59 protein-coding genes (2 of these 59 cut by a window edge) are annotated in these 55,360 nt (G+C 66.9%); 29 read left to right on the top strand and 30 right to left on the bottom strand.

The window, feature by feature from the left end; genetic code table 11:
- From NOCA_RS00685 to NOCA_RS27340, 9 genes are all read left to right on the top strand, one after another.
- On the top strand, positions 1–596 hold the 3' portion of the coding sequence (locus tag NOCA_RS00685) for an SDR family NAD(P)-dependent oxidoreductase (protein ID WP_011751550.1). The gene continues 181 nt to the left of window position 1, outside the view; only the last 596 of its 777 coding nucleotides appear in the window; its start codon lies beyond the left edge, outside the window; the stop codon is at positions 594–596.
- A gap of 10 nt (positions 597–606) precedes the next feature.
- On the top strand, positions 607–1,524 hold the full coding sequence (locus NOCA_RS00690) for a CoA transferase subunit A (RefSeq protein ID WP_011751551.1): 918 nt from the start codon (positions 607–609) through the stop codon (positions 1,522–1,524).
- Complete coding sequence (locus NOCA_RS00695) at positions 1,521–2,381, top strand: CoA-transferase subunit beta (protein ID WP_011751552.1); 861 nt, start codon at positions 1,521–1,523, stop codon at positions 2,379–2,381. The genes NOCA_RS00690 and NOCA_RS00695 overlap by 4 nt, the downstream gene beginning before the upstream one ends.
- Positions 2,369–4,450, top strand: coding sequence for an acetate--CoA ligase family protein (locus tag NOCA_RS00700; protein WP_011751553.1), 2,082 nt, complete (start codon positions 2,369–2,371; stop codon positions 4,448–4,450). The genes NOCA_RS00695 and NOCA_RS00700 overlap by 13 nt, the downstream gene beginning before the upstream one ends.
- Before the next feature lie 576 nt (positions 4,451–5,026).
- Positions 5,027–5,653, top strand: a complete 627-nt coding sequence (locus tag NOCA_RS28090; protein WP_238383327.1) for a hypothetical protein — start codon at positions 5,027–5,029, stop codon at positions 5,651–5,653.
- Between the two features lie 113 nt (positions 5,654–5,766).
- Entirely contained in the window at positions 5,767–6,450 is a 684-nt protein-coding gene (locus tag NOCA_RS25310) for a DUF1097 family protein (protein ID WP_011751554.1), read from the top strand.
- A gap of 699 nt (positions 6,451–7,149) precedes the next feature.
- Entirely contained in the window at positions 7,150–7,512 is a 363-nt protein-coding gene (locus tag NOCA_RS26895) for a hypothetical protein (protein ID WP_140404124.1), read from the top strand.
- Between the two features lie 108 nt (positions 7,513–7,620).
- Positions 7,621–7,878, top strand: a complete 258-nt coding sequence (locus NOCA_RS00715) for a hypothetical protein (protein WP_011751555.1) — start codon at positions 7,621–7,623, stop codon at positions 7,876–7,878.
- Positions 7,875–8,015 carry a hypothetical protein gene (locus NOCA_RS27340; RefSeq protein ID WP_158305608.1) on the top strand — a complete coding sequence of 47 codons (141 nt, stop codon included), beginning with the start codon at positions 7,875–7,877 and terminating at the stop codon, positions 8,013–8,015. The genes NOCA_RS00715 and NOCA_RS27340 overlap by 4 nt, the downstream gene beginning before the upstream one ends.
- A 659-nt stretch (positions 8,016–8,674) precedes the next feature.
- Here the strand turns inward: NOCA_RS27340 and NOCA_RS00720 are convergent.
- The 4 genes from NOCA_RS00720 to NOCA_RS00735 all read right to left on the bottom strand — a co-directional run bounded on the left by NOCA_RS00720 (position 8,675) and on the right by NOCA_RS00735 (position 11,892).
- Entirely contained in the window at positions 8,675–9,547 is an 873-nt protein-coding gene (locus NOCA_RS00720) for a patatin-like phospholipase family protein (RefSeq protein WP_011751556.1), read from the bottom strand.
- A 61-nt stretch (positions 9,548–9,608) separates the two neighbouring features.
- Positions 9,609–10,814, bottom strand: a complete 1,206-nt coding sequence (locus NOCA_RS00725; RefSeq protein WP_011751557.1) for an NAD(P)/FAD-dependent oxidoreductase — start codon at positions 10,812–10,814, stop codon at positions 9,609–9,611.
- Positions 10,811–11,467 carry a GTP cyclohydrolase I FolE gene (gene folE / locus NOCA_RS00730; RefSeq protein ID WP_011751558.1) on the bottom strand — a complete coding sequence of 219 codons (657 nt, stop codon included), beginning with the start codon at positions 11,465–11,467 and terminating at the stop codon, positions 10,811–10,813. Before folE ends, NOCA_RS00725 begins: the two co-directional genes overlap by 4 nt.
- The gene (locus NOCA_RS00735) at positions 11,464–11,892 is read right to left on the bottom strand and encodes a hypothetical protein (protein ID WP_041545927.1); all 429 of its coding nucleotides are present in this window, start codon (positions 11,890–11,892) and stop codon (positions 11,464–11,466) included. The genes folE and NOCA_RS00735 overlap by 4 nt, the downstream gene beginning before the upstream one ends.
- Before the next feature lie 88 nt (positions 11,893–11,980).
- On the opposite strand from NOCA_RS00735, the gene NOCA_RS00740 reads away from it, so the two are divergent.
- Both NOCA_RS00740 and NOCA_RS00745 read left to right on the top strand, forming a co-directional pair.
- Positions 11,981–12,697, top strand: a complete 717-nt coding sequence (locus tag NOCA_RS00740; protein WP_011751560.1) for a helix-turn-helix transcriptional regulator — start codon at positions 11,981–11,983, stop codon at positions 12,695–12,697.
- Positions 12,694–12,897 carry a hypothetical protein gene (locus NOCA_RS00745; protein ID WP_041545928.1) on the top strand — a complete coding sequence of 68 codons (204 nt, stop codon included), beginning with the start codon at positions 12,694–12,696 and terminating at the stop codon, positions 12,895–12,897. The genes NOCA_RS00740 and NOCA_RS00745 overlap by 4 nt, the downstream gene beginning before the upstream one ends.
- A 33-nt stretch (positions 12,898–12,930) precedes the next feature.
- Here NOCA_RS00745 and NOCA_RS00750 read toward each other — a convergent pair whose 3' ends face one another.
- From NOCA_RS00750 to NOCA_RS26290, 3 genes are read right to left on the bottom strand one after another with little or no spacing between them, the layout of a single operon-like run.
- Positions 12,931–13,164: a hypothetical protein gene (locus NOCA_RS00750; protein ID WP_041545929.1), complete on the bottom strand. Its 234-nt coding sequence runs from the start codon at positions 13,162–13,164 to the stop codon at positions 12,931–12,933.
- Complete coding sequence (locus tag NOCA_RS00755; RefSeq protein ID WP_011751561.1) at positions 13,161–13,814, bottom strand: RNA polymerase sigma factor; 654 nt, start codon at positions 13,812–13,814, stop codon at positions 13,161–13,163. Before NOCA_RS00755 ends, NOCA_RS00750 begins: the two co-directional genes overlap by 4 nt.
- Positions 13,811–14,140, bottom strand: coding sequence for a hypothetical protein (locus NOCA_RS26290; RefSeq protein WP_238383328.1), 330 nt, complete (start codon positions 14,138–14,140; stop codon positions 13,811–13,813). The genes NOCA_RS00755 and NOCA_RS26290 overlap by 4 nt, the downstream gene beginning before the upstream one ends.
- Before the next feature lie 405 nt (positions 14,141–14,545).
- On the opposite strand from NOCA_RS26290, the gene NOCA_RS00760 reads away from it, so the two are divergent.
- Positions 14,546–15,247 carry a hypothetical protein gene (locus NOCA_RS00760; RefSeq protein WP_011751563.1) on the top strand — a complete coding sequence of 234 codons (702 nt, stop codon included), beginning with the start codon at positions 14,546–14,548 and terminating at the stop codon, positions 15,245–15,247.
- Positions 15,248–15,386: 139 nt separating this feature from the next.
- Here NOCA_RS00760 and NOCA_RS00765 read toward each other — a convergent pair whose 3' ends face one another.
- The 5 genes from NOCA_RS00765 to fdxA all read right to left on the bottom strand — a co-directional run bounded on the left by NOCA_RS00765 (position 15,387) and on the right by fdxA (position 20,682).
- On the bottom strand, positions 15,387–15,719 hold the full coding sequence (locus tag NOCA_RS00765) for a cupin domain-containing protein (protein WP_011751564.1): 333 nt from the start codon (positions 15,717–15,719) through the stop codon (positions 15,387–15,389).
- A 20-nt stretch (positions 15,720–15,739) separates the two neighbouring features.
- Positions 15,740–16,165, bottom strand: a complete 426-nt coding sequence (locus NOCA_RS00770; protein WP_011751565.1) for a hypothetical protein — start codon at positions 16,163–16,165, stop codon at positions 15,740–15,742.
- A gap of 12 nt (positions 16,166–16,177) precedes the next feature.
- Positions 16,178–18,898 (bottom strand): pyruvate dehydrogenase (acetyl-transferring), homodimeric type, encoded by a 2,721-nt coding sequence (gene aceE / locus NOCA_RS00775; RefSeq protein WP_011751566.1) that lies wholly within the window; start codon positions 18,896–18,898, stop codon positions 16,178–16,180.
- 790 nt (positions 18,899–19,688) lie between these two features.
- On the bottom strand, positions 19,689–20,336 hold the full coding sequence (locus tag NOCA_RS00785) for a helix-turn-helix transcriptional regulator (protein ID WP_011751567.1): 648 nt from the start codon (positions 20,334–20,336) through the stop codon (positions 19,689–19,691).
- Positions 20,329–20,682: a ferredoxin gene (gene fdxA / locus NOCA_RS00790; protein ID WP_011751568.1), complete on the bottom strand. Its 354-nt coding sequence runs from the start codon at positions 20,680–20,682 to the stop codon at positions 20,329–20,331. Before fdxA ends, NOCA_RS00785 begins: the two co-directional genes overlap by 8 nt.
- A gap of 51 nt (positions 20,683–20,733) precedes the next feature.
- On the opposite strand from fdxA, the gene NOCA_RS00795 reads away from it, so the two are divergent.
- Positions 20,734–21,348, top strand: a complete 615-nt coding sequence (locus NOCA_RS00795) for a DUF2249 domain-containing protein (protein ID WP_011751569.1) — start codon at positions 20,734–20,736, stop codon at positions 21,346–21,348.
- Here NOCA_RS00795 and rocD read toward each other — a convergent pair.
- The 6 genes from rocD to NOCA_RS00825 all read right to left on the bottom strand — a co-directional run bounded on the left by rocD (position 21,345) and on the right by NOCA_RS00825 (position 28,032).
- Positions 21,345–22,565 (bottom strand): ornithine--oxo-acid transaminase, encoded by a 1,221-nt coding sequence (rocD, locus tag NOCA_RS00800; RefSeq protein WP_011751570.1) that lies wholly within the window; start codon positions 22,563–22,565, stop codon positions 21,345–21,347. The genes NOCA_RS00795 and rocD overlap by 4 nt on opposite strands.
- Positions 22,566–22,606: 41 nt before the next feature.
- A complete protein-coding gene (locus tag NOCA_RS00805; protein WP_011751571.1) occupies positions 22,607–23,002 on the bottom strand; it encodes a carboxymuconolactone decarboxylase family protein in 396 nt (131 codons plus the stop codon).
- Positions 23,003–23,065: 63 nt separating this feature from the next.
- A complete protein-coding gene (gene ctaD, locus NOCA_RS00810; protein WP_011751572.1) occupies positions 23,066–24,769 on the bottom strand; it encodes an aa3-type cytochrome oxidase subunit I in 1,704 nt (567 codons plus the stop codon).
- Positions 24,770–25,126: 357 nt separating this feature from the next.
- Positions 25,127–26,389, bottom strand: coding sequence for a PucR family transcriptional regulator (locus NOCA_RS00815; protein ID WP_140404125.1), 1,263 nt, complete (start codon positions 26,387–26,389; stop codon positions 25,127–25,129).
- A 138-nt stretch (positions 26,390–26,527) separates the two neighbouring features.
- A complete protein-coding gene (locus NOCA_RS00820) occupies positions 26,528–27,445 on the bottom strand; it encodes a slipin family protein (RefSeq protein ID WP_011751574.1) in 918 nt (305 codons plus the stop codon).
- Between the two features lie 224 nt (positions 27,446–27,669).
- On the bottom strand, positions 27,670–28,032 hold the full coding sequence (locus tag NOCA_RS00825) for a DUF488 domain-containing protein (protein ID WP_011751575.1): 363 nt from the start codon (positions 28,030–28,032) through the stop codon (positions 27,670–27,672).
- 391 nt (positions 28,033–28,423) lie between these two features.
- On the opposite strand from NOCA_RS00825, the gene NOCA_RS26900 reads away from it, so the two are divergent.
- The 4 genes from NOCA_RS26900 (at position 28,424) to NOCA_RS00845 (ending at position 32,227) form a co-directional block, all read left to right on the top strand.
- Positions 28,424–29,077: a hypothetical protein gene (locus NOCA_RS26900; RefSeq protein ID WP_140404126.1), complete on the top strand. Its 654-nt coding sequence runs from the start codon at positions 28,424–28,426 to the stop codon at positions 29,075–29,077.
- Positions 29,074–30,180: a transaldolase gene (gene tal / locus NOCA_RS00835; RefSeq protein WP_049774163.1), complete on the top strand. Its 1,107-nt coding sequence runs from the start codon at positions 29,074–29,076 to the stop codon at positions 30,178–30,180. Before NOCA_RS26900 ends, tal begins: the two co-directional genes overlap by 4 nt.
- 642 nt (positions 30,181–30,822) lie before the next feature.
- On the top strand, positions 30,823–31,626 hold the full coding sequence (locus NOCA_RS00840) for a universal stress protein (protein ID WP_049774164.1): 804 nt from the start codon (positions 30,823–30,825) through the stop codon (positions 31,624–31,626).
- A 148-nt stretch (positions 31,627–31,774) separates the two neighbouring features.
- Positions 31,775–32,227 carry a hypothetical protein gene (locus tag NOCA_RS00845; protein ID WP_238383329.1) on the top strand — a complete coding sequence of 151 codons (453 nt, stop codon included), beginning with the start codon at positions 31,775–31,777 and terminating at the stop codon, positions 32,225–32,227.
- Between the two features lie 362 nt (positions 32,228–32,589).
- On the opposite strand, the gene gap is transcribed toward NOCA_RS00845, so the two are convergent.
- Positions 32,590–33,636 (bottom strand): type I glyceraldehyde-3-phosphate dehydrogenase, encoded by a 1,047-nt coding sequence (gap, locus tag NOCA_RS00850; protein WP_011751579.1) that lies wholly within the window; start codon positions 33,634–33,636, stop codon positions 32,590–32,592.
- Positions 33,637–34,162: 526 nt separating this feature from the next.
- Between gap and NOCA_RS27345 the strand changes: the two genes are divergently transcribed.
- The 4 genes from NOCA_RS27345 (at position 34,163) to NOCA_RS25315 (ending at position 37,223) form a co-directional block, all read left to right on the top strand.
- Positions 34,163–34,306: a hypothetical protein gene (locus tag NOCA_RS27345; protein WP_158305609.1), complete on the top strand. Its 144-nt coding sequence runs from the start codon at positions 34,163–34,165 to the stop codon at positions 34,304–34,306.
- A gap of 1 nt (position 34,307) precedes the next feature.
- Positions 34,308–34,784 (top strand): hypothetical protein, encoded by a 477-nt coding sequence (locus tag NOCA_RS00860; protein ID WP_011751580.1) that lies wholly within the window; start codon positions 34,308–34,310, stop codon positions 34,782–34,784.
- A complete protein-coding gene (locus tag NOCA_RS00865) occupies positions 34,774–36,570 on the top strand; it encodes a glycoside hydrolase family 15 protein (protein WP_011751581.1) in 1,797 nt (598 codons plus the stop codon). Before NOCA_RS00860 ends, NOCA_RS00865 begins: the two co-directional genes overlap by 11 nt.
- A gap of 356 nt (positions 36,571–36,926) precedes the next feature.
- Positions 36,927–37,223 carry a TraR/DksA family transcriptional regulator gene (locus tag NOCA_RS25315; RefSeq protein ID WP_049774165.1) on the top strand — a complete coding sequence of 99 codons (297 nt, stop codon included), beginning with the start codon at positions 36,927–36,929 and terminating at the stop codon, positions 37,221–37,223.
- A gap of 392 nt (positions 37,224–37,615) precedes the next feature.
- On the opposite strand, the gene NOCA_RS00875 is transcribed toward NOCA_RS25315, so the two are convergent.
- From NOCA_RS00875 to NOCA_RS00885, 3 genes are all read right to left on the bottom strand, one after another.
- Entirely contained in the window at positions 37,616–38,623 is a 1,008-nt protein-coding gene (locus NOCA_RS00875; protein ID WP_011751583.1) for a PGN_0703 family putative restriction endonuclease, read from the bottom strand.
- Positions 38,620–39,306, bottom strand: coding sequence for a TY-Chap2 family putative peptide chaperone (locus NOCA_RS00880; protein WP_140404128.1), 687 nt, complete (start codon positions 39,304–39,306; stop codon positions 38,620–38,622). The genes NOCA_RS00875 and NOCA_RS00880 overlap by 4 nt, the downstream gene beginning before the upstream one ends.
- A gap of 69 nt (positions 39,307–39,375) precedes the next feature.
- Positions 39,376–39,687, bottom strand: a complete 312-nt coding sequence (locus tag NOCA_RS00885; RefSeq protein ID WP_011751585.1) for a MarR family transcriptional regulator — start codon at positions 39,685–39,687, stop codon at positions 39,376–39,378.
- 60 nt (positions 39,688–39,747) lie between these two features.
- Between NOCA_RS00885 and NOCA_RS00890 the strand changes: the two genes are divergently transcribed.
- Positions 39,748–40,494, top strand: a complete 747-nt coding sequence (locus NOCA_RS00890; RefSeq protein ID WP_011751586.1) for a DUF5131 family protein — start codon at positions 39,748–39,750, stop codon at positions 40,492–40,494.
- Here NOCA_RS00890 and tcmP read toward each other — a convergent pair.
- A complete protein-coding gene (tcmP, locus tag NOCA_RS00895; RefSeq protein ID WP_011751587.1) occupies positions 40,484–41,716 on the bottom strand; it encodes a three-Cys-motif partner protein TcmP in 1,233 nt (410 codons plus the stop codon). The two genes, NOCA_RS00890 and tcmP, sit on opposite strands and share 11 nt — an antisense overlap.
- Positions 41,717–41,876: 160 nt before the next feature.
- Here tcmP and NOCA_RS00900 point away from each other — a divergent pair, with 160 nt between their 5' ends.
- The gene (locus NOCA_RS00900; protein WP_011751588.1) at positions 41,877–42,386 is read left to right on the top strand and encodes a hypothetical protein; all 510 of its coding nucleotides are present in this window, start codon (positions 41,877–41,879) and stop codon (positions 42,384–42,386) included.
- Positions 42,387–42,389: 3 nt separating this feature from the next.
- On the opposite strand, the gene drmC is transcribed toward NOCA_RS00900, so the two are convergent.
- Both drmC and drmB read right to left on the bottom strand, forming a co-directional pair.
- On the bottom strand, positions 42,390–43,094 hold the full coding sequence (drmC, locus tag NOCA_RS00905; RefSeq protein ID WP_011751589.1) for a DISARM system phospholipase D-like protein DrmC: 705 nt from the start codon (positions 43,092–43,094) through the stop codon (positions 42,390–42,392).
- Positions 43,084–44,064 (bottom strand): DUF1998 domain-containing protein, encoded by a 981-nt coding sequence (gene drmB / locus NOCA_RS00910; protein WP_206780572.1) that lies wholly within the window; start codon positions 44,062–44,064, stop codon positions 43,084–43,086. Before drmB ends, drmC begins: the two co-directional genes overlap by 11 nt.
- Positions 44,065–44,066: 2 nt before the next feature.
- Here drmB and NOCA_RS00915 point away from each other — a divergent pair, with 2 nt between their 5' ends.
- The 4 genes from NOCA_RS00915 to NOCA_RS00930 all read left to right on the top strand — a co-directional run bounded on the left by NOCA_RS00915 (position 44,067) and on the right by NOCA_RS00930 (position 48,929).
- Positions 44,067–44,528 (top strand): hypothetical protein, encoded by a 462-nt coding sequence (locus NOCA_RS00915; protein ID WP_148217928.1) that lies wholly within the window; start codon positions 44,067–44,069, stop codon positions 44,526–44,528.
- 86 nt (positions 44,529–44,614) lie between these two features.
- Complete coding sequence (locus tag NOCA_RS00920) at positions 44,615–46,378, top strand: hypothetical protein (RefSeq protein ID WP_041545934.1); 1,764 nt, start codon at positions 44,615–44,617, stop codon at positions 46,376–46,378.
- Positions 46,363–48,486, top strand: a complete 2,124-nt coding sequence (locus NOCA_RS00925; protein WP_011751593.1) for a hypothetical protein — start codon at positions 46,363–46,365, stop codon at positions 48,484–48,486. Before NOCA_RS00920 ends, NOCA_RS00925 begins: the two co-directional genes overlap by 16 nt.
- The gene (locus tag NOCA_RS00930; RefSeq protein WP_011751594.1) at positions 48,483–48,929 is read left to right on the top strand and encodes a hypothetical protein; all 447 of its coding nucleotides are present in this window, start codon (positions 48,483–48,485) and stop codon (positions 48,927–48,929) included. The genes NOCA_RS00925 and NOCA_RS00930 overlap by 4 nt, the downstream gene beginning before the upstream one ends.
- Positions 48,930–49,083: 154 nt before the next feature.
- Here NOCA_RS00930 and NOCA_RS00935 read toward each other — a convergent pair whose 3' ends face one another.
- The 4 genes from NOCA_RS00935 to NOCA_RS00950 all read right to left on the bottom strand — a co-directional run bounded on the left by NOCA_RS00935 (position 49,084) and on the right by NOCA_RS00950 (position 51,449).
- A complete protein-coding gene (locus NOCA_RS00935) occupies positions 49,084–49,647 on the bottom strand; it encodes a dihydrofolate reductase family protein (RefSeq protein WP_011751595.1) in 564 nt (187 codons plus the stop codon).
- Positions 49,648–50,162: 515 nt separating this feature from the next.
- The gene (locus NOCA_RS00940; RefSeq protein WP_011751596.1) at positions 50,163–50,528 is read right to left on the bottom strand and encodes a DsrE family protein; all 366 of its coding nucleotides are present in this window, start codon (positions 50,526–50,528) and stop codon (positions 50,163–50,165) included.
- 1 nt (position 50,529) lies between these two features.
- Positions 50,530–51,192, bottom strand: coding sequence for a sulfurtransferase TusA family protein (locus NOCA_RS00945; RefSeq protein ID WP_011751597.1), 663 nt, complete (start codon positions 51,190–51,192; stop codon positions 50,530–50,532).
- Between the two features lie 5 nt (positions 51,193–51,197).
- Complete coding sequence (locus NOCA_RS00950; RefSeq protein WP_011751598.1) at positions 51,198–51,449, bottom strand: DUF4242 domain-containing protein; 252 nt, start codon at positions 51,447–51,449, stop codon at positions 51,198–51,200.
- A gap of 119 nt (positions 51,450–51,568) precedes the next feature.
- Between NOCA_RS00950 and NOCA_RS00955 the strand changes: the two genes are divergently transcribed.
- Positions 51,569–53,293: an AfsR/SARP family transcriptional regulator gene (locus NOCA_RS00955; protein WP_049774167.1), complete on the top strand. Its 1,725-nt coding sequence runs from the start codon at positions 51,569–51,571 to the stop codon at positions 53,291–53,293.
- A 368-nt stretch (positions 53,294–53,661) separates the two neighbouring features.
- Positions 53,662–54,486: a class I SAM-dependent methyltransferase gene (locus NOCA_RS00960; protein ID WP_011751600.1), complete on the top strand. Its 825-nt coding sequence runs from the start codon at positions 53,662–53,664 to the stop codon at positions 54,484–54,486.
- Between the two features lie 425 nt (positions 54,487–54,911).
- On the opposite strand, the gene NOCA_RS00965 is transcribed toward NOCA_RS00960, so the two are convergent.
- Positions 54,912–55,360 carry the 3' portion of a hypothetical protein gene (locus tag NOCA_RS00965; protein WP_158305610.1) on the bottom strand. Its footprint extends 175 nt past the window's final position, so 449 of the gene's 624 nt are visible here — the last part of the coding sequence; its start codon lies off the right edge, out of view; its stop codon occupies positions 54,912–54,914.

Raw genomic sequence — 55,360 nt, forward strand, 5'->3', positions numbered from 1 at the left:
CCCTGGCCGCGAACGTCGCGGATTCCGCCGAGGTCGAGGCAGCCATTGCCAAGGTCGTCGCCGAGTACGGCGGCCTGAACGTGCTCTACAACAACGCTGGCTGCGACTCTCGCGGGTCGGTCGCCGACGCCACCGATGAGGACTGGGAACGGGCCTTCTCGGTCAACGCCAAGGGCACTTTTGTCTGCTCCCGTGCGGCCGTCCCCCATCTGACCGCATCCGGCGGAGGAGCCATCGTCAACCAAGGATCGGTTGCTGCGCTTGTCGGAGTGCCCAACTTCGCCGCCTACTGCGCCGCGAAGGGTGCCGTGGTCGCGCTGACCAGGTCAATGGCGATCGACCTAGCGCCGCGCAAGATCCGGGTGAACGTGATCTGCCCCGGCACCGTGTTCACCCCCTTGATGGAGCCGATGCTGCGAGCCCGCGGCGACGGAGACCTTGAGGCCGGTCTGGCCAAGACCCTGGTGAAGTACCCCATCGGACGGCTCGGCACCCCCGAGGAGATCGCCCGCGTGGCCGCCTTCCTAGCCTCGGACGACTCCTCGTTCCTCACCGGCTCGGTGATCGCCGCCGACGGCGGCATGACGGCTCAGTGAAGGAGATCTGATGCCGTTCTTCATGGACCCCGACAAGCTCGTGACGCTCGAGCAGGCGGCAGCGAAAGTGAGCGACGGCGATGTCGTTGCCCTAGGGGGAGGACTGTCCGCCAGGCTGCCGATGGCCCTGGTGCGCGAGCTCATCCGGCAGGGGCGTCGCGACCTGCATCTAGTGGGCTCCGCACACGGGATCGACGTCGACTTGCTTGTGGCGGCGAAGGCGGTGTCGATCTGCGAGGAGAGCTACGTCGGCTTCGAACAAGACCTCGGCCTGGCCCCGTCGTACCGCCGCGCCGCCGAGGGCGGGGAGATCCGCATCGCCGAAAGCTGCTGCATCACGATCCTCACCCAGCTCCGAGCAGCCGAAGCCGGCGTGCCGTTCCTCCCGGTCCGCGGAGTCAAAGGCTCCGACATTCGCAGCCTGCATCCGGAGTACGCGGAGATCACGTGCCCGTTCACCGGAGAAGTGCTCGTTGCCGTCCCCGCATTGAGCCCCGACGTGGCGTTGATACACGCAAGCCTGGGCGACCGGCGCGGCAACCTCCACTTCGACAAGCCTTACGTCCTGGACGAAAGATTCGCGTCAGCCTCCAAACTAGTCGTCGCGACTGTCGAGCGGATGGCCTCGACCGCGGAGGTAACGGCGGCCGGCATCACCGTGCCCGCCCACCTCGTCGCAGCCGTCGCGGAGGCGCCCTTCGGCGCCCATCCGAGCTCGTGTTACCCGCACTACGCGTACGACCGCAAGCACCTGCGTGAGTACGTCGAAGCCGCCGCCACCGCGAAGGGGGCGACGGAGTACCTCGAGCGATTCGTCATTGGAACGCCGACCGAGGAGGGCTACCGCAAGCTTCTGGGCGAGGAGAGCCTCGAACGGTTACGCGGCTGGAACACATCGACGCAGGCTTGGAAGGAGCTCTTCGAATGACCCTCACCGCAGGCGCGAGAGACGCCACGCTGACCTTCACTATCGACGAATGGTTCGTCGTGACGCTCGCACGCACTATCAAGGACAGGGAAGCGGTCTTCCATGGCTTCGGCAGCCCCTGCGCGCAGGTGGCCATGCACGTTGCCCGGCACACCCACGCGCGCGACATGTTGCTCGTCGAGGGGGCGACCTATGCGGTCAACCCCGAGCCCGCGTTCATCCCACCCACCGGCAACGACCTTGCGCTGCAGCACCGGGCTGTCTACCAACTCCGGTTCGAAGAGTTCTTCGATGCCGCGACCCGAGGGGACATCGACCGGATGTTCCTTTCCGGTGGTCAGATCGACGCGTGGGGCAACACCAACGTCACCGCAGTCGGCCCTATCGATCGACCCAAGGTCAAGCTCGGTGGAGGTGGCGGTGGCTGTAACCTCGCCGCGACCATCAAGAACCTGACCCTGTGGACGACCAGGCACCGCTCCGGGCGGACCCTGGTCGAGGAGTGTGACTTCGTTACCGACATGGGGCACCGAATGAAGGCTGGCACGCGCAAGGAGCTGGGCTTCACCGGAGGAGGCCCGGAGTGGCTGGTCACTGAGCTAGGAGTCTTCGACTACCCGGACGGGCGTGCACGCCTACGCCAGACCTTCCCCGACGTGACGCTCGAGCAGGTCCGGGACGCAACCGGGTTTGCGTTCGATGTCGCGGGCGACCTGAGGCAGGTTTCGCTGCCCAGCCTGGCCGAGTTGACTGTGATCCGGTCCGTGGACCCCCTCGGCGTACGCCGTCAGGAGTTCTCTCCCGCCGAGCTCCAACGCGTCTTCGAGCACGGAGCGGGGACTGGATGCGCCTGCTGAACCACCCCCTCAGCGCGGTGTTCCGACCGCGCCGGGTCGCCCTCGTCGGCGCCTCCGACCGGCCGGGAAGCGCGGGTGCGCTGTTCTGGGAGAACCTCTCCGGATTCACCGGAGAGGTTCTCCCAGTCAACGGATCTGGACGCGCAGTGGCAGGCGTCCGGGCCTATCGAAGCCTCACCGAGATCCCGGGGTCGATCGACCTCGCCGTGCTGGTCGTGCCCGCGTCTGCCGTCGCCGCGGTCGTGCGAGATGCCGGTGCAAAGGGCATCCCGGCTTGTGTAGTCATCACCTCGGGTTTCGCCGAGGCCGGGCCGGAGGGTGAGCGGCTGCAGGCCGAGGTCATGGCCATCGCCCGTGCCGGCGGTGTCCGCATCGTCGGACCCAACTGCTTCGGCGTCCAGAACGCTGAGGTCGGCTTCAATGCCTCCCTGTCACCGCGTCTGACGGCGAGCGCCGGCTCGCTGAGCCTGGTCACCCAATCGGGCGCCTACGGTATGGCGCTGCATTCCTTGGCCCAGGACGAGAACCTGCGCTTCAACAAGGTGTACGCCACCGGGAACAAGGCGGACCTCACCGACACAGAGCTCCTTGACTACCTGGACTCCGAGGGCGGCTCCGGGCCGATCTGCTTCTTCCTGGAGTCCCTGCCGGACGGTCGGGCCTTCTTCGAAGCGGCACGTCGGGTCACGCGCAACAGGCCCGTGATCGTCTGCCGGACTGGGAGGTCCACTGCCGGTAGCCGCGCCGCCTGCTCACACACAGCGAGCCTCGCAGGCCAGCAACGCGTCTGGTCCGCGGCGTTCGCGCAGGCCGGCGTGATCGTGACCAAGTCCGGTCTGGAGATGCTCGACGCGGCCCGTGCACTCGACGGTGGCCATCATCCGGCGGGGCTCCGGGTCGGGATCGTGACGAACTCCGGCGGCACAGGAGTCGAACTGACCGACCTCCTCGCGGACGAAGGACTGGACGTTCCGCTGCTCAGCGCACCGTTGCAAACCAAGCTCGCAGAGACGCTTCCCGACCTCGCCAGCCCCAGCAACCCCGTCGACCTGACCACAGCCTGGCAACGCTTCACCGAGCTCTACCCATTCGCCATCGAACAACTCGTCCGAAGCGGCGAGATCGACGCGGTGATCGCCGTACTGCTGCAGCGCTCGGCCGATGAAGGCGTCGCAACCGCCGTAGCTGAGAAGGTGCAGCAACTGCGCGCCGAGGGCGTCACCGTGCCCGTCTACGTCTGCTGGGTCGCCGCCCACGACGACCGCGCGAACGCGGCGCCACTGCGCTGCGCGGGCGTTCCCGTCTTCGAGTGGCCCGAACGAACCGCGCGTGCGGTCGGGCACGCCGCGCGCTATGGAGCCTGGCTGCGGCCGGAAGGCTCGTGGCTGACGCTCGACCGCAGGGTAAGTGTCGAGCCAGGGCTCGGGGAACAAGCCACAGGGTGGCTCCCGGTCGGCGAGTCCGCGTTCTTGTTGGCCGAGCACGGACTTCCGCTGGTCCCGTGGTCCCTGTGCGGGAGCGTCGCCGATGCGGTGCAGGTAGCGGAGTCGTTCGGTTACCCGGTGGTCCTCAAGGCCATCCATGCAGACTTGCTGCACAAGTCTGATGCCGACGGAGTTCGCCTTGGACTCACTGGACCCGACGAAGTCGCTGCTGCAGGCGAATTCCTCCTGAAGTTCCGCGAGGGCACAGAACTGCTCGTGCAGCAGCAACACAGCGGCGTCGAGGTCATCGTGGGCGGAGTGCGCGACGCTGAGTTCGGCCCGGTCGTGCTCGTCGGCATGGGGGGTGTCGACGTGGAAGTCCAGGACGATGTTGTCCTCGCCCTTGCCCCTCTTCTGCTCCCCGAAGCCGAGGCGATGGTGCGGCGACTCAGGGGTGCGGCGGCACTGCTCGGGGCGCGAAGGCCGGCAATCGACCTGACCTCCCTGGCTGATGTCGTGTGCCGTCTAGGCCGGCTCATGGTCGAGCATCCGGACATCGAGGAGGTTGATCTCAACCCCGTTCTCGCGCGCCCCGACGGGTGCACGGTCGTCGACTGGCGAGTTCGGGTGCGTTCTTCGTCCTGACAGGACTAGCACCCGACCCGAGGGGTCAGTCCGCAGACGAGTGTTTCGCCCTGCCACCACGGGGCCTCAGAACCCCTCCCGCACGTCCCCGATGCGAATCGGCTCCCAGGACGTGCTCCTCCCGACCACCATGGTCGGCAACTACCCCAACCCCCGCTGGTACGACGGCAGCGCCTTCGCCACCTTCCCCAAGGGCGAGTTCGTCTACGACGCCATCAGCCGGGAGGCCTTCGAGGACGCCGTCGGCGCGATCGTGCACGACCAAGAGGCCGCCGGTATGGACATCATCAGCGACGGCAGGGTGTACGGCGGCGACTCGCCGTACGGTCAGATCCTCTACCACTACACCGAGCGGATGACCGGCTACAAGCAGTCCGGCCCCCCCATCGGTCTGCCGATCTACTCCACACTGTTCGCGCCCAGCTGCGTCGGCGAGGTGCGCCGCGAAGCCCCGTTCCACCTCGCGAACCTGCGCGCAACGCGGAAGGCGACCAAGAAGCCCGTCAAGATCTCCTACGTCGGCATCCAGGTACTCGCCGCCGCCACCAGTACTACAAGGAGACGCGCGAGCTCGCCATGGCCATCGCCAAGGCCTTCAACGAGGACTTCAAGGAGCTCGCGGACAACGGCTGCGACATCATCCAGATCGACGAGTTCGTCTGGCCCTACGGCATGGGCGACTGGGAGATCGAGGTCCTCAACGCCGCCGTCGAGGGCGTCAGCAGCCAGATCTGGGTGCACACCTGCTGGGGCAACTACTCGGGCACTCCGGGGTACTTCCCCAACGAGGAGGAGAAGGAGTTCGGCGCCTGGGTGCTCGACCACCGTTCCAATGACGCGCCCGCTCCCCAGAAGGCCGTGCCGATCTTCCCGCAGGTACTCGGCGCCAACATCGACGCCCTCAACTACGAGGTCGGTCGCACCGGCCCGGACGACCTGAAGCCCCTCCTCGACAACAACTGGGAGAAGGACTTCGTGGCCGGCATCATCGATGTCAAGAGCACCGTCACCGAGACGGCCGACGAGGTCGCGGACCGGATTCGCGCGGTTCTCGAGTTCGTCCCCGCCGAGCGCCTGGGGCTCAGCACGGACTGCGGGCTCATCAACCTGCCCCGCATGATCTCCGCGGGCAAGCTGCGCGCCCTGGCAGATGGCGCCGCCATCGTGCGCGCGGAGCTGCTGCAGAAGAAGCAGGCCGCCTGAAAGTCCCTTGGGGGTCGGCAAGGCCACACCGGCGAGCACCGGCCCCCAAGGCACCACCCTCTTCGGCTGAGTTCCAGCCCTTTCGCATCCGCAACCCCAACAAAGGAATTGTCATGCTCAAACGCGTCAAAGGCGTGCTACCTCTCAGCGCTGCCATCGCCCTCCTGGCCTTCGCATGGGTTGAGGTCTCACTGAACTTCACCTTCCATTGGGTGACCAGCGGAGACCTCGGCATCGGGCTCTCCTTGCCAAGCAACTTCCAACTGGTCACTCCCGCCGCCTTCATCTCATGGGCAGTCTTCTTTGCCGCTGGCGCGGACGCGTCTGCTCTCAAGAAGACCGCCGCCAGCTCGATTGTCGGTGCCACGGCGGCACTCGCACTGATGCTTGTGTCGCCACACGTTGCGGGTCTGCCTGACTTCTGGGGCATCGCCCTCGTGCTCGCCGTCCTCGTCTTCGTTGCTGTCGTGCTTACCGTGGCGGGCGACTGGTACTACGTTCCCGGAGTGTTCGTCGCCTTCGCCGCAGTCGTCTTCTGGTGGTTCGCGACTGGCCTGGACGGCTGGGCTGAGAACGGCGGCGGTATCGGCAACTCTGTTGCCGCGCTCGGTAAGCCCGAGACAGCAGGCACCGGAGCGTTCGGAGGCGTGATCTCCACCCCTGCCGAGTGGGTCTACATCTCGTCTCTGGCGTCCCTCATCTGCGGCAGCTTCCTGGGCGTCGCGTCTGTGAAGCTCTCGTCCGCGCTGGGGCTCATGGCCGGAAGGAAGCCGAGTCTGGAAATGGCCGACGCCTGACCAGACGAGAGGGCTGTCCCTCGGTCCGGCTTGTTCCGGATCCGAGGGACAGCCCTGACGTTGTGCGCTCTTCGGTCACAGCAGGATCCGGGGACTGGGGCGCGTCCCCTCGTGAGGCTTGCGAGTCGTTGCCCGCCACCGCAAGACAGCAGGCCTCGCAGTTGTGGTTCGTCGACCGTGTGAACGGCATGTCCCAGAAGAGCTTCCACTCGATTGCCGGCTGGCCACAGGCAGTCCAGCCGGAACCGACTTGGCGGGCATGACGAACCCCGAAGGGGGCCCAGCGGAAGTCGCCCGGCTCTGTCCGCTCAAACCGGCCGTTGCGTGATGTGACGAGCCACTTGGGGAACCGCATCTTGCGAACTGCCTTCGTGACATCAGACATTGATCCCTCACTCTCAGCGTTGGCGGGGACTCCGCCGTGGCCGCTGACGTTAGATCGAGGCTCCCTTCTGTTTCACGGTCCTAGCGGGGCCAAGAACGAGCCGGTCTTCGACCTGACGTGCCGCCAAGCGAGGGCGCCTCCGTGGTCCCCTCCTGGTCCCGCGAACTTGTCCTCCCAGGCCCAATAACTGCCGCATGTTGACTCCACCGGGTCGTGTCGAGAGCTCGCATCGAAGCGCACCATCGACTCATCAGAACTTCCAAGAAGTAGGTGAACGAAGTGAGTGAGCACGAGCCAACAACAGCAGGGTCGCGGTGCCTCCGAACTTCCCCACGCGAGCGACGGCGTTGTGGATCGAGGCCTACCCACCGCCTCCCGACGCGAGTCGTCCGGAGCTCGTCAGGGTGTTCCATCTCCGGACACCGAGGACACGCCTCAGCAAGGGGGTGGCTCGGATGTTCACATCGGATGGGTCGCTGAACGAGGTTGCGCCCGATCTCCTGGCGGCCGTGCGTCGGGAACTGCTCAGGCTCGCGGACCAAGAAGACCACTTCGCATCCACGGAAGCAGCAAAGGTTCCCTACTGGAGCCCCTGCCCGGCGTCAGTGGCCGGGCGCCGAGAGGCCGCTCGGGCACTGCGGGAGGACGCCGACCGCCTGCTCGGACGAGTCGCGTGATCGTCTGTTGAAGACGTAGGCCCAGGGCACCTTTAGCCCTCGAGCGGACAAGCCACGTCTTGCGATATATGCGTCCCCATTAGGGGCAGCCGATTAGAGGTGAAAGAGATGTTCGAAGTCCTTCCTCAGAACCAGAAGTACTTGCACGACGCGTTCGGCTCGCCGATCACCGAGGGCTCCTGCGTCATGGACTACGACCACCAGGTCGGCTACGTCCGCCTCAACCTCGGTCACCACTGCTCGGGACCCGGCTCCGCCCACTGGGACGGTTGGTTCAACGTCACCCCTACCCGCAACGGAAACCCACTGCGCGGCAAGGTCATGAACGGCGAACTCGTCCATGTCCTCTCCGGAGCCCGATCATGACCTGGCACATCGAGGTCGTCGACGCCAGCCACCTACAGGTCCTGCTCGGCACCATCCGCAACGGCGGAGGAACCATCACCAGCAGCCGCCCCTGCCCCGACGGCTACTCCATCACATACGTCACGCTCGACGAGTGAGGCGAGGGCGAAGCCTTCGCCGGGTCAAACGACCCTTCGCGCCACTTGGAGTTGAAGGCCGGCCCACAACCAGAGCCCCTTCGCGGCGAACGCCGAGCACAACGAGGGAGCCACGGCCGCTCCGACCGTCTTTTGATCTGGCCGTCGACTTCCGTACGAGCACGAGCGTGGTCGGCGTCTTCCACACAGCCACCGTTGTAAACCACACCGTCCGCGCCGAGGATCGTGCCAGGCGGGCCGAACGAACATTCTTCGGCAGGATTGTCGTTTCCGTCGGACGCGGCCGATTGACACCTGGCCTGCTCGTCCGGCACTGAAGACCCCCTTCAGGCGGTGGCTCAGCATCGCCATCACCATCAGGCACGCGCTAGGTTGTTACAAGCCTGGTACAATTGGCCGGGGATCATCGACGTTTGCGCAGGTCAGAGTGGGTCAGTCAGCAGTACTACGACCTGTAGTCACTTGTGCGCATAGAACCTCGAACTGGAGGGCTCAACTATGAGGGCCTCGCTGGTACCGGGGCCTTTGTCGTGTCTACGGCACGTTGAGCCTGCAGCGCAGGACATCGTGTCGTCTGAGAGTGCCGCTGACAGCCGATCGAACTGTGCCAGGTGTTCGGCTCGGTTCGGCTAGCGCCTGGTGCAGGCGCCCAGGATAAGTCATGTGGCGATGCTGACCGAGCCGTGGTGGTGGAGTGTGAGGAACCGTTCAGGGTCAGGGAGCTCGGTGCCGCCGGAGTCGATCCATTGAAGGCTTGATCTGCGGGCGCGTGTGATGAGTTCCTTGGCGTGGCTGAAGTCGGCTGCTGAAACTGCCAGTGGGCACAGTGGCGGGAGGAGCTTGATTGTGGTCGCGGCCTGCGTTGCGGCGATTTCGTGGATGAGCCGCTGCTCGATCAACAGGGTGAGCGAGTGGAGCGCCACTCCGGCCGCGGTTCGCGGCGCTCGAGACAGTGCGCAGGCGGCGCCGGTGGGAAGGACGTAGACAACTGAGGCGCCCAGGTCGACGGCTTGGGTAATGCCGGTGTGAGGCGCGAGCGCCCCGTCGATGAGGTGCGCCCCGGCATGTTCCACTGGCGGTAGCACGCCGGGGATGGCGGAGCTTGCGAGGACACCGGTTGCGAGGTCGCCGGTTGAGATCAGCACGTCGCGGCCGCTGAGCAGGTCGGCGGCGACGAGGTAGGTCGGCACATTCGCCTGGGAGAGGTCGGTGATGCTCGAATGGGTCTCGATGAATTGGCGAAGCTTGCGATTCGTGGTCACGGCAGGGCTGAAGCCGAGGAGTCCGCGCAGTACCTGACGGGCATCGACGGGGAAGATGTCGCTTCGTCGCAGACTGGTCCACACCGCGGCGAGCTCGGTCAGCGAGTCACTCGACATTCCGTGTCCGGCCACCCATGCGGCGTTGAGCGCGCCGCAGGATGTACCCATCAGCAGGTCAGGCTTGACACCTCGCTCGGCAAGAGCCTGCAGCATGCCGACCTGGACGGCACCGAGGCTTCCGCCACCGGTAAGAACGAACGCCGTGGTCATCGCGTGGTCCCCTTCACTTTTCATCGCACCGACTCGTCTTTCAGCCGACTCGGTGCCCGGTTCACGCCGGGAGGGGCCTCGAGGTCGGCAAGGGGGATGCCGGGTTTCGGAGGTCGTCGTCGGCTTCGCGGCCGATCCATGAACGGATCGGGCCGATGGCGTCCCAGTCATTGGTGTGCATGCCGGCCACGACGTGCTCGTCCTTGATCCAGAAGGCGGTGGTGACGCGGCTGGCGAAGTCGCCGCGGATCACGAGCTCGTCGTACCCGCTCGGGCCGACGTGTCCGACGTACTCCATGCCGAGGTCGTACTGGTCGGTGAAGAAGTAGGGCTGCCGGGTGTAGGGCTCGTCGTCGCCGAGCATGCTGCGGGCGGCGTGGCGTCCTTGGTGGATGGCGGTGTCCCAGTGCTCGACTCGGATCCGTCCGAGGAGCGGGTGGTCGTGGTTGGCGAGGTCGCCGGCGGCGTAGACATGCGGGTCGCTGGCGCGCAACCTGGCGTCGACCAGGACGCCGTGGTCGGTGGCCAGCCCGGCCGCTGCCGCGAGGTGGTCGCTGGGTTCGGCGCCGATGCCGACCAGGATCAGGTCAGGGGACAGCTCGTCACCGTCGGAGAGCCCGACGGTGGTCTGTCCCCGGTTGTGGTTGATCGCCGCGACCGAGGTCTTCAGCCGGAGGTCGACGCCGTGCTCGCGGTGCAGGTCGGCGAAGAGGAGACCGAGCTCGTCGCCCAGCACGTGAGCCAGGGGGAGGGCGGCGGGCTCGACGACAGTGACGGTGCCACCTGCCTCGCGTGCGGCCGCGGCGACTTCAAGTCCGATCCAGCCTGCGCCGATGATGAGAAGCCGTTCCGTGAGCCTGGCGTTGAGGGCGCGCGAGTCGTCGAGGGTGCGGAGGTAGACGACGTCTGCTCCGGAACTGTCAGCCAGCGGTAGGCGGCGCGGTTGGGCACCGGTGGCGAGGAGCAGGCGGTCGTAGGACAGCTGTCGATCACCCAAGGCCACGTGGCCGGTGTCCAGGCCGATGCCGGTGACCGTGGTGCCGGTGAGAAGGTCGACCTGCTGGTCGGCGTACCAGTGCGTGTCGTGGACGAAGACCGAGTCGGGGTCGGCGGTGCCGAGCAGGAGTCCCTTGGAGAGTGGCGGCCGTTCGTAGGGCGGGTGAGGTTCGGCTCCGATCAGGGTGATGTCGCCGGTGTATCCCTGAGTGCGGAGCTCTTCAACTGCGTTGGCGCCGGCGAGTCCGGCGCCGATCACGACGATGTTCATGGCGTGCTCCTGGTGAGGGCGAGGAACTCAGCGCGGCTGCGGGGGTCGTCGCGGAGCCGGCCGAACAGTGCCGATGTCGTGGTGCGGGCGCCTGCTGCTCGGGCGCCGCGCAGGCTCATGCAGGTGTGCTCGGCCTCGATGACGACACCGACGCCGTGCGGCTGCAGCGCCTCTTGGAGGTGGTCGGCGATGCGTTTGGTGAGCCGTTCCTGCGTCTGGGGTCGGCGTGCGTGGAGGTCGACCATCCGGGCGAACTTCGACAGTCCCAAGATGCGGTCACCGGGAAGATAGCCGATGTGGGCGATGCCGACGAAGGGCAGCATGTGGTGCTCGCACACCGACTGCAGAGGGATGTCCCTGACGAGGACGAGCTCGTCGTAGCCCTCGTCGTTGGGGAACGTGGTCAGCGCGAAGTCCGCTCCGCTGGTCATCTCGATCAGCGCCTGGGCCATGCGCCGCGGTGTCTCGGTGAGGTTCTCGTCGGTCAGGTCCAGCCCCAGGGCGGTGAGCAGGTCGGCGGCGGCCTGCTCCGCCGCGCCGGCGTCGATCTCGGGCCCCGGGTGCGTGACACGTGGCCGCCACCGCCGCGCCGCGACCTGGTCGACAGCGGGGCCGGTTGCCCGGTCGGTGGAGATGGCGGCGGTGCTGGTCACGCCGCGGCCTTGCCGCGGTCGAAGGCAAGGACAGCGAGGGCCAGGGCGCCGACGAGAAGACCGAAGTCGCGCAGGGCAATGTCGTAGTACTCGCCCATGGTCACCAGGTTCACGATGATCCCGGCCAGCCACCCCGCGACCAAGAGGGCGCCGTAGCGCGGCGCGATGGCGACGGCGAGGCCGGCCACGATCTCGATGACGCCCACGCTCAACATCGCCTGATGGGCACTGCCGGGGACGATGTCGTTGATCCACGGCGCAAGGTACTGCTCCCAGTCGGTGAGAATCTCGGCGAACTTGTCCAGTCCGAACGCGATCGGGGCGATCGTGAAGACCGTGCGCAGCAGCATGAAGGCCCGCTCGGCACCCACGCCGGTGGGACCGGCGCTCACGGGGGTTCCGGCGGGATTGGTGGTGGTGGCCATGAGAGAGTCCTTTCTAAAACAGAAGATACTTTGAATTAGATCCCTGGAAGCCTCTTGTGTCAAGAGAATTCTGTTTTAGACTTCCGATATGGACTTGAGCACGCAGGCCGCCGGCATCGGGACCCTCGCCGATGAAACCCGCAGGGCGCTGTATGAGTACGTGTCCGGGCAGCCCGAGCCGGTAGGCCGCGAGCAGGCTGCGGCTGCGCTCGGGCTGGCCTCGCACAACGTGAACTTCCACCTTGACCGGCTGGTGACCGAGGGCCTGCTGGAGGTGGAGTACCGGCGCCTGAGCGGAAAGACGGGGCCCGGCGCGGGTCGGCCGAGCAAGCTCTACCGCCGCGCCTCCCGGGAGTTCGCCGTCTCCCTGCCACCGCGACGCTACGACCTGGTCGGCGACATCTTGGCGGCCGCGGTGACCCGCGCCGCCGAGGGCGCACCCTTGGACCAAGCGCTGCACGAGTGTGCCCGCCGCCAGGGGCTGTCGCTGGGACAGGACGCAGAAGGTCTCGATCGCTCCGAGTCGCTCCATGCCTTGGCCGAGGTGTTGCGCAGCCAGGACTTCGAGCCACAAGTCCGAGACGACGAGCTGGTGCTCTCCAACTGCCCATTCGACACCTTGGCTCAGAAGCACACCGCGCTGGTGTGTGGACTCAACCAGGCGTTCGTGCAGGGAGTGGCTGACAGCCTCGACTCCGACATCACTGCGCACCTGGAGCCCGAGCCCGGCAAATGTTGTGTCAAGGCGCGGCCAGCATCGGCGTCCGTGCGCCGAGTCGTCGAGGACCCCGACCTCCCGTCATGACCGACACGCGCGACAACCCGGCAGAGGTGGTCCGCCGGTGGGAGGCCTCCGGCGGCCACTGGCGTGTACTGCGTCGATCCGACACGTCGATCGTGCTGGGCCTGTTCAGCTGCGACGGTGGGGAGGAGATGCAGCGCCTCACCGCGACCACCGCGGACCTGGACGCTTTCCTTGCCTGCCGGACCCGCAGTGACGACTAACTGTGTGCTCCACAGCAGCGCCTCAGGAGGGTGTCAGCCAGAGTCCTCGGCCAGCAGTTCCAGGAGCGTTTCAGCTTCCTCCGCGCAGGCGCCACAACCGGTCAGGTGCGCGCGCATGGCCGCGTCTTGATAGTGCGGATCACCCAAACGCCGCTCGACGTATTGGTCGAGGCGGGCGAAGCAGTCGTCGCAGGACAGGTAGGGGCTGGTGTCAGCCAGGAGCCCGGCGATCGACTGGGCCGACAGCCCCGAGGCAGCGTTGTTCATGGGGTGCTCCGATTCGAGTTCGTTTCGAGGTGGCCCTGGGCGGTGAGCGCGCTGCGCAACCGCCGGCGGGCGTCGTGCAGCGTCTTGTACAACGCGTTGCGCGTGGTGCCGAGCCGGTCGGCCAGAACGTCGATGGGCACCTCTTCCACCAGTAGTGCCAGGGCCACCCGGCGCTGGTGCGGCGTCAGGGCCGACCCGATGGCTTCGCGCACGGCGCGGGCTAGCTGAGCGGCCTCACTCAGGTCCGCCGGGGTCGGCGAGGTGTCAACCAGCGGGAGGGTGTCGGGCAAGGGGACCTCGCGGTTGCGCCAGGCCTGGCGGCGTACCGCGACCCCGGCGTGGTAGATCCCGAACTTGTACGCCCAGGTCGTGAAACGGCTCCGTCCCTCGAAGCCAGCAAGCTGACGTAGGACCGCCACCAGGGCGTCGTCAGCAGCCTGTTGCGCAAGGTCTTCCAGATCGCCGGGACCGGCACCGGGCAGCAGGTCACGCAGCCGCCATACCTGGTGACGGCTCGCCCGCAGCAGCACGTCGTGCAGACGCCGCAGGGCCAGCTGACCGGCCCGGCCGCCCCCGGTGAGATCGGCTGCCCAAGCCTCCTCCGTCGGCGCCGGCGCCACGTCGGCGGCTGCCGGGTTCACGGTCGTCATGACCGGTCCTCACCGGGCAGCGGGCCCGCGATGCGCACCGCCAGGGCCGGTGGACAGCCCAGGTCGACCAACTCCAGCAGCGCATGCAGATCGAAACGCGGATCGGCTGCCACTGCGGCCGCAAGCGCCGTGGGGAACCCGGCCTCGAGCAGCCGGCAGCGGCGCCATGCCCGCACATCAAGCGGCGGCCCGGTACCGCACCCAGGTGCAGCCTCGTGGGCCTTGTGAAGAGTCATACCTAGTTGGTGTCGCGACGAATCGTCGGTCTTACCCCGGTCTACGCCGTCGGTAAGAACCTCGGCATCAGATGACACCAACATGTCCATGACCCTCTCGACCCCGCCATCATCGGCACCAGCGGCATCTCGGGTCAACGTTGCCGACTCCGACCTGTGTGCCGTTGTGTGCGCGGCCTCGGCCGGCGTGCACGCCGCACTCATCCCTCCGCATGCTCACGAGTCGACCCGACTGGCCGTCGCATTCTCACTGGCGACAGTCGCGTTGGTCGCGGCCGCGGTCGCGTTGTCACGTGAACCCTCCCCCGCTGTCTCGGCAGCCGTCGGTGTGCTGCTTCTCGCAGTGGCGGCGGCCTACTTCCTGTCCCGGACCACCGGTATCCCCGGTCTCACCCAACACCAAGAGCCGTTCGACCCCGTCGGCGTGGTCATCTCCTTGCTGGAGTTGGCCGCGGCCTTCGTGGCAGTGCGGCAACCCAACCCAAGGAGACACTGATGAGTCCATCGATCCTGCTGCACCGCCGCGGCGGATTCCTCGCGCTACTGGCCGGCGTCGCGCTGGCCACCGCGCTGGCGACCGGCCTGTTCGACACCGGCCACTCCTCGTCCGCCGCAAGCGGCAGCGCCGGGCACAGCCACGCCGCGCCAGGTGCGAACAAGGCCCAGGCAGACTTCCAGGACCAGATGCGCAAACTCTGGGAGGACCACGTCACTTGGACCCGGCTCGCGATCGTTACCTTCGCCGACGGCTCCGCCGGCTTCGACGCCACCGCCACTCGGCTGATGCAGAACCAGGACGACATCGGTGACGCCATCAAGCCCTTCTACGGCGAGGCCGCCGGCGAGCAGCTCACGGCCTTACTGAAGGACCACATCGGGATCGCGGTCGAGCTGCTCCAGGCGGCCAAGGACGGTGACAACGCGGCATTCGAGAAGGCCAATGCCGCCTGGTATGGCAACGCCAACGACATCGCTGACTTCCTCGCCGCAGCCAACCCGCGCTACTGGCCGCAGGACACCATGCGAGCGGCGATGAAGGGCCACCTCGACCAGACCCTTGCCGAGGCAAGTCACGAGCTCACCGGCGAGTACGCCAAGAGCGTGGCCGACTACGACGAGATCCACCACCACATCCTGGGCATGGCCGACGTCCTCAGTGCCGGCATCATCGGTGCCTTCCCCAACCGGTTCCACTGATCTGCCCCGGTACGGGTCGGGTCATCCCCTCGCGGGGTGGCCCGACTCGGTTTGTCGGTGGAGCGTCCTAGCGCTTGGGCAGCGAGTTCAAGTGGGACCGACTCGACAGAAATCGCGTTGCCCTCGGATCTCGTGATGCCTAGGCACCGGTGCCAACGGTGAGCAGGACGGCCGAGTCCTCGAGGGCTTCGAGATTGTGTCGGCTGGCAGGGATGACCAGGTAGTCACCCGGCCGGCCTTCCCACGACTCGTCGGCGGTGCTGAGGCGCACATGTCCGCTCAGGACCTGCAGCGTCGCCTCCTCGGGTGCCTCGTGGTCGGCCAACCCATGACCGGCGGCCAACGCCAGCACGGTCTGCCGCAAGGTGTGGTCGCGACCCCCATGGATGGTCCGGGCGCCACGGCCGTTGGTGGCACTGCGCGCCGAGGCGATCAGCTCGTCCGCCAGCGCGGTCAGTGAGTAGGTTTCCATCAGGTGCCTTTCGCGGGAGGTCACTGCGAGATGAGAAGGGTGCCCGTGGCGAGCAGGGCGCTGAGCTTGACCAGCTCGAGCCCGACGTACACGTAGTGGGCATGGGAGCGGGGCACCTCAGCTCCCGCGAGAACCAGGTCTGACCGGCGCGTCAAGCGCGGCCTCACCACAGCGACCTGGACGATCAGAGCGATCACGGCCACCGCCCCGGTGATGCCGATGTCCCGGGGCGGGTGCTCGATCAGTGCAGCGCCAAGAAGCGCGAGCGCCAGCACGATCTCGGCGGTGTTGAGAGCACGGAAGACCAGGCGGCCGATGCCGAGCCCGATCCTGACGGTCACCTCGGGGGCGCGGAACTTCAGGGGCGTTTCGATGAACGAGATGGCTAGCACCATGCCGCACCACACGAACGTCACCGCTACTGCGACACCAGATGCTGCGGTCATCGGCACACCCTCTCAGCCCGCATGGAGGGAGGTCGCCTGATACCGCTTGATCGCCCTGGCTGGTGCGGTCTGATCGACCTGCTCTTGGCGGGCGAGGTGGGCGAGCACGCGCGCGACGATCCAGGGTGGGTCGACCCGGAAGTGCCGACGGAGCGCAGCGCGTGTGTCGGAGAGGCCAAACCCGTCTGTGCCCAACGAGGACCAGTCTGCGTCCACGAACGGGGCGATCTGGTCGGGCACCGCGCGCATCCAGTCCGACACCGCTACGACCGGCCCGCGCTGTCCGAGCAGTCGCCTGGTCACATAGGGGACCCGGCGCGGCCCATCGGGGTGGACGTGGTTCCAGTCGTCGATGGTGAGCGCCCGCCGGCGTAGCTCGTTCCACGAGGTCACCGACCACACGTCGGCGTGCACGTCCCAATCGTCGTGAAGCATCGCTTGTGCCTCCAGCGCCCAGGGAACCGCGATGCCCGACGCGAGGATCTGCGCGCCCGGCCGCTCACTTGCCGGGGCCGGCGAGATGCGGTGCATGCCGGCGAGGATTCCTTCGATGTCCACGTCGTCGGGTTCGGCGGGTTGCACGATCGGCTCGTTGTAGAGGGTGAGGTAGTAGAAGACGTCCGGGTCTTCCCCGAGCGCGGGCTCGCCGTACATCCTTCGTAGCCCGTCGCGGACGATGTGGCCGATCTCGTAGGCGTAGGCGGGGTCGTAGGAGACGCACGCAGGATTGGTTGCAGCAAGAAGTTGGGAGTGTCCGTCCTGATGCTGCAAGCCTTCTCCATTGAGCGTGGTGCGGCCTGCGGTCGCACCGAGCAGGAACCCTCGGGTCAGCTGGTCAGCTGCCGCCCACAACAGGTCGCCGGTGCGCTGAAAGCCGAACATCGAGTAGAAGACATAGATCGGGATCATCGGCTCGTCATGGGTGGCGTGCGACGTTCCCGCGGCGGTCCAAGAGGCAGTGCAGCCTGCTTCGGTCAGTCCCTCGTGCAGCACCACCCCCGCGGTGTCCTCCTGGTAGCTCAGCAGCTGCCCACGGTCGACCGAGAGATAGTGCTGTCCCTGCGGAGAGTAGATCTTCTTGGTGGGGAACAACGCATCCAGTCCGAAGGTGCGGGCCTCGTCGGGGATGATCGGGACGAAGCGATGCCCGATCGCGGGGTCGTTCATCAGGCTGCGGAGCAGGCGGACGAAGGCCATGGTGGTGGCGACCGGCTGGTGGGACCCGAGCGTGGCCACCGCGTACGCCGTGTCGCCCGGCAGCACGAGGGGCCGGCTGCGGACGCGTCGGCTCGGGAGGTGCCCACCGAGGCGGAGTCGGCACTCCTCCAGGTATTCCAGCTCGGGTGAACCCTCGGCAGGTTTGAAGTAGGGCGGAAGGTCATGGTCGAGCTGGTGGTCCGGGATCGGGAGACGCAGACGATCGCGTAGCTCAATGAGGTCCTCGACGGTGAGCTTCTTCATCTGGTGGGTGGAGTTGCGGCTCTCGAAGTGAGAACCGAGACCGTATCCCTTGATGGTCTGGGCCAAGATGACGGTCGGCTGGCCGACGTGACGCAGTGCGGCGTCGTAGGCGGCGAAGACCTTGTGGGTGTCGTGGCCCCCGCGTTTGAGGTCCCAGATCTCCTCGTCCGTCAGGGTCTCGACCAGCCGGAGGGCACGCGGATCCCGTCCGAAGAAGTGCTCGCGCACGAAGTGGCCGGACTCTGCCTTGAAGGTCTGGAAGTCCCCGTCTGGCGTGACGTTCATCAGATCGACCAGGGCGCCCTGGATGTCAGTGTCTAAGAGCCGGTCCCACTCGCGTCCCCAGATGACCTTGATGACGTTCCAACCGGCGCCACGGAAGTAGGACTCGAGCTCTTGGATGATCTTGCCGTTTCCCCGCACCGGGCCGTCCAGCCGTTGCAGGTTGCAGTTGACCACGAACGTCAGGTTGTCCAGCTCTTCCCGAGCGGCCACGCCCAGTGCGCCCAGCGCCTCGGGTTCGTCCATCTCGCCATCCCCGAGGAAGGCCCACACGTGTTGGCGACTGGTGTCCTTGATCCCCCGGTCGCGCAGGTAGCGGTTGAAGCGAGCCTGGTAGATCGCGTTGATCGGGCTCAGCCCCATCGAGACGGTGCTGAACTCCCAGAAGGTGGGCATGAGACGCGGGTGCGGGTAGGACGGAAGGCCAGCTCCTAGGCCGCCGTGGGAGAGTTCCTGGCGAAAGCCGTCCAGCTGGCCCTCGTCCAGGCGGTTCTCGAGGAAGGCGCGCGCGTAAACCCCCGGTGACGCATGGCCCTGGAAGTAGACTTGGTCCCCATCTCCATCCGCGTCCGGGCCGCGAAAGAAGTGGTTGAACCCGACCTCGAACAACGTGGCAGTCGACGCGTACGTCGACAGGTGACCTCCTAGACCGAGCCCCGGGCGTTGCGCACGGTGCACCATCACCGCGGCGTTCCACCGCACGGCCGCACGGATCCGCCGTTCGAGATCCTCATCGCCGGGGTACGCAGGCTCGGCAGCAGTGGGAATCGTGTTGATGTAGTCGGACGGGCCCCACCCGGGCATCAGCACGCCTCGACGCTGAGCCCGCCGCTGCAGGCGCAGCAACAACTCACGAGCCCTCGCCTGACCGGCGTGGTCAACCACCGCGTCGAGCGACTCGACCCATTCCTGGGTCTCGTCGGGGTCGATGTCTCTCGGCTGGACCAGCCGATCGCTGACGTGTCGCCAGCCTTGAAGGTCAGCGGTCACGGTCGGCTCCCCGCGGCTTCCCGGGTCCCCGCACTGGTTCGACGCCAGCCATCTCCTGGGTGTGCTGACATCGCCCGCACCACGTCGACATCGGCAACGCCGTCAACCTTTCCAGCGACATCACGTCTCCACATCTTTGGCAGCGGCCGTAACTGCCCTGCTCGATCCTGCGCAGCGCCCCGTCGATCATGGTCACGACCAATTGGCCGGCCTCTCGCAGCGTCGCATCGATCTCGTCGCGAGCCGCATCGGGTATAGCGACAGATGGCGTTCCGGAGGTGGCGTCGAGCCGGTTGAGCTGGTCGATGCGGAAGGCTCGTTGCTCCAGCAGCCTGTGTCGAGCCTCCTTGACGAACCCGGCCGGCAAAGGATTCGACGACCGCGATCGGGCGGCGCGAGATCGGGGTTGTGGCGAAGCGCCGGACCCGGTGACAATCGATGCGCGCTGGCTCCTCCGGCCTGGTTGGTCGGAGGAACCAGCGCCCGGCCCTTCGTGGCTGCGTGAGTACGAAGGGAGCCTGGGGTTCGGGGCCGTGCCGATGCTCGAAGCGGTCATGCCGATGGACTCCATCTCTCGTGCGACGGACCCACGGACGGTGCCGCCTTTAGCCGTGGATGCGATTTCAACTCTGTCTCGCAGGCGCGGGATCGGGTAGGCAGGGCACCGGTCAAGCTCGGTCGGGGGTTGTTGCCGAAGACCGGCAACAGGAACTGCCGGCTGCCTTGGCGCCGCGACGTCTAGACCCAGGCGCCGACGCTGATGCGCCGCCGGTGCGCAGCCCGGGTCTGGTCACGCTGTCGCTTCCGCGGATCCCACGTGCGCCAGGCACAGATCGGGTTCGGCGAACGGCTCGAGGCGCTCGATGGTGACCGCTGCGCTCATCGCCGCCATGGCACCTTGCATGAGGCCAAGATGAACCGGGCAGATCACGTTCTCGTGCTCGGGGACGAGGTCGAGGAACGGGCAGTGCCTCAGCGCGATCTGGGCCCGGCGTCCCGAGGATCGACGCTGCGGGGAGAAACCGAGTTCTCCCAGCATCTCGACCAGCTGATCGGTCGCCTGGTCGTCGGTGGTGACTGCCGTCGTCGAGCGTGTGCCCGCGGCTAGCCTGTGCCCCCAGGCCCGGCCCGCCTCGACGGCCTTGTCGGTGGACTCGTTGTCGGCGCTGAGGCGGGTCGCCAGGGCGTCGGCGAGGAGCTGGTAATTGCGAGGGCCGGCCGGGTCCATGCCGCGGTGGGCGCGGAACATGAGCGGCGGTCGGCCCGGTGAGCTGCGTGTCGGCTCGACTCGTTCGACCCGGCCGCTGTCGGCGAGAACCTGGAGGTGGAAGCGCACGGTGTTTGCGTGCAGGCCGAGTTGGTGGGCCAGGTCGAGGATGCTCATCGGTGCCTCGGAGGAGCGCAGGGCGTCGAGCACCGCTTCACGTCGCTCAGGCATGGTCGTTCACCTGCAGCGGCAGCCCCGCGACCAATCGGGTGTCAGCACCCAGCGCTCCGAGTTTGGACGCCCCTCCCGGCGAGCCCACGGGTGCGGACCGACCTTCTAGCGTCTCGCTGAAGAACAGCGCGTTATCGGCGAGGTAAGGCGTCAAATGCCCGGGCAGATCGTCTTCGTAGTAGATCGCCTCAACCGGGCAGACCGGCTCGCACGCGCCGCAGTCCACGCACTCGTCCGGATGGATGTAGAGGCTGCGACCGCCTTCGTAGATGCAGTCCACCGGGCATTCGTCCACGCATCCCCGGTCCATCACGTCTACACACGGCTGCCCGATCACGTAGGTCATGCGCTACAGTTTACACAAGCTCTAGTTGTATAAATTCTGAGAGGTTTCCCGATGGTCGACGAGCTCGACGTACGCACCTTGCGCAAGCCGGACAAGCACCCCGCGATCTTCGCGGCCTACCGCGCCCTGCGCCGGGGGGAATCCTTCGTCCTGGTCAACAACCATGACCCCCTGCATCTGCGTGACGAGTTCGAGTCGGAGTATCCCGGCGGTTTCGGCTGGGACTACCTCGAGAGCGGTCCCAGCGTCTGGCGTATTCGTCTGAGCAAGCTCACGGCCGCTGCCTTGCCGCGTCTGCTGTGCGACACCAACATCGAGGTCGATAACGCCGATGCCGCCGGTGCCGTGTGGAAGCTCCAGTGGCGCGAGCGCGACCTGGACTCCAACATCATCCGGTTGCCGCCGGACGGCCGCATCGACGCACACGAGGGACCCGACCTCGACGTCCTCATCCACGTGCTCAGCGGCAGTGGTCGTCTAGGCACGGAGCTCGGGGCGCTCCGGCTCACCACGGGAGCCCTCGTGTGGTTGCCTCGCCGATCGCGTCGTGAGTTCGCCGCCGGACCCGACGGCCTGAGCTACCTGACCGTGCACCAGCGCAGACAGGCACTCACGCTGACCCCCACGACCGCCCCCCGGCACGCAGATCGGGCGACCACCGCCTAACTCTTGGCGCTCAGGCTCGCCAGCGCGAGGGCGAACCGGTCGACTAGCCAGTCCACCTCGTCCCGCTTGATCACCAACGGTGGGGAGAGGCGCACGGTGGAGCCGTGGGTGTCCTTGACCAGCAGACCGAGATGGAGGAGCCGCTCGGCTAGCTGCCGACCACTAGCCAGCGCCGGGTCCACGTCGATACCCACCCACAGGCCGCGCCCTCGCACCGCGAGCACGCCGTCCCCGGTCAGCGACTGGAGTCCATCCAGGAGGCGCGCGCCGAGCATCTGCGCGCGAGCCTGATACTCGCCGGTGACGAGGAGTTGGACCACTGCGTGCCCCACAGCGCAGGCCAAGGGGTTGCCCCCGAAGGTCGACCCGTGACTACCCGGCGTGATCACGTCGAGGACGGCACGGTTCGCGGCGATGGCCGAGACCGGGAGGATCCCGCCTCCGAGGGCCTTGCCGAGCACGTAGACGTCGGGGACGACCTGCTCGCCTTCGCACGCGAACGTCGTGCCGGTGCGTCCCAGCCCGGACTGGATCTCGTCGGCGATGAACAGAACGCCCTGGCCGTCACAGATCGCCCGGACGTCGCGCAGGTATCCCGCGGGTGGGACGATGACGCCAGCCTCGCCCTGGATCGGTTCAAGCAGGACGGCGACCGTGTCCGGCCCGACGGCGGCACGCAGGGCGCCGGTGTCGCCGTACGGGACCACGTCGAAGCCAGGGGTGAAGGGGCCGAAGCCGTCTCGTGCTTCGTCGTCGGAGGAGAACCCCACGATGGTGGTGGTGCGTCCGTGGAAGTTGCTTTCGGCGACGACGATCCGCTGGCGGCCGTCCCGGACTCCCTTCACGCGGTTTCCCCAACGTCGGGCGGTCTTGATCGCGGTTTCGACTGCCTCGGCCCCGGTGTTCATCGGTAAGACGGCGTCCATCCCCGTCAGGTCCGCCAGGGCCGCGCAGAACGGTCCCATCCGGTCGTTGTGGAACGCTCGGCTGGTCATTGTCAGCCTCTTCATCTGCTCACAGGCCGCCGCGATGAGCTCGGGGTGTCGATGGCCGAAGTTCAGGGCCGAGTAGCCGGCCAGGCAGTCCAGGTAGCGGCGGCCCTCGATGTCGGTGACCCAGGCACCTTGGGCGTGGGTGACGACCACCGGCAGCGGGTTGTAGTTGTGCGCTGCGAACCGCTGCGCGAGCTCGATGTGCTGGCTGGTCGTGAGCGTCATGTGGCTTGCTCCGTGTCTTCGGGGTCGTGGACTGGCCGCGCCTACCGCGCTTGCCGACGGACTTCCAGGTTGGCGGTACTTTGGTCGGACGGTTCTGAGTCGAGTGCGTCGAGTGCGTCGAGTGCATGGAGCGCCAGGGTCGAGTGCGCGTAGGCGCCGCCAGCCCGCATCTCGGCTGCGACCCAGATTGACTCCATGATCTCTTCAGGGCTGGCTCCCTCGCGGTGCGCAAGTTTCGTGTGTCCCTCGATGCAGTACGGACACTGCGTGACATGGGCAACCGCGACCGCAATCAGCTGCTTGGTGCGGCGATCCAGGGCGCCGGCGCCGAAAACGGCGCGGCTGAACTCGTTGAATGCGTGATGGGTGTCCGGCGCGAGCTCGCGGCGTCGGGCAGCCAAGGCGGGCGTGGTCTGGTGGTAGACGGTGTCGGTCATGGGTCTCTCCGGTCTCAGTGAGTGGGGTCGGTGGCGCAGTGCGGTGTGGTTCTGTTGTCCGGCTCACCTACCGTCACGTGTCTCGGCGACCGAGCCCGGGTGGGTGGCCTGTTGGTCCGTCTCACGCTGCACGGCTTCCGGGTGGTGTAGGTCGAAGGCGGGCGACTCCGAGCGGATCCGCGGCATCGAGACGAAGTTGTGCCGTGGCGGCGGGCAGGACGTAGCCCACTCGAGCGAGCGGCCCCAACCCCACGGGTCGTCCACGCCCACGGGCGGCGAGCCCGCCGACTTGTAGACGTTGAGCAGGAACGGCAGGGTCGACGCAGCCAGCAGGAACGCGCCGATTGTGGAGACTTGGTTCAGCGTCGTGAAACCATCACCGGGCAGGTAGTCGGCGTAGCGCCGCGGCATGCCCTCCACGCCCAGCCAGTGCTGCACCAGGAACGTGGTATGGAATCCGATGAACAGCAGCCAGAAGTGCAGCTTGCCGAGGCGCTCATCGAGCATTCGACCGGTCATCTTGGGCCACCAGAAGTAGAAGCCGGCGAACATCGCGAACACCACCGTGCCGAACACCACGTAGTGGAAGTGGGCGACCACGAAGTAGGAGTCCGTGACATGGAAGTCCAGCGGGGGCGAGGCGAGGATGACGCCAGTCAGACCACCGAAGAGGAACGTGGTGAGGAACCCGACCGACCACAGCATCGGGGTGTCGAACGAGATCGAGCCTCGCCACATGGTGCCGATCCAGTTGAAGAACTTCACACCAGTTGGAACGGCGATCAGGAAGCTCATTCCCGAGAAGAACGGCAGGCTGACCGCGCCGGTGACGAACATGTGATGCGCCCACACCGACACCGACAAGACGGCGATCGCCAGCGTTGCCCCGACCAGTCCGACGTAGCCGAAGACGGGCTTGCGGCTGAACACCGGGAGGATTTCGGTGACGATGCCGAAGAACGGCAGCGCGATGATGTACACCTCGGGATGCCCGAAGAACCAGAACAGGTGCTGCCACAGGATTGGCCCGCCCGTCGCGGTGTCAAACACGTGGGCGCCGAATGCGCGGTCGGCCTCCAGCAAGAGCAGCGCGCCACCGAGGACCGGGAACGCGATCAGCACCAGCATGCTGGTGACCAGGGTGTTCCACACGAAGATCGGCATCCGGAACATCGTCATGCCCGGGGCACGCATGCAGAAGATCGTGGTGATGAAGTTGACCGCGCCCAGGATGGTGCCCAGGCCAGCCATCCACAGGCCCATGATCCACAGGTCACCACCCACGCCCGGCGATCGGACGGCGTCCGACAGCGGGGTGTAGGCGAACCAGCCGAAGTCGGCGGCACCCGCGGGAGTCAGGAAGCCGGAGGCGGCGATCAGGCCGCCGAAGAGGAACAGCCAGTAGCTGAACATGTTGAGCCGCGGGAACGCGACATCCGGTGAGCCGATCTGCAACGGCATGATCACGTTGGCGAAGCCGAAGAACAGCGGGGTTGCGAACAGCAGCAGCATGATCGTGCCGTGCATCGTGAACAGCTGGTTGTACAGCTCGTCGTTCACGACCTGCTGGCCAGGGTAGGCCAGTTCGGAACGCATGATCATCGCCATGATCCCGCCAATTAGGAACCAGCCGAACGACGTGCCGAGGTAGAGCTTGCCGATTAGCTTGTGGTCGGTCGTGGTCAGAAGCCGGACGATCGCCAGCCCATACGACTGTGGGGAGGCCCGGACGGCGAGGGCGTTGCCGGCGGTGCGTGTCGTGGTCACGCGCGATCCCTCAGACCGGGTTCAGAGGTTTCATGACGTCACCAGTTGGCCGGTGGATCGCTAGCCGGGAACGACTGCAGACCCCACTCGTCCACGATGTCCCAGGCCGGCGTCTTCGCCTCGCTCGGCAGCCGATCGGGGGCGGGAGTTGAGGGTTCGGCCACCTGAGCTGCGAGCGACATCGGGTCTCCTTCAAGGAATGGCCGGATGGGCCACGGGTGACCATCGTGAGCGCCGGGGCTCTGACAGGGCAGCGGGCAAGCCCGGCTAACTCTGCGAGGTGGTCCCTGCTCGACTTCGGCAATCAGGGCCGACGCTCTCCGGTCGGAGGGCCCTGGACGGTGAGCGGCGAGGCAGCTACGTCGACCCAGGGGCTGAGGCCTGCGGGAGCGGCCGTTCGGGCCAGCCGAGCAGCCTCGCGCCGAGGACGGCCGCCTGCAGCGTGAAGCGATGGGCCGGGTCGAGCGCATCGAAACCGGTGAGTGCCTTGACGCGGTCAAGGCGGTAGGTCACTGCCCGGACCGAGAGGTGGAGCGTGGTGGCCGTCGTGGTTGCGACGCAGCCGCAGTTGAAGTAAGCCGCCAAGGTTTCCACCAGCGGCTGGGCGCCTCCCCGGGCCTGATGGAGCGGGTTGAGCACCGAGTGCACCAGGTCGACCAAGGCGGGCTGGTCTCGGGCGAGCACTCGGTAGGTCAGGAGGTCTCGGGTCTCGACGATCGGCCGGTCCAACTGCATGCGGGTGGCCATGGTCATGCCCTCACGAGCCTCTTCGTAGGAGCGGGCGATCCCGTACGCACCGGGGTGAGCGCGACCCACCGCCACCCGCCAGGGACGTCCCCGCCTCAGCCGGGAGAGCTCGCCGTACACGATCTTTCCGAGGTCACCGGTTGTTCCCAGGCCGCCGGACGTCGGTGGGGCGCCGGTGGCGTCGGCCAGGGCGATGACGACAACCCATCCTTCCTTCGTTGCGACCAGGACGTCCCGGTCACCGAAACGGTCCAAGACGACTCGTTCCAGTGAAGTCGTTGCGGCGGCGATCGACGGGAGCCGCTTGCCCGGTTGAGCGAGGGCGACCTGGTGGGCACGAGTCAGGTCGAGTCCAAAGGGTTCCGCCCGCTCCACAAGGTCACTGAGATGAGCATCGCCGCGGAGCAGGTCCTCGATCAGCTCTCGTCGCAGGGTCTCCTCCCGGCGGACCAACTCGCGCCCGGCCTCGGCGTGGCCCTCGGCAAATGCCGCGACCGCGTCGTCAACGACGTGCAGGACCGCCTCAGCGGCCGCGCGGACAGCCGATCTGTCCCGCTCACGAACGACCGCGGGCAGCTCGCTCCACACGCGCCGGGCTGCGGAGAGGTAGAGATCGACGCCTCGACCGACCGGGACTCCTTGCTCCGCAGCGTGACGGCCCTGGCGGCGGACCGCGTCGATCTGGTCCCGGCCAGGAAACTCGCCGTGCGTGGCTGCCTCGGCAAGCATGGGCAGGTAGTCGCCCAGCAGAGCGACCGGTACGCCGGCGTCCTGGCTCGCGCCTTCGGCCGCCCGAACCAGCCACTCCTGGTCGGCCCACTCGGTCCGACGCACCGAACTGCTCGGGTTGCGGTTGGCCCCGGTGTTCTTCATGCGCATCGCCTCACTTGGCCTCGGCCTACCAGTACACGACACGCTGCCGGGGCCCGGCAAACGCGGTTCCGCAGGTGGCGTCACGTCCTGAGGCGACGAGCCTGGGGCGTGGACCGGTCGGCCCCCTGCCTGGGGCATTCAGCCACACTGGCCGGGCATGATCCCCAGAGCTCGAGACCGGGCGTCGGACTGGACGGGCACGCGCACAAGAGCGTGTTCCAGAGTGGCGGTGGAGAGGTCGAGCATGCGTGCTGGCGTCGGCTCGGCGGCGATGATCTCTGCCGGCGTCGGCGTCTGCTCAGGTGGGGTTGTTCGCTCGAGGAAGCGCAGCAGTTCGACGGGGAAGGGCAGCACCAGCGTGGAGTTCTTTTCCGCAGCTACCTCGACCACGGTCTGGAGGAGCCTTAGCTGCAGGGCGGCGGGATGTTCGGCCATGACTTCGGCGGCCTGGGCGAGCTGTTCGGAGGCTTGTAGTTCGCCGTTGGCGGTGATGACTCTGGCTCGGCGTTCACGTTCAGCCTCGGCCTGCCGCGACATCGAGCGCTTCATCGATTCCGGCAGCGCGACATCCTTGATCTCCACGCGCTCGATGTGGATGCCCCACCCGCCGGCGGGACTGTCGATCATCAGCTCCATGCCCTGGTTGAGCTTCTCCCGGTCACACAGCAGGTCGTCCAGATCGCTCTTGCCGATGATGGACCGAAGTGACGTCTGGGCGACTTGGCCGATCGCCGAGAGGTAGTCCTGCACATCCACGCCCGCTCGGATGGGGTCGATCACTCGGAAGTAGACCACCGCATCGACCCGCACCGTGACGTTGTCGCGAGTGATCCCGTCCTGGGCCGGAACGGGCATTGTCACGATCTGCATATTGACCTTCTGCAGGCGATCGACGAACGGGACGATGAACACCAGACCTGGACGCATAGGGTTGCGCAGGACTCGACCGAGTCGATAGATCACTCCGCGTTCGTATTGCTTGACCACACGAGTGCTTGCGATGGCAAGGGCTGCAAGCACCGCCAGGATCGTGAGGGCGACAACTAGGAAAGTCATTTCGGTCTCCGTTTCGATGCCCGCGGTCCGGTCCCGGTGACAGGACGTGGGGCCGACCGCGACGCCATCGGCTTTCCTCGAATGGCTACCCGAGTGACTGACGGTCTACCGCCAACTGTGCGGATGCGGCGGACGGATCGGGAGAGCCGAGACCGGCGACACTGGGCCGAGGGAAGTTGCCGTTCCCCGGCAAAAGCGCAGCCTTTGACCAGCCCCTCCTTCGGTCAGCGGCGCAGCAATCCGGCGAGCACAGCCGCTTGACTCACTTCGAGATCGCGCGTCGCGGTCAGCAGTGTCAACCGACCCCGGGCGGCCATGGCTCTGAGATGTGCCAGCGCCGAGGCGCGTTGGGGGTCCTCGAGCTCATCGAGGTAACGGGCTTCGAACTCGTCGAACCGCTCTGGCACATGGCCGTACCACTTGCGGAGCGCATCGGACGGGGAAACCGCTGAGCACCACTCGTCGAGGTCTGCGCGTACCTTGCTCACACCCCGTGGCCAGCGCCTGTCGACCAGCACGCGCATACCGTCATCATCAGTGGGATCGTCGTAGATCCTCCGCAGCCGGACGTCGGGTCGTCTGGTCACCGCGTACCTCCCAAGCACGTCATGTGGCGCGATCGGCTGGCGGGAACAGAACCGTAGTCGAGCGACATGAAGTGATGATCAACCACAGCGAGGAGATTCGGCACCGCAGGACATCGGACGAGAAGGCCCCGGACTGTCTTCCGTAGGACAGCAACACTCATCCCGGCTTACCCAAGGCGTCCGCTGGAGATCCGACCATAGGGCCGCGCGGCTCCCGAGATGGTGGGTGTCCGGCAAAGACGACACCTACTTGACGGCCGGACAGACACGGTGACTGCCTCGAGCACCCGCGCCATCGTGGAGGCATGAGGCGATTCGAACAGTGCACAGACCGATGAACGCGTATCGAGTCGGGTGGCTCATCGCTGCCGCAGCGCTCGCCCTAGTCGGGATGGTCGCAGCTGCGGCCCTATCTCTGTCCAACCTGCTGGTCCTGTTCACCAGCTTTGCCCTTGTGGGCGCCGTGGTGGTGCTGCTGGTCCGCCAAGCCGACGGCCCACGCGGTCAACGGGGCGGCACCCGAGACACGCTGCTGGGCGCCGGCGTGGCTGGATCGTCCGCCGGCGCCCTCGCAGGCTTGACGCAGATCATCGGCGCGGCGGCCATCCTCCTCCTGCTCGTCGCCGCCGCCACCTCACCCTGGGCCGTGGGCGCCATCCGACGCTGGATGCGCACCGTGCCGAGCCCCCCGGGAACGCAGCTAGACGCCGTGGTGCAGGCCCTTGCCTGTGCGAGCCCAGGATTCGTGCCCGTCCAGCCACTCCCCCAGGGGCCGCCCACGACCGATGCACAGCTCTGCGAGGCATGGTGCGCCAGCCACCGAGCCTTGCAGGTCACCGCCTCGCGCCGGAAGTTCATGCGCATCGTCGAAGAGCGCGGCGGCTACCTCGACGAGCTGGAGAGACGGAACCCTGCAGGCTTCGCGGCCTGGCTCGCATCCGGAGCCACCGCCGCCGACAACCCCCTTCCCTACCTGAGCCTGCCGCACCTCGACCGCGAGGCCATCAACTGGGACGAACTCATTGGCGGACAAGACGCATCATGAGCAGACTGCACCGACTCTTCGACGAACAAGGTCAAAGCCCCTGGCTCGACAACCTCACCCGCCCCCACCTGCGAGACGGCACCCTGGCCGATCTGGTCGCACGAGGAGTGCGCGGAGTGACGGCCAACCCCACCATCGTCGCCAAGGCCATCGAAGCCTCCGACGCGTACGACGACCAGTTCAAGGACCTGCTATCGGCCGGTCACGATATCGAAGATGCCTACTGGGAACTCGCACTCACCGACGTCGCTCATGCGCTCCAGATTCTCCGCCCCACGTTCCATCACAGCGGGGGCCACGACGGCTTCGTCTCGATCGAGGTGGCACCACAGTGGGCCCGCGACATCGAGGCAACGATCGCGGACGCCCGATACCTGCACGAACGAATCCACCAACCGAACCTGCTCGTCAAGGTCCCGGCGACCGCCGAGGGCGTCCATGCGGTCGAGGCCTTGATCGGAGAAGGGCGCAGCATCAACGTCACCCTCGTCTTCTCCCTCACGCGCTACCGCGAGATCCTCGACGCCTACCTCTCTGGCATGGAAGCCTTCGCCCTACACGGCGGTGACCTCACATCAATACGAAGCGTGGCCTCCTTCTTCGTCAGCCGCGTCGACACAGAGGTCGACCGCCGCCTGGAGGAACTGGGTACCGAGGAAGCGTTGGCCCTGCGCGGCCGAGCGGCCATCGCGCAGGCCAAGCTCGCCTACCAGCTATTCCGCAGCACCCACTCCGGTCCGCGATGGGCACGACTGGCTCGACGAGGCGCCCAAGTGCAACGAGCGCTATGGGCCTCCACGTCCACGAAGAACCCGCACTATCCCGACACCCTGTACGTTGACAACCTCATCGGACCCGACACGGTGAACACGTTGCCAGAGCCCACCATCGACGCCTTCGAGGACCACGGCACCGTGGTGCGAACCGTCGACGCCGGCCTCGCGGACGCCAACTTCGTCATGCACGCGCTGTCCAGGGTGGGCATTGACATGGACGATGTCGGCCTGACCCTCGAACGACAAGGTCTCGCCACGTTTGCCGCATCGGTGAACCACGTGCTCGACGCCCTCGACGCCAAGGCACACGTCCGCTCGGCGATCTGAGTAGACCGAGCTGGATGCGCGCTGTTGGGCCCTCCGGGCACCACAGTCCTGACGGCGATGAGGACCATCGGGCAGCTGGGCGGCCTGAGGCGCCTCGAGCTGACCCTGTCTCGCGCACTCTCGTTACCCCGGATGACGACCGGGCTCGTGGCTCTCTAAACCCAACTGGCATCCGCGGAGGTGGAGGTATGGCGCGACGCCACGCCGAGACCTGTCAGGTGATGGTTCACGGCGCTGGAGGTCTCCGCATGGTCGCGTGCCCCGCCGCAGCACGGCACCTCTCCGCTTCGATCCCCCCATCCGCGCCGAGTCTGCGCCATCTCCGTCTCCGCTCCAGAAGTGATCTTGCCGCTGGTCGGCAACGACTCACCACAGACGTTGGCCGATCCGCCGTCTACTCCCCGCAGACCCGACGCGACAGAGTTGAGCTCACAACCAGCCGGGCATGGCAGCCGCCACCGTCCCGCTACAGAACGGATGGAGTCCATCCCGATGCCAGTTTCAAGCCCCGCCCCCAGGCAGTTGCGAACACCTCGTCCGGCCCTACTCAGACGCGGCCTGGTCGGCATCAAACGGCCGCATACCCGCGCTCCGATCTCATCGAGCTGCCCGACTATGAGTCCAAACCGAGGAACCATACTCGTGGGCTACGACGGTTCCCCCGCTGCGGTGGCTGCCCTCCAATGGGCCGCTGAGACAGCCAGTTTGGAGGGATATTCCGTCCGCGCGCTCATCGTGGACCGAGAGGAGCGCTCGCTGCCGGTCCATGACTGGGAGCCTGAAGATGGGATGTCCGCACGTGTGGACGCGGTCTTGGCCGCAGCCGGAGTCAGCGGCGCGGCCGAGCTGCACTCCGGCCGCGTGGTGCCCCTCCTTTTGCGAGAGGCCCTCGATGCGACCATGCTGGTCGTCGGAAGCCAGGGGCACGGATGGGCCGCCGAGACAGTCCAGGGCTCGGTGAGCCAGCATGTGGCCAGACACGCGCCATGCCCGGTGGTCGTCGTGCGTGCCGCGGCACACCCGAACGCAGCCCGCATCGTCGTCGGAGTCGATGGCTCCGAGGAGAGCCGCGCGGCACTCGAGTTCGCCTTCCGCCGGGCCAGCCTCACCAAGGAGTCTGTGGTGGCTGCACACGCCTGGAAGCCCGGACGCGTCGACCTGGATGGGCGCGGCCAGCTCCCCCATACACTCGCCAAACGCTCGCAGGCCGCCGACGCCGCCTTGGCTGAGTACGTGGCGGGCCTGCACACCGACCATCCCGATGTGACGCTCGAGATGGACACGATGGCCCTGTCCCCGGCATTGGCCCTGACCGAGACATCCGCGAACGCATCGCTCGTCGTGATCGGATCGCGAGGACGCGGCCTGTTCACCGGGCTGCTGCTCGGATCGGTCAGCCACCACCTACTGCACCGGGCCCAGTGCCCCGTCGCGGTGGTCCGCTGACGTCGAGCCGGCACCGAGCCGCGCCCTGCATCTGCCGACACGTGCAGCATCTGCTCGAACACGACCGCATCCAGGACCCAGTCCGCGCGCCAGGCCTCGCCGACCGCATCGACCCCAGAATCAGCGCGCATTGCCGGACACATCTGGCATGACGCAATCGAAAGGAAAAACCGTGACAACCACTCGTCCCACCAGCCATGGTGCGGCCGGCAGCACACCGGCCACCCGTAATGTTCTCGACCCCAGCTACCAGGCGCTCTTCTTGCTGCGAACGGTCTTCACTGTGGCTCCCATCGTGTTTGGTCTCGACAAATTCACCAACTACCTCGTCGACTGGGACAACTACCTGGCTCCGTGGGTCAACGACATCGTTCCCGGCACCGGAACACAGGCGATGTACGCCGTTGGCGTCATCGAGATCCTCGCCGGTCTCGTCGTCGCGATCATGCCGCGCTACGGTGGCTGGCTCGTCGCGGCGTGGCTCGGCGGCATCATCGTGAACCTGCTCACGCTGCCTGGATACTACGACGTGGCACTGCGGGACTTCGGGCTGCTCGTCGCCGCTGTCGCACTGGCCCGGCTGGCCCGGGCACACCACTGAGCTCGGCGCAGGGCGCTCGGCTCCCCGTCAACCATGCCCGGAACCGGGTGGACCAGCGCTGACGAGCCTCCGGCACACAGGCCGTGGCGCACCGGGACTACCGACCCCGGTGCGCTCGACCTGACCCACGAACCCCAGCGATGGGAATGGGACGAGCTCGTGCTGGCGCCGGTGCTCGCACAGCGACTGCCCCGGCGTCCACCGCCGCCGACCACCGCCACGCCCGGCGCGCTCAAGGGGCACATCTTCCTTCAACCCTGCACCCGGCCGCGCTAGGTAGCGGGACCAAGCAGCGGCGCGCCATGATCGACGACGGACTCGACCGCTGGCCTGCCCTCACCCGGATCTGCCTGTCGATCGCGCTAAGCGTGGCTCCCGGTGACAGGGCGTGCCCCAGGGCGGGTTGGCGAAGGACGCAGACCAAGCATCGCCCGAACCTCTCGGATCATTTGATTGGTGAAGCCCCACTCGTTGTCGTACCAGGCCATGACCTTGACCAGGGTGCCATCTACGACCCGCGTCAGAGCAGTGTCGAGGACCGCCGCACGAGAGTCCCCAATGATGTCGGCGGAAACAAGCGGGTCCTCCGATACCCCGAGGATGCCTTGATACCGGGAGGTTAGGGCCTCGTGACGGAACACCTCATTGACCTCGTCGGCCGTCGTGGACCGCCCTGCGACGAAGACGATATCGGCGATCGATCCGACTGGGATCGGCACCCGTATCGCGATCCCGTCGAATCGGCCGGCGAGCTGCGGTACGGCGCTGATGGTCGCCCTCGCGGCACCGGTTGAGGCGGGGACCAGGTTGACGGCGCCCGCCCGACCCTGGCGGAAGGTCTTGCTCGGTCCGTCGACCAGATGCTGGGTGGCGGTGTAGGCGTGCACCGTTGTCATGACGGCGCGCTCTGCCGCGAGCCGCCGACGCGCGACCTCCACGATCGGGGTAATGCAGTTGGTGGTACAGCTGGCGCAGGAAATCACCCGTGCGTCGCCGTGTGCCGCGTTCACTCCGTGCACGACGGTGGGAACCGCTTCCGAGGTCGTCGGCGCCGACAAGACGACGAACGACGCTCCCGCCTGGATGTGCCTCCTCAGGTCATCCTCGTGCCTGAACACCCCCGTGCACTCCAATACCAGATCAACATTGAGGTCCCGCCACGGCAGGTTCGCCGGATCTGCTTCCGCGAGGACTCGGATCTCGCGGCCGTCGATAATCAACGCGTCCGCCTCGCAGGCAACCTCGCGGTGGTAGCGGCCGTAGACCGTGTCGTAACGGATCAGGTAAGCAAGGTTCTCAATGTCAGCGAGATCGTTGACGGCGACTACGTCGAGGTCGTCAAACTCCAGCAAGAGCTTGAGGGCGGCACGACCGATTCTTCCGAGCCCGTTGATGGCCACCCTCGACATGTCACTCGCTCCTTCTGTGCGGCCCTTCTGTGTCGGTCGCGCACTCGCCATCGTGGCGCGTGGACAGACCAAGGTGCAGGTCACGAGCCAGCCAGGATGACGGCACCGTGGTTGCCTTCCCTCGGCAACCCGATGGCTTCCAGGTCGCGTCGCAGGGACAGAACCTCCGGCTCAGACCACCGCAGGGGCCGAGTTGCGGTCACGTCATCCTGCTTGCGGGCTGACCCTTTGCCGGTCATCGGCAATGAACGCTCGAACGTCTCAGCCGATCTCCCGCGGCGAAGCCGCGAGGAGAACGCGTCATCATGACGGAATGAGCACCGATGCACACTCGCGAGGCTGTCCACGCGGTGAGCCCGCGTCGACCTCCGAGGAGTGCCCGCCCGGTCGCTCGATCCGGGCTATGTCGATAGCCCCAGCCTCGCCGTCAGGACATGAGCGACCTATGAGCAGGCTGCACCGAATCTGCGACCATGGCCCCGTGGTGCACACAGCCGACACCGGACTGGCAGACGCACGCTTGGTCATGCGCGCCCCGCCTAGGGCGGGCATCGAGCTGGACGACGTCGGCCTGACCCTCGAACGCCAAGGTCTCGCCTCCGTCGAGGCCCCGGTGAATCACGTCCTCAGCGCCCTCGAGGCCAACACACACGTCCACTCGGCGCGCTGAGATGGATTGGGCTGGCTGGGCACTGTTCGGCCTGCTGGCCACCACCGTCCTGACAGCAGTCATGATCATCGCGCAACTGGGCGGTCTGAGTCGGCTAGACCTCCCGTTGATATTGGGCACACTCGTCACCCCGGATCCAGACCGGGCACGCGTAGCGGGGTTCTTCATCCACCTGGCCGCAGGTCAAGCGTTTGCACTCGGCTACGGCGCCTGCTTCGTCGTGCTGGGCGAGGCCACCTGGTGGATCGGTGGCCTACTCGGAGCCCTTCATGGCGGCATCGCCTTGACCGTCCTCGTCCCGATGCTGGTCGGCGTCCACCCGCGGATGGCCACGAACCGAGCCGGCCCCGGATCCACCGCGGTGCTCGAACCCCCGGGACTTGCCGGCCTCAACTACGGCACTCAGACACCGCTGGTCGCCATGGCGGCACATCTGGTCTACGGCATCGCGTTAGGTCTTCTCCTCGATGTCTCCTGACCTGCCAATCGAGGACTACGGCCTGCTCGGAGACACCCGGACCGCCGCGCTGGTGAGCTCGCACGGATCCATTGACTGGATGTGCTTCCCGCGGTTCGATAGCCAGCCCGTCTTCGGCCGACTCATCGGCGGACCCGCCGCGGGCAGCTACCGCCTCGGTCCGGCGGGACCGGCGACGCTGATCAGCCGCCGGTACCACGACCACTCCGCCACCATCGAGACGACCTGGCGAACCACTGCAGGACGACTCACCCTCACCGAAGGCATGGTCGCCGAGGTCAGCGGCCAGCTCCTGCCCTCGACCATGCTCGTGCGACGCGTGACCGCCCCTGATGCCCCGGTCGATGCCGTCATCGAGATCGACCTCCGCCTCGGTGACGGGCACCAGCGCCCGCGCACCCAGTTCCGTGGCAACGCCTTGGTCTGTGACTGGCGCGGGCTCGCCACTGCCCTGACAACCAGCTCGAACATGACCGTCGAACCCAGCGTCCCCCACATCGTGACCGTCACCCCCGGTCGCCCTTTCACCGCCGTACTGAGCTTCGCGGAGCGAGAGCCCTTCGTCCACATCGATCCGGACGCCGCCTACGACGTACTCGAACGTGACGAACTGCGCTGGCAGGCATGGTCGCGCGACATCGACCCCGACCTACCCCACCGCGACGCCGTAGTCCGCAGCCTGCTCACCCTTCGCCTGCTGACCTACTCACCCTCCGGCGCTCCGGTCGCTGCACCGACCGCCTCCCTTCCGGAAGACCTCGGCGGCGTGCGCAACTGGGACTACCGGTACGCGTGGCCGCGAGACGCCAGCATCGGCATCGGCGCGTTCCTGGGAGTCGGCAAACATGACGAGGCGCGTGCCTTCCTGGCCTGGCTGCTCAGCGGCACTCGCCTCGACCGTCCCCGACTACCCGTGCTGCTCACCCTGCACGGCAAAACCCCGACGCACGAACGGACACTTCCGGGCTGGCCCGGATACGCCAGCAGCGCACCCGTCCGGATCGGCAACGCTGCCGCCGACCAACACCAGCTCGACGGGTACGGCTGGGTGATCGACGCCGCGTGGCTGCTCACCCAGGCAGGGCACCGGCTCTACTCCGAGACCTGGCGCACCATGTCCGGATTCGCCGACACCGTCGCGAGCCGGTGGCGCGAACCGGACGCCGGAATCTGGGAGGTGCGCACTGATCCCGCCCACCACGTGCACTCCAAGATGATGGCTTGGCTGGCTCTCGACCGCGCACTCCGTATCGCCGCAAGCCACCGAACGAGCGCGGTGCGACTCACTCGATGGGCCCTCGCCCGTGCGGCCCTGCACCAAGAGATCTCGCAGCGCGGCTTCAACCCCGACACGAGCACCTACACGCGCACCTACGGATCGGCCGATACCGACGCCGCACTGCTGATCCTTCCGCTGCTCAACTTCGACCCACCAGACTCCCCACGTGTCCGCGGAACGATCGACGCCATCACCCGCGACCTCGACGCCGGCACACCTCTCCTGTACCGATACCCACCTGGACAAGACGGGCTTCCTGGTAAGGACGGCGCCTTCCTGCCGTGCTCATTCTGGCTCGTCCAAGCGCTCGCCCGAACCGGACGACAAGAAGAGGCGGAGGAGCTTTTCCAAGAACTCCTGACGCTGGCAAGCCCCCTTGGGCTATACGCAGAAGAGATGGATCCCGTTACGCGTCACCACCTCGGCAACTACCCCCAGTCCCTCACCCACGCAGCCGTGGTTCAGGCGGCGCTCGCCCTCCGAGACGGCGCGGCCGGAATCCCCTAGCGCGAGCGCGCACACGAACGCCTGCACGCGGCCGGGGCCTGGCTAATCGCAGTTGAAATGCGGTGCCCCGTGGCTAACATGACTGGATGGTGGAGCAACTGGCATTCGCTCGGACGGTCACCGTCCGGCCCTGCCACCTGCCTTCACACGTCCCCTCTGGTGCCGCTCTGCTGGCTCTCGAACTCAACGAGGAGGCTCGGGGAATCCGCGGTCTCGATGTGCTGCGTCGCAGCGTCGACCGCGCCCCGCCGGTTCGTCCCTGACTCTGCTTGCCATCGCACGCGCCTTCGTCGGCGCGCGCATCATCTAGCGCGCCCGAAGGCGTCGCGCACCCTTCAACCTGTCAAGGACCTCACATGACCACTTCCGATGCATCATCACTGAACGCATTCACCAACATGCACGACTACCTCGCGACGGTCGAGGACGCGCGCCGCCGCCAGCTCGACGCGCTCCCCACCCGCACTCTCGACCCTGTCGAAGCCGCGCACCGAGCGGCCGTTGAGCAGATCGTCGATGAGGTCGTCACCGCTCGGCACCGCCTCACGGTCGGGCTGTATGGCGTCTGCACCGGCTGCGAGGAACCGATTGCCACGGAACGCTTGGAGTTCCGGCCGTGGGCAACCACGTGCATAAAGTGTTCGCAGCGCTAGCAATGGGGTCAGCGCCGCGATGCATGCGAGGCGATCTGGGAAGTCCACTGTGCGTCCTCTTGGCAGCCGTTCAGGAGTCGACCCAGCCGGACCTACGTCGGCAGGCGACCAACGGCTCCCGATGTGCGCGACACACTGAGTCAGCTCCCAACTCCTCTCCACTCGGACCCCGCAGTCGACGCAGCTGTGGAGACCGCGGCACCAGCAAGCGGCATCCCACCTCACGCGGCTTGACTCTCATCGCAGGCGAACCAAGATTTGAACGCCGAAGGATCGGATGCTCCTATTGCGGGCATTCGAGCACGCTGGGTCGGTCCATCTGTTGCCCAGTGGAACTTTGTCGGACCCATGCGGGGGACTCGGTGGCTCTGTCTGGTGACATGCCTCCGTCCTCAGCCCTCGACCCACCACAGGTAACGGCGGCGAAACTTATCCTTGGTCGCGCCGCCGTGAGCGAAAGCAGCGTCGATAACCTCGTCGATGGTGTGCGCCTGGAACGAGGTGTCGCCGTCAACCAGGAGCTGCGTGTAAGCGAGGGCGGCGTCTCGGAAACTGCCGTTGCGGCTCGGGTATAGCAGGACATAGCGAGTCTGCTTCGTCCACTCGTCCGGCTGCTGGCGCATCGAGAGCGCGAGGAGGTGGTCGCGCCAGATTTGCCGAAGGTCAGTGTTGAGGACCTTCTCCCCCCAGCCCGGCTTAAATACCTCGGAGTGGTCAGCGATGCCGACGAGGAACGCGGTCTGCTCCTCGTAGCGCTTGACAGCGTCCGGCTTGCTCGCGCTGGGCTTCTTCTCCTTGGCCGAGTGCTCGTGGTACTTCGTCTCGATCCCGATTACGGTCCTGGTGCCCGCCGGGTCGCCGAGCCGGAGCGCGATATCGAAGGCCGTGCGGTCCCGCGTGTACTTCGCGCTCCGCCTCGCGGGTGACCACTCGAAGATGATGTCGGACGACGACCCTGCGGCGACTCCGAACAGCTCGGCCAACCGCTCTCTCGAGACGTCGTTCTCGGGCTGAGAGGCCTCGCCGAACAGGTTGAAGGCCATCGGCATCGACGACAACAGGTCGCGATGAAGCCGCCGGTCGTCGAGTGTCTCGTGATCCTGCTTGGCACCTACGCGGTCCTTGGCGGTCTGGTGGATAGCAGGCGTCAGGAAGTTGCTCCCTGCTTCGGCATCGAGGTGGAGCAACTTGGTGCCGTTTTCGATGTCCTCTGGCGGGATGTCCGGGTGGGCACGCCTACCGGGGTGCGTGCCGAACGTTGCGATAGCGAGCTCGTCTACTGCCCAGCGGTGTTGGCGCCAACGCGCCTCGCGCTTGAACGCGGTCATCTCGGTGCCGCCAGCCTTGTCACTGTCGAACCAGCAGGCAGCGTCGATCAGGTCTTGTTGTGTAGAGGTCACGTCTCGGTTCCTAGGTCGAGGACGGCTGCCAACATCCGCGGCATGCTCCGCCCCAAGTCGTCGTACGTCGAAGAGAGAGTCAGCCGGCGCCCGGTCACCGACCATGCGTCGCTGGTCGTGGTCTCGAACGCGACCCGGAGGTTGCTGGTCGCGACGTGCCAGTAGCTGAAACGCGGCTCGACGTCCGTTGAGTCAGTCACGCGGTCGATGCGGGCTCGGATCTCGGGGAAGTCGCGGAGCCAGTCGGCGGGTCCACCTCCGTACCCCGACGTGTCAATGGCTCCCATGCAGATGTCGGCGGGCTCGGCCAGCACCTGGAGGTTCGCGAGTGAGGACAGCGTTCGGTAGACCAACACACGAGGGGTCGATCGAGGCGCCACCTCCACGTAGGCGAGGCCGGCTGCATTCTCAAGAGCTGCCACGACCGCACGATGATCGCGTGGGACCACGTCATCCCACGGCAGCGGCTCCCAGCCGGGGTCTCGTCCGTCCTCGCGACCATGCACCTGCACGGTGCCTTCGCGGTTAAGCATGATCGTGCACCCGCGCCCGGTACGTAGGGCTAGGACGTCGTACTGCCCGCCACCTGGATGCTCGCGTTTGATCTCCAACTCGGGGTGTCGCCGGGCGAGCGACGACGCAAGCCTCCAAGAAGCCGCCTCCACCACCGTCCGCTCGAGCACGAGGACAACGGTATGGGAGCCGACCGACAGATCGCGGTGGAACCGTTCAGTCGCGCGCTTCGCGGGCGCTCATCGGTCAGCCGGAACTATCGACACCTGGGTGCGCATCTGCCGAGCCCAGTCCCAAGCTGGGCTCGGGTTTCGCAGCAGGTACCTTCGGCGGTTGTCGCCCTTGGGCAGCTCCGACAACAGGCCGGTCGCGACCAGACTCTTCAGCGCAACTTGGACGTTGCTCGTCGAGAGTTCCAGTGCCCGTGCGAGGTCCGTCAGGGTTACGAGGCCGTCCTCGGCCTCCGCAACGGCCAGCATGATCTCCAGACGATAGGTCTGTCCGAAGGCAGCGCGCGACAAGGTGCGCAGTCCCTCGGTGTCGACCGTCATGGTGCTATCTTACAAGAAACGTGTTACGCGATTCACGTAACGTGACGGGAGGTGCAGGCGATGCGAACCAAGACCGGGATCGAGTGGACAGAGGTCACCTGGAACCCGACCACAGGTTGCGACCGGATCAGCGAAGGCTGCGACAACTGCTACGCGCTCGCCATGGCCAAGCGGCTCAAGGCGATGGGCTCCGAGCGCTACCAAGCGGACGGCGACCCTCGCACTTCCGGGCCAGGATTCGCGCTCACTCTCCACCCCGACGCACTCGCACAGCCGTTCCGCTGGGGCGGCAGTCGATTGGTCTTCGTCAACTCGATGAGCGACCTGTTCCACGCGAAGGTTCCGATCTCGTTCGTCCGCGACGTCTTCGACGTCATCGCACGCACGCCGCAGCACACATATCAGTTGCTGACCAAGCGGTCTGCGCGCCTACCCAAGGTCGCCGACAAGCTGGATTGGCCGCCGAACCTCTGGCTGGGCGTCAGCGTCGAGAACTCCGACCACGTCTACCGCGTAGACCACCTGAGGCAGGTGCCCGCGGCGGTGCGCTTCCTCTCCTGCGAACCGCTCATCGGCCCGCTGCCCGACTTGGATCTAACTGGCATCGGCTGGGTGATCACGGGCGGCGAGTCCGGTCCAAGAGCACGACCACTCGACCCCGACTGGGTACGAGAGATCCGAGACAACTGTGTGACGTCAGGCGTGCCGTTCTTCCACAAGCAATGGGGCGGCCGGACACCAAAGGAACACGGTCGTCACCTCGATGGCACCTTGTGGGATGAGATGCCCAAGCTCGTCACCGCTTAACGATGAACTGCTTCCACAATTCCTTCTTCTTGTCGCGGGGATCAACTGAGCCCGCATCAGCGAGTCGATCCCAGGCCTTCCGAATTGTCGACTCACCAGCTAGCGAGAGGGTATCCCCCAGGATCGGTACCACGTTGCGCCCGACTGCTACCTGAGTCGACTGAACGACTAACACCTGGATGTTCGTGGCGACGGCACTGATGCAGTCACTCTCCAGGTCACGTTCGGCGGCCGCCGATCTGCTCGCGCTGTCCTCGCGGATGATGTCGCCCATGATCGGCAGCATCTCCTGCTCGTCGTGCTTCTCAAAGAAATCGTCGAGGTCCTGGCGGCGATACGCGTCCCGCCACTTTCGCGATGCCCGAGCGGCCGCGTCCGCGAACTTGTATCCGGCTGCATCGTGTCGGTAGAAGAGCGTCAGCAGGAAGAGAGGCGCCCGGTTCGCCCGGCGCCGGATCGGTACAGAGATCGAGAGCGTCCCTGTCTCCTTCGCTATCGCAGCCCGGTATTCGTCGACCACTGCGGCCGCGGCAAGCGCGGCAGAGGATGTTTCGTCGCGCGCATCCAGGAACCGTGCACGCCACCATTTGCCGCCAAAGAAGAGGTCAGCCTTCTCCACGCCTTGGCTGGAGAGCCCCGGCTTGATCTCCGGCGTGCCGCCTGCGCCGCGCTGGAGATACCCGCCGTGGCGGGAGACAGCCTCGACGTTGATATTGAGCAGCACCTCCGACGGTGGCTTGCTCCGCCCAAGCAGGGTGCCGGTCATCATGCCTCGTGCCATCGAGACTCCGAACGGGTCGAGCAGCGTGAGCACCGGGCTGGTGCCAACTTCCTCCCACGCCTTGGGCAGTTGCTCTTGAACCTCACCGCCAAGAACAAGGGCGTGGCAGCCGCGTTCCTGGAACGGCTTGACGTTTGATCGGAGCTTTTTCAGGTAGTTCGGCTTCTGCTCGATGAAGGCGCAGCGGATGTTGCGAGGCGACTTCCACTGCGCCGCCTTCTCCGCGATCTCCAGCGCGACGATCGGCGATCCAGTGACTGTCTCGCCGTCGTCGTCCGCGTCGTACGTGCCGGGGCCGGCGTAGCCATCCACCAGCCAGACGGGACCGGAGAACGAGCCGCCAACCATTGCGCAGAAGACGTTGAAGTACTCGGCCAGGACGGCGTGCTTGAGCACCGCAGCAGGCTTCTTCCTCTGGAAGAAGGAATCATTCGCCGCCATGCTGTGTCTCCGAAGGTCACGCCCGAGCTGTCACGCCGTGTGACCGGGGTTCTATGGTGCCAAGGCATCCGGACAATTGCGGTGTTTGGCGCCGTGTCGGGTACGCCGTCGATGAACGCGAGCGAGTCTCGGGAGAGCTCGGCCCGCCATACTGGCGTCCATGCTGCGGACGCAGGAGCAACTCGATCAGGGCGCACTCCACGTTGCTTTCGCGATCGACATGGCGTGCAGCCTCGTACCGCTGACTGACGATTCGTCCTTGCCGACGGCTGCCTCGATCGCGTGCTTGGAGTCGTACCACTCCCACATGCGGACCTTGGTTGAGTTCCTCCTTCATGATCGCCAGAAGCGGGACATTCATCGTCACGACTACCTTCCGGGCTGGGACCCCGAGGTCGGACTCGAGGGCGCCAGGCTGGAGGAACTCTGGTCTGACGCGAGCCAGAACGTTTCTCACCTAAGCTGGAAGCGAGTGCCCGACGCCAATGGAGTAGTCGTGCTGACGAACGTCGCACCCGCGAACCTCGCTCTGCTCGCCGGACTGATGCTGGCCATCGTCGAGTCCTTCACCCGAGAGCTTGAATCCACGGGACACCCCAATCGCGTGCAGTTTCGCGCTGCTCTAGACCTTGGTCATCAAAGAATGTCTGGAAAGCGACCCGGAGAGTAGCGCTCAGACCAACTCATACAGAGTCCCGTGCTTGCTTGTCATGGTGGACTCGACGGACTTCGCGAGTGCAGCGTCGCGGACTAGCAGGCCGAACTCGACGTTGCGGTTCTCGGCGCTGAACGAGAAGTTGGCGCTGGTCAGCAGCAGGACTTCGTGGTCGATGACGATGAATTTGGCGTGGCTGACGACGCGCTGGCCCGACGGGAGCTCCGCGGATCGGTAGGTCGTTGCTCGCGGGAGTTGGGCCTTGACCTTGGTGGCGTCGGCTTTGTCTCCGTCGACGTAGACGGTCACGACGACACCAGGCTGTTCGGCAGCTTCCTTGAGTACGGTCCACATCTGCGAGGTCTTCTCGAAGTTGTAGGTGGCGCAGGTGACTGAGATCCGTGCGGCCTGAACGAGTCGATGGAATTCGCCGGTGAGGTGACCGACCTTGGCTTCGTTGCCAGGCATCGTCCACACAGGAGTCAGATCGCGGTGGACCGACTTTGCCCCTGTGATCCCCCGCAGCACCGCGGCGGCTCGGGCACGATCGGTGTGGTCGAGCTCGGCCGCTGCCAGCAACTCCTTGGCGTCCTCACGTCGGGCGGAGTTGATCGCGGCCAACGCCTTGATGATGTGCTGGCCGTTGTCGAACTGGACCGCGAGAGCTTCGGCTTCGCTTGCGGTGAGGTACTCACCGAGTGCGACAAACGGATCAGAGGGCATCGACGCTCCCGAAGAACCCGGACACGGAGTCGCCCGTGGCCGTCGGGAGGTTCAACAGGAATCGCCGGTCAACGAACCGGTTGGCCTTCTCGCACGAGGTCTCGGACGCGAACGAGCAGCAGTGGCAGGCTGCGCCGTGCAGGAAGTCCTCGGGGTCGCTCGGCGTTCGCATCGCGCAGACCGGGTCCGAAGAGCACCTGGACGCTCGTCTCAGGGCCGAGATCACGAGCCCCTGCAGCCGAGTCGGCTCCGAGAGCGCGACGAGCCCGCCAAGGGTTCCTTCGCTGTCGGATGCAGTGGTGCAGATCAGGAGTCCGGCAGCTGCCTCACGCTGTGGCGAGGCCGACCACCCGTAGATGCGCTCGGTCAGGCTGGCCGCGCCGTAGCCACTCGACATCGCCATCTCACGGATCAGAGCGTGGGACAGCGAGTGCAGAAGCCAATACCTCGGCGCGGGGAGGCGGGTGTCGGGGTCGACGAGCTTGGCAGTCTCGGAGAACCTTCGGGAGAAATTCCTACGATGTGCGGCCCGGTGCGCATCCCACAGTGGGCTCGCGACGATGCCCCGCTCCCAAGCATCAACAGCCGCGAGGTCGAGCTGGAGGAAAATGCCCTCGCCGCGGTCTTCAGTGGCTGGCACCCAGGCCGGCTTACCCTTCCGGGTGAGCTTGACGAGTCGACTGACGAGGTCGTTGACTCGGTCCATCTCGTCGAGGCGGGTGAATCCGAGGACCGCGTTGATCTTCTTCATCTGGTTGACCGCGACGACACGACTGATCCTCTGGTGCAGTTCCGGGCCGCGCTGCATCTCGGTGACCATGAGTCCGCTGGAGTTCTGCTGCTGCGGGAACAAGGACGGCTTCTGGAGGTATCGCCACTCCGGGACCAGTAGATCGACTGGGTCCGACGCCGTTTGTTTCGACGCACCCCGGACGGGCTGGCGCCGTTGTGGCTGTGGCTCGCCCCGAATGGGTGCCGAAGAAGCCCTACGGGTGGGAAGACACCTTCGATCACGCCAATCACCGCATCGCCCGAGTGTGGGCCAAGACCGTCGGTGACGGGACGGACGCGGACGAGTGCCCGTTGTGGGCGCGGCCGCACATGCTGCGGCACTCGTTCTGCCTGAAGTGGTACTCGATCCTGTCGGCGGTCTGGCGGACCCGGGTCACGGGCCTGTCCGAGGAGGAGACGCGTGATCTGCGCGATCAGCTGGGTGACATCTGGTACCAGCTGGCCGCACTGATGGGCCACGCCCACCCGATGACCACGCGAGACATCTACCTCGAACCATTCGCCGGGCTGGAGATCGACTACCTGATGGCCCTGTTGGACGAGGAGGAGACCGCCGGCGTCGATGCGTTGCTGCGCACCCTTGCCGACGAGGGCGGGCGCACGGTGCAGCCGATCACCCTCACCGGTGAGGTGTCCCGGTGAGCGGCCGCGCGGGGGGAGGACAACCCGCGACCCTGCCACCGGCCGGGTGGGCGCCGCGGCCACGCCTGGGACCCGACGGTGAAAGTGTGTTGTTCCTCGACGAAACCAGTGGACGCAGCACGCTGTTCGAGTTCACCGATCTGCCGGTGGCCGAGCCGATCCGTCGGTGGCTGGCCGAGCGTGTCGCGGGCCAGTTCACCACCCGTTCGACGGTCAAACGATTGCCCACCGCCAGGTCGCTGGTGGACACGGCCCGCCATTTCGCCGTCGTGCTATCCGAGCACCCGGTCACCGTCCGGCGCCCGGAGGACGTCGTCGCCGAGCACCTGCTGGCCTTCCGGCGCCGCTACGAGCACCTGAAACCACGAACCGTGAGCGGCTACGTCGAGAACCTGCGACGGCTGCTGCGCGACGACGAGCGTCTCAGCCCCGACGCGCGGGCCGGGCTGGCGGCGATCCGGGTACGCGCGATGAGTCGCCGCGACATCACCAAGCGGGGCTACACCGAGGTCGAATGGCAGGAGATCCTGACCGCCGTACGACACGACGTGCGGGCGGCCCGCGACCGGATCCACGCTTCGTGGCGACTGCTGGTCCGGTATCGGGCCGGTGAGCTTCCCACCGGTAGCGAGGACGTCACGCTCGGTCGGTTGTTGGATGGCTTCGAACGCACCGGTCAGCTGCCCCGCAAGGTCGATACGAACGGCACCCCGGACGTGCACCGGTGTGGCGGACTGGTCAAGGTCGCCGGCATGCTGTGTCTGTCCCCGGACGAGCTGGCCGCGTTCGCGCTGCTCCTGGTCTCCTTGACCGGGCAGAACTACGGCACGATCGCGGCCTGGCCGGCGGCGCACTTCCGTCCCGACGGCGGGCTGACCGACGAGGGCCTCGCCTTGGTCGAGTCGTGCAAGCCGCGCCGCGGACCCGACCGGGAACACATGGTCATCGCGCTGGAAGACCTCATCACCGGCGGCGACCGGGAGCACCGGTGGTCCCGGTCGCCGCTGCGGGTGTACCGGATGCTGCTCGACCTCGGCGACACCGCCCGCCGCCTGAGCAATAGCCGGGGACTCTTCACCGGCCGGATCGCCAAGAGAACCGTTCATACTCCAAGCCCGTGGATCACCGCGCTGACCAGCCAGCATGTGCAGCGGTGGGCCGCCGCCCGCGGCTTCCCCACCGCCACCTTCGCGGTACCCGGCGGGAAGCCGGTGGTCTCGGTGAGGCGGCTGCGGCTGACCGCGATCGAACGGCGGCGTCGCCCCGTGGCGCACACCGCGGCCACCATGCGCGATACCTACCTGATGCCCCACCCCGCCGTCCAGGCCGAGTCCCACGCCGTCGTCGCGGCCACCCTGGACAGCGAGGTGAGCAAGGCCCGCGACCATGCCCGGGTGCCGGTCTTCACCCAGAACTTCGTAGACCTGGCCCGGAGCGACCCACAGGCCGCCGCCCAGCAGGCCGGCATGAGCACGAAGCAGTTGGCCGGCCTCCTGGATGGCAGCAAGGACACCGTCCTGGCGTCCTGCCAAGACCACCGGGCCAGCCCGTACGACCCGCCCGGGGCCGCCTGTTCGGCGTCGTTCCTGGCCTGCCTGGACTGCGCTAACGCCCGCGCCCTGCCGCACCAGCTACCGATCCAGCTGGCCGCGATCGACGCACTGGAGCAGTTGCGTCCACACCTGCCCCCGGCCCTGTGGGCGCGCCGGTACGCACCCCGCCTGGACCAGCTGCGAGACATCACCGCCGGCTTCCAGCCCGCCGAGATCGACCACGCCAGGGCCGGGATCTCCGACGGGCACCGCCAACGAGTCAGCGACCTCCTGGAGGGCCGATGGGACCTGCACTGACGAGCGACGAGGGCGACCGTGGCCGTGTCGGGGCATCGATCCTGTACCACCGCACCGTGCGGGCCGGCACCACGCCGAGCAAGCTGTCCCGCTTCGAGGACACGGTCTGGCACCTGGCCCCCGCCCACCCCGACGCGCACGCGAAGATCAACGCGATCCGATGGGACCACTGGCCCGCCGAGCTGGTCGAGGTGTTCAAGACCGTCGCCCTGGCCTTCCTGGAACACCCCGTCCCGCGCAGCGTCACCGTCACCAGCGACGGGGAACCGATGAGCATCGGCACCCTGGTCTTCCGGCTGCGCACCCTGCACGTGTTCGCGGCCTGGATGAGCCAGCACCACCTGCCCAGCCTGCACGAGGTCACCGACCAGCATCTGGAACGCTACCGCCGGCACGTGCTCGGGCTGGAGACCAGCAACCGCCGCAAACGTGACCTGTTCATCGCGGTCCGCACCGTCTGGGACTACCGTGCCTACCTTCCCCCGCACTGCCGGCTGGACACCGACAACCCCTGGGACGGCACGCCGCCATCCAGGCTGGCCGCGGCCCCCTGCCGGCCGGCGGGCGCGGAGAACACGACCCCGCGCATCGCCCCGGCCACCATGGAGGCCCTTCTGGGCTGGAGCCTGCGCATGGTCGAGGTGATCGGCCCCGACGTCGTGGCGGCCCGCGCCGAACTGGACCAGTTCGAGGCTGGCACCCACCCCAGCCAGGTGACTCTGGACGGGTTGTCCTCCCGGCAGCGGCTCCGGGCCTTCGCCGCCGACGCGAGCCGGCAGGGCCACGCCCTACCCGGACACCTGAGCCGCGACTCGCAGGAGCAACCACGGATCAACTGGAGCCACCTCGCCAGGATGCTGCAGCTGCCGCAACGCCAAGTCCCTCCCAGCCTGCAGCCCGTCATCCGCGACAGCGGCCTGCCCATCGCCGACGGCTCACCCGTGGGCACCATCACCGGGCGCATCGAGGAGAGACCGTGGCGCGAACGACCCCTGACGACGCAAGAACTCCCCGGCCTGGTCTCTCACCTGTCCGCGGCCTGCTTCGTAGTCATCAGCTACCTGTCGGGCATGCGACCCGGCGAAGTCCTCAACCTACGCCGCGGCTGCACCCGCCAGGACGAGACGACCGGCCAGCTCCTGGTAGCCGGCCGGTGCGGCAAAGGACACGCCCGCACCCCGCGGCCCACCCTCGGGGACGACCCCTGGGAGCGCACCTGGGTCGTTGTGCGTCCCGTCCACCAGGCCATCACCGTGCTCGAGCAGCTGACCGACGCCCCCTTGCTGTTCCCGTCCAGCCTCCACAAGCCGCACGCGATCCGGCCCGCCGACCGGCATGCCCGCCGAAACGGTGAAATCACCCGCGACCTGGGAAGCTTCATCGCCTGGGTCAACGCCACCTTCCACCGACTCGACGGCCAGCCCGCGATCCCCCCTGATCCGGCCGGGCGGATCTACCCCATCCGGTTTCGCCGTACGCTGGCCTACTTCATCGTGCGTCGCCCCCGCGGGCTGATCGCCGCCGCGTTGCAGTACGGGCACGTGTCCACCACCGTCACGCTCAGCTACAGCGGCAAGGCCGACACCGGGTGGCTCGACGACCTGGCCGTCGAACGCCTGGAGGCCCTCCTCGAGCACAACCAGCACGACCATGCCCTGCTGGCCCGAGGGGAGCACGTCAGCGGCCCCGCCGCCACCGACTATCGCGACCGCGTGGAATCCGCTCACCGGTTCGCCGGCCGCACGGTCAACCGCGTCCGCAACGTCGAACGACTCCTGGCACAGGCCGACCCCAGCATCCACCACGGCGACGGGATGACCTGCGTGTACCGGGCCGAGACCGCCGCCTGCCGCACTAGCCGGATCGCTCACGGACTTCCCGCTCCGGACGGCCCCCTCGAGGCGGAATGCCAGTCCGGGTGCGTCAACCTGGCCTACACCGACCGCGACATCGCTCGCCTGCGCGAACGCCTCAACGTCCTGAATGCCGCCGCCGACGACCAGATGACACCAGCCCCACTGCGCGACCGCGCACGCGCCCAAGCCGACCAGGTCCGCGCCGTCCTCACACGACACCAGACAGAGCCCAAAGAAGGCCGCACATCATGACACGCAAGCGACGCGACCTTGACGCCGAACGCCGCGACCTGACCGCCGCCGCGGAACGTCTCCTCGCCGGCACCCCGCTGCGTTCGGCCAGCGGGAAGCTCACCAGCAGCGAACTGATTACCGAGTCCGGCCTACGACGTGACGTCGTCTACGGCGACCACAAGGACCTCGTCGACGACTTCAAGGCCCGCGTCAAAGCCCAGGACGCCACACCCAGCTCGATCGCAGGAATCGCCGAGGAGACCCGCGCGCTCAAGGACGAAAACGCGTCTCTCAGAAAGCAACTCGCCGAAGAACATGAGACCACCAAGACGCTGACCAAGATCGTCGCCGAGCTCTCCCTCGAACTCCACCAAGCACGCGAAGAAGTCACGTCATTGCAACAGGTCCCACGCATCGGCGCGCATGTGCCCCACGACCGGCCACCAGGTACGTTGCGGTAGACCCGCTGGACCAAGCGGCGAAACGGGCCGACGGGGCCAGGCTGCCCACCGGCTCCACCACCCGAGCTGATCGGGGCTGCGCCCCAAATACCGATCCCTCACGGCCACGAGGTCCTTGGGTGGCCCGAGCCCGCGCCGATCCGAGGTCGGGTATTCATTGCCTGGTCTCGTACCTGGTCAGGAGCACGCCGTCGGGAAACGTCCGGGTCTCCACCAGGTTCAGGTTCACCCAGTTGTCCAGGGCCGTGAAGAACGGCGTGCCGCCGCCCACCAGGACCGGGTGGGTGACGATCGCGTACTCGTCGATCAGCCCGGCCCGCATGGCCGCCGCGGCGAGGGTGGCGCCGGCGACGTCCATGGGACCGCCATCCTCAGTCTTGAGCCGGGTGATCTCGGCGACAGCGTCGCCGGTGACCAGGCGGGCGTTCCAGTCGACCGCGCTGGTCGTCGAGGAGAACACCACCTTCGGCATGTCCCGCCAGCGGCGGGCGAACTCGATCTGCGCCGGTGTGGCGCCAGGCTGCTGGTCGGCGGTCGGCCAGTGGGAGCTCATCGTCTCCCACAGTTTGCGCCCGTACAGCGCCAGGCCCGTCGCCGCCACCCGGTCGGACCACCACTGGAACAGCTCGTCGCTCGGCACGCTCCAGCCGAGGTCGTCGCCGGGCGCGGCGATGTAGCCGTCCAGGCTCAGGTTCATGCCGAAGGTCAGTTTCCGCATCGCGTCAGCCTCCCGTGAGTCGGTATTCGGCGTACAGACCAACACGGCGCGGAAGGTTCATCGGTCAGACCACACCGAGGGACGGTTGACCACCGCGCCAAGCGGATGCTGCGTACGGAAGGGAACGGTCACCGGTCGCCGTGGCGGATCACCGGCCTGTTCGGCCCTGCAAGCCCACGACGTCCCGCAGGGGATCCCCAGCGGGACACCGTGGACGGCTGGGTTGGATCGCCCTTTCGTCGCCGTAGCGGGTTGGGCCCGCGGGACGGGGCGTACCTCCCGACGTCGTCTGAGCCAGTCGGCCTTCGGGTCGGTTCGCTGCGGAGCCGCATCAAACCAGAATGACGTGCTCCGTCGCGGCGCTGAATCAGCGCGTAGGACGGCCCGCAGTTCCGCACCTGACGCGCCCGGGCTGTCTGTCGTGGCTTACCTGCGACCCCTCGAGTGGAGGCGCCCTGCGGCCAGGATCTAGCTAGCGAGCATCGGTCATCGCAGGGACACCGGGAGCTTCACGGTCAGGCGAACGCGACCGTCTTTGCCCCGGCCACGACTTCCTCGACGACCTTGGCAGCTCCTACGATGGTGGAGCCCTTCACGAGGTGCTCCTCGGTGATCCCTCGAGGCTTGGCGCACGCGCCACAGAGCCAGACCTGGCCGCCGTTGTCGATGAACTCGGCGTACAAGTCACTGAGCGCCGGAAGACCGGGCTGGGCGACACCGTCGGTTCCACCCTGGGTGCCGAGCCACACGGCCTCGATCGTGCACAGCACGATCGCGTCCTGACCCGCGGCCGCGGCGATGTTCGCGGCGACGAAGGGGAGCGTGGCGCGCTCGGGTTCTTCCTTGCCGTAGGTGCAGTTGAAGATCAGCTTCTCGCTCATCTCATTTTCCCCTTTCCACACTGATGACCAGGCGTCCGTCGCCGGGTGCCTCGATCGAAACAACGACATGGCCCATCAGGCGGGCCAGTGATGGCAAGTCCTCCTTCGCGGCCGGATCGCTCGTGCTGACCACGAGCAGGTCGCCGATCGGAATGCGCTGGATCTGTTGGCGGAAATGCCCGGCGAGCCCGTCGGCGCACCCGAGGTCGCCCGCGTCGAAGCGGTGAACCCGCTGCGACTCCGACTCCGGCTCTTCCGCTGCGATCGTGCGGAAGCCCGAGCACAGGAGATCGATCGCCGTCACCTGATCGTCTGCACCGACGTCGAGCATCAGGTGCTGCTCGATCAGGTACCAGCCGTTCGGCTTGTGCAGCCGGAGCCGATAGGCCACGGCCGCTCGACCCTCGACCTCCTCGGCGCTTGATGCCTCCACCTGGAACGCATCGGCGTCGGTGAACCAGCTGGAGAACCAGCCGATTGCTGCGTCGCCGCCCTCGTCGGTCATGAATCCGGGCGGGACGAGCATCCTCATCGCGAGATCGTCGGCGAGCACCGTGCGTGCCGTGGTGAAGTCCCGCGCAGTCAAGGCGTTGAGGAAGACCGTTGCGACATCGCGTGGTCCCTGTGCCGTGTCGGGAGACTCTTGGGTCTGGGTGGTCGACATGGCGCTCACCCCTGCTCGACCGGGTAGATCTCGTCGGCGACCAGCCCGTGGGCCTCCCGGTGGACCGCATGCGCGGCGTCCGCGTTGGGCGCCTCGACGAGGCAGAAGACCCTGCCGCCCTCCGCGTCCACCCAGTAGTTCAGGTAGCGGACGCCGAAGCGCTGCTGGATCTGGAGGTCGGCCTCGTGGGCACCCGCGACATCGGCCAGCGTGGTGCCGTCCGGAAGCGTGTTGTGCACATCCATGTAGAGCGACATCGGTCCTCACTCCTTTCGTCTTGGGTTCCGTCTTGTGCTGACGCTAGGAAGTGGACCGTTCCGCGAGCGTTCCGATCTGTGGACTGGTCGGAGCCGTGGGCGGCTCATACGATTCGGAAGTGGAAAAGGTGGCGATCCAACTCCTGGGCGGGTTCTCGGTCACGGTCGACGGCACCCCCGTTGCCGGGGACAGCTGGCGGAGCCGGCGCGCGGCCGATGTGCTCAAGTTGCTCGCGCTCTCGCCTGACCGCCGGCTCCACCGGTCGCAGGTGATGGAGGCGTTCTGGCCCGACAGCGATCCGCAGGCGTCCGGCACCAGCCTCCGCAAGGCGCTGCACTTCGCTCGACGCGCCACGGGAGACGAACAGGTGATCGTGAGCGAGCAGGGCTTGCTCGTGCTGTGGCCGCACGCCGAGGTCGACATCGACGCCGAGCGCTTCGAAACCGCGGCACGCCGGGCGCTGGCGACAGATAACTCCGCGGCCTGCCGCGACGTCGTGGACTTGTATGGCGGCGACCTGCTTCCCGATGATCGCTACGAGTCCTGGTTGGCCGAGCCACAACACCGGTTGCGGCAGCGCTACCTGGATTTGCTGCGCGTCGGATCTCTGTGGGCGCGGCTGGCCGAAGAAGACCCCACCGACGAGCAGGCAGCCCGCTCGCTCATGCGCGCCCACCTCGACGCCGGCGAGCGCCGCGAGGCGATCCGGCGCTTCGAAAGGCTCCGCGAGGCCCTGCACGACCAACTCGGCGTCGGGCCGGACCGCGCGACAATCGCGCTCTACGAGGAAGTCCTCGCTGTCGAAGGCGCCCCCAAACCCACGGAGGCCGAACGGGCGCACGCGCTGCTGGCCTGGGCTCTGGTGCACATGAACCGAAACGAGATCGAGGAAGCCGAGCGCGCCGCAGAGGAAGCGCGCGCCATTGCCCTCGACTCTGGCCTGGGCCGCGAACTCGGCGAAGCCGCGGTCATCCTGGCCAAAGTCGCCATGGCTCAAGGCCGATGGCGAGAACGATTCGCCGAGGAACTCGGCGAATCCATGCGGCTGCGGGCCAACATGGAGCCCATCGTGTACGACGCCCACCTGTGCCTCGCCGAGTACTACCTCGCGGCGCCCGACGGCTACGACCTCGCCGCAGACTTCGCCCGCCAGATGATGCAGATCGCCGACGAGGCCGGGTCGGCGACCGGTGCCGCCCTCGCCACGCTCATGCTCGGCGAAGCCGAACTACTCGCCGGCCACCTCATCGAGGCCGAACAACACCTCAAGGAGGCGGCCGAAGCCAACGACCACGAAGGCTGCCTCTCCGGGTCAGCCCTCGCCCGACAACGGCTCGCCGAAGCCGCTGTGATCAACGGCCGCAAGTTCGACGCCAACCGACTGCTCACCCGTGCCCGCTCCATCGCGGTCCGCTCCGACCTCGCCAGCCACCTCATGGTTCGCGTCTTCGGCACCATGATCCAGGCGGCCGACCCAACGCACACCCTCACCGTTCTGCGCACGGCAGAGCGCGAGCTCGCCCAGATGCGATCGTGCGAGCCCTGCTCGATGGGCTACCTGACCAGCGCCGCGGCCGCCTGCGCACGAGCCGGCGAACTGGACCGAGCACGCGCCTTCATCACCGAAGCAGAGCGGATCGCCGGCATGTGGCAAGGCGGCCTGTGGAACGGCGCCGTCTGGGAAGCTCGCGGCGTACTCCGCCACGCCGAAGGCGCGCCCGAACAGGCCCGTGCGATGTACCGAGAAGCCGCACAGGAATACACGCGCGCTGGAAACCAGTCCGATGCTGCCCGGTGCGCGGAAGCCGCCAGCCAGCTGCAGAACCACGCCACCGCGGAGTAGGTGCTCGGACACGGCGCGGCTGTGCACTTCCTCCCCGGGCTTCCTATGCCCGGCGTCAACCAGTTTGGCTGCCGGCGCTTCGACCCGCATGACGCACCGCGCGAGCGAGTCACTTCGCCATTGGCGCGGTTGCCCGGGCCGTCCCACACGGGGATCCGCGTGCGGGACAACTTAGGCTCGGCGCCGGAATCTGTCGTCCCCACGAGCCGTTCGCCTTGCGGGAAGGTGCGACGCGGGTGACCCGAGAACCTGCGTCCTTCCAGAGTGAAGTGCGTTGTGTGCCTGGACTCGCGCCTTGGAAACACGCGGGCGCAAACGACGTACGGGATTTGTGGCCGAGTAGCGGGTGACGCTGGAACGATGGCGAAATGAACCAGGTCTCGACCTTCTACACCGGTCCTGGCGGACTCGTATCGGTGATCAGCTCCGCGCTGGACGCATCCGGCGTGGACCGCGCAACACTGCGGCCGGCCGACCTCGCTCCGGTCGACGAGTTCCACATCCGTGGGCGGGCGGCCACTCTGGAGATCATGGAGGCCCTCGGTGTCGCCGCTGACTCTCGTGTGCTCGACCTCGGCAGCGGATTGGGCGGTCCGGCGCGAACGGTTGCAGAAGAAAGCGGGTGCTCGGTCACCGGCGTCGACCTCACTCCGGAGTTCTGCGAGGTTGCGACGGCGCTCTCGCAGTGGACGGGCATGTCCGACCGGACCAGCTTCCAAGTCGGCGATGCCACCGCCACGGGCCTTCCCCACGAGGGGTTCGACGCAGCGCTGACCGTGCACGTGGCGATGAACATCGCCGACAAGCCCGCGCTCTATGCCGAAGCCTTCCGAGTGCTCCGGCCCGGCGGCAGGTTCGTCATCTACGACGTGTTGCAGGGCGAAGGTGGCCCTGTGCACTTCCCAGTTCCGTGGGCCGCTGATCCGTCGACGAGCTTCCTCGCCACCCCCGAGCGCGTGCGTGAACTGCTCTCCGCCGCCGGATTCGAGGTCATCTCGGAAATCGACTCGTCGGAGGAGAGCCTCGCCTGGTTCCAGCAGATGCGCGCCCGAATCGAGCGAGACGGACCGCCACCGGTCACCTTCGCGACCTTCCTCGGAGATGCGTTCGGTCAGATGGTCGCCAACCAGGTGGCCAACCTCGTCGAGCGACGCATCCGCACCGTCATGTTCTCGAGCGTGCGACGGCGCTGAATGCTCCTGCCCTGCGGCTGCGACACACCGCCGCGTGAGGCCGCGTCGCGCGTTCGGTCAGTCGGTTGGTCTTCGACACCAGACTGACCCATCGGCCCGATCGCGCGTAGGCTCGTGGCGTGTGACGCGGACAGTTCTTCAGCAGGTCCACAATCCGCGCAATCGTGAGTGCGGTTGCGACCCGGATTGCTGGTGTCGCAGAACGGTCGTGGGCCGAGCCGTGAAGTGGTGGTTTCCCGCCAGGCTCGTCGGCCTGCACCACAAGAGCGAGCACTCGGCGGAGTGGAAACGGGCTCGAGAGTAGACGGCCAGGAGCGGACCGCTGCCGCTGCCGGAGGACGCCTTGTTCACGACCAGCCCACCATCGCCGCCCGCGTCTTAGCGCCGCCTGACGGGCAGGTGCGGCGCCGGGAATCGACATCCAGCTACGCCTCGGCTCTTGCGACTCCGGCTTCCGGGGCCACCAAGAGGTTGGTCCGCCAAAGGCGAATGCTGATGGCGACGGTCCAGACCCACATACCCACGAAGGACAGCACCAGGACCAGTCCAAACGGTCCTCCGTCTACCTCGTTCCCTACGATCCCGGCACCGCCGGCGAGGAAGCCGCCGCTGAGAACCACGGCCAAGCGGCAGAGCCAGGCCGAGAACGCCCCGCTGGCCAAGCCCCCCAGCCCCGCGCCCAGCAAGAACACGCCCGCGGGAACGGCCATGCCGAACCCGTCCGGTGCCGGCGGATAGCTCATCCACAGAGCATCACCACGGACCCCGTGCCCCACGGCCCGCACAAAGCTCAGGACGTCACCCTCGCTCGCGAGCCCCATGCTCAGGGTTGCCGCTCCGACACCGCACAACATCCACCAGTCGCCAGATCCGG

The sequence above is a fragment of the Nocardioides sp. JS614 genome (assembly GCF_000015265.1).
Lineage (GTDB): Bacteria > Actinomycetota > Actinomycetes > Propionibacteriales > Nocardioidaceae > Nocardioides.

Excerpts from the sequence above, each read along its gene's own strand:
- NOCA_RS00900 (WP_011751588.1), top strand. The coding sequence starts at position 41,877 with ATGCTGCGGACGCAGGAGCAACTCGATCAGGGCGCACTCCACGTTGCT.
- NOCA_RS00695 (WP_011751552.1), top strand. The coding sequence starts at position 1,521 with ATGACCCTCACCGCAGGCGCGAGAGACGCCACGCTGACCTTCACTATC.
- NOCA_RS00725 (WP_011751557.1), bottom strand. The coding sequence starts at position 10,814 with ATGAACATCGTCGTGATCGGCGCCGGACTCGCCGGCGCCAACGCAGTT.
- NOCA_RS00885 (WP_011751585.1), bottom strand. The coding sequence starts at position 39,687 with ATGACGGTCGACACCGAGGGACTGCGCACCTTGTCGCGCGCTGCCTTC.
- NOCA_RS00940 (WP_011751596.1), bottom strand. The coding sequence starts at position 50,528 with ATGAGCGAGAAGCTGATCTTCAACTGCACCTACGGCAAGGAAGAACCC.
- rocD (WP_011751570.1), bottom strand. The coding sequence starts at position 22,565 with ATGACGCTCACGACCAGCCAGCACATCGAGCTCGCGCAGCGGTTCGCA.
- NOCA_RS00930 (WP_011751594.1), top strand. The coding sequence starts at position 48,483 with ATGACACGCAAGCGACGCGACCTTGACGCCGAACGCCGCGACCTGACC.
- NOCA_RS26290 (WP_238383328.1), bottom strand. The coding sequence starts at position 14,140 with ATGGACATGTTGGTGTCATCTGATGCCGAGGTTCTTACCGACGGCGTA.
- NOCA_RS00765 (WP_011751564.1), bottom strand. The coding sequence starts at position 15,719 with ATGGAAACCTACTCACTGACCGCGCTGGCGGACGAGCTGATCGCCTCG.
- NOCA_RS00815 (WP_140404125.1), bottom strand. The coding sequence starts at position 26,389 with ATGAAGAACACCGGGGCCAACCGCAACCCGAGCAGTTCGGTGCGTCGG.
- tcmP (WP_011751587.1), bottom strand. The coding sequence starts at position 41,716 with ATGGCGGCGAATGATTCCTTCTTCCAGAGGAAGAAGCCTGCTGCGGTG.
- NOCA_RS25310 (WP_011751554.1), top strand. The coding sequence starts at position 5,767 with ATGCTCAAACGCGTCAAAGGCGTGCTACCTCTCAGCGCTGCCATCGCC.
- NOCA_RS00770 (WP_011751565.1), bottom strand. The coding sequence starts at position 16,165 with ATGACCGCAGCATCTGGTGTCGCAGTAGCGGTGACGTTCGTGTGGTGC.
- NOCA_RS28090 (WP_238383327.1), top strand. The coding sequence starts at position 5,027 with ATGGCCATCGCCAAGGCCTTCAACGAGGACTTCAAGGAGCTCGCGGAC.
- NOCA_RS00950 (WP_011751598.1), bottom strand. The coding sequence starts at position 51,449 with ATGTCGCTCTACATGGATGTGCACAACACGCTTCCGGACGGCACCACG.
- NOCA_RS00865 (WP_011751581.1), top strand. The coding sequence starts at position 34,774 with ATGTCTCCTGACCTGCCAATCGAGGACTACGGCCTGCTCGGAGACACC.
- NOCA_RS27340 (WP_158305608.1), top strand. The coding sequence starts at position 7,875 with ATGACCTGGCACATCGAGGTCGTCGACGCCAGCCACCTACAGGTCCTG.
- NOCA_RS00795 (WP_011751569.1), top strand. The coding sequence starts at position 20,734 with ATGGTCGACGAGCTCGACGTACGCACCTTGCGCAAGCCGGACAAGCAC.
- NOCA_RS25315 (WP_049774165.1), top strand. The coding sequence starts at position 36,927 with ATGACCACTTCCGATGCATCATCACTGAACGCATTCACCAACATGCAC.
- NOCA_RS27345 (WP_158305609.1), top strand. The coding sequence starts at position 34,163 with ATGCGCGCCCCGCCTAGGGCGGGCATCGAGCTGGACGACGTCGGCCTG.
- NOCA_RS00700 (WP_011751553.1), top strand. The coding sequence starts at position 2,369 with ATGCGCCTGCTGAACCACCCCCTCAGCGCGGTGTTCCGACCGCGCCGG.
- NOCA_RS00690 (WP_011751551.1), top strand. The coding sequence starts at position 607 with ATGCCGTTCTTCATGGACCCCGACAAGCTCGTGACGCTCGAGCAGGCG.
- NOCA_RS00735 (WP_041545927.1), bottom strand. The coding sequence starts at position 11,892 with ATGGCCACCACCACCAATCCCGCCGGAACCCCCGTGAGCGCCGGTCCC.
- NOCA_RS00960 (WP_011751600.1), top strand. The coding sequence starts at position 53,662 with ATGAACCAGGTCTCGACCTTCTACACCGGTCCTGGCGGACTCGTATCG.
- NOCA_RS00890 (WP_011751586.1), top strand. The coding sequence starts at position 39,748 with ATGCGAACCAAGACCGGGATCGAGTGGACAGAGGTCACCTGGAACCCG.
- NOCA_RS00785 (WP_011751567.1), bottom strand. The coding sequence starts at position 20,336 with ATGCCTGAGCGACGTGAAGCGGTGCTCGACGCCCTGCGCTCCTCCGAG.
- gap (WP_011751579.1), bottom strand. The coding sequence starts at position 33,636 with ATGTCGAGGGTGGCCATCAACGGGCTCGGAAGAATCGGTCGTGCCGCC.
- NOCA_RS00945 (WP_011751597.1), bottom strand. The coding sequence starts at position 51,192 with ATGTCGACCACCCAGACCCAAGAGTCTCCCGACACGGCACAGGGACCA.
- NOCA_RS00845 (WP_238383329.1), top strand. The coding sequence starts at position 31,775 with ATGACGCAATCGAAAGGAAAAACCGTGACAACCACTCGTCCCACCAGC.
- NOCA_RS00760 (WP_011751563.1), top strand. The coding sequence starts at position 14,546 with ATGAGTCCATCGATCCTGCTGCACCGCCGCGGCGGATTCCTCGCGCTA.
- NOCA_RS00755 (WP_011751561.1), bottom strand. The coding sequence starts at position 13,814 with ATGACGACCGTGAACCCGGCAGCCGCCGACGTGGCGCCGGCGCCGACG.
- NOCA_RS00935 (WP_011751595.1), bottom strand. The coding sequence starts at position 49,647 with ATGCGGAAACTGACCTTCGGCATGAACCTGAGCCTGGACGGCTACATC.
- drmC (WP_011751589.1), bottom strand. The coding sequence starts at position 43,094 with ATGCCCTCTGATCCGTTTGTCGCACTCGGTGAGTACCTCACCGCAAGC.
- NOCA_RS00805 (WP_011751571.1), bottom strand. The coding sequence starts at position 23,002 with ATGACCGACACCGTCTACCACCAGACCACGCCCGCCTTGGCTGCCCGA.
- NOCA_RS00860 (WP_011751580.1), top strand. The coding sequence starts at position 34,308 with ATGGATTGGGCTGGCTGGGCACTGTTCGGCCTGCTGGCCACCACCGTC.
- NOCA_RS00925 (WP_011751593.1), top strand. The coding sequence starts at position 46,363 with ATGGGACCTGCACTGACGAGCGACGAGGGCGACCGTGGCCGTGTCGGG.
- tal (WP_049774163.1), top strand. The coding sequence starts at position 29,074 with ATGAGCAGACTGCACCGACTCTTCGACGAACAAGGTCAAAGCCCCTGG.
- NOCA_RS00720 (WP_011751556.1), bottom strand. The coding sequence starts at position 9,547 with ATGACCACGGCGTTCGTTCTTACCGGTGGCGGAAGCCTCGGTGCCGTC.
- NOCA_RS00745 (WP_041545928.1), top strand. The coding sequence starts at position 12,694 with ATGACCGACACGCGCGACAACCCGGCAGAGGTGGTCCGCCGGTGGGAG.
- NOCA_RS26900 (WP_140404126.1), top strand. The coding sequence starts at position 28,424 with ATGGTCGCAGCTGCGGCCCTATCTCTGTCCAACCTGCTGGTCCTGTTC.
- NOCA_RS00820 (WP_011751574.1), bottom strand. The coding sequence starts at position 27,445 with ATGACTTTCCTAGTTGTCGCCCTCACGATCCTGGCGGTGCTTGCAGCC.
- fdxA (WP_011751568.1), bottom strand. The coding sequence starts at position 20,682 with ATGACCTACGTGATCGGGCAGCCGTGTGTAGACGTGATGGACCGGGGA.
- NOCA_RS00715 (WP_011751555.1), top strand. The coding sequence starts at position 7,621 with ATGTTCGAAGTCCTTCCTCAGAACCAGAAGTACTTGCACGACGCGTTC.
- NOCA_RS00750 (WP_041545929.1), bottom strand. The coding sequence starts at position 13,164 with ATGAACAACGCTGCCTCGGGGCTGTCGGCCCAGTCGATCGCCGGGCTC.
- NOCA_RS00740 (WP_011751560.1), top strand. The coding sequence starts at position 11,981 with ATGGACTTGAGCACGCAGGCCGCCGGCATCGGGACCCTCGCCGATGAA.